At 66.4% G+C, this 54961-nt stretch carries 59 protein-coding genes (2 of these 59 only partly in view); 27 read left to right on the plus strand and 32 right to left on the minus strand.

All coding sequences use genetic code 11. The features are described 5' to 3' along the window. Nucleotides 1–630, minus strand: partial view of an epoxide hydrolase gene (locus RTY13_RS09815; RefSeq protein WP_312783042.1) — the 5' portion only. 522 nt of this gene lie to the left of the window's left edge; only the first 630 of its 1152 coding nucleotides appear in the window; it begins with the start codon at nucleotides 628–630; its stop codon lies beyond the left edge, outside the window. Nucleotides 631–1013: 383 nt separating this feature from the next. On the opposite strand from RTY13_RS09815, the gene RTY13_RS09820 reads away from it, so the two are divergent. From RTY13_RS09820 to RTY13_RS09835, 4 genes are all read left to right on the plus strand, one after another. Next, a complete protein-coding gene (locus RTY13_RS09820) occupies nucleotides 1014–2027 on the plus strand; it encodes a zinc-binding alcohol dehydrogenase family protein (RefSeq protein WP_409450303.1) in 1014 nt (337 codons plus the stop codon). A gap of 75 nt (nucleotides 2028–2102) precedes the next feature. After that, on the plus strand, nucleotides 2103–2537 hold the full coding sequence (locus RTY13_RS09825; RefSeq protein WP_312783046.1) for a GlcG/HbpS family heme-binding protein: 435 nt from the start codon (nucleotides 2103–2105) through the stop codon (nucleotides 2535–2537). 49 nt (nucleotides 2538–2586) lie between these two features. After that, a complete protein-coding gene (locus RTY13_RS09830) occupies nucleotides 2587–2883 on the plus strand; it encodes a DUF1330 domain-containing protein (RefSeq protein ID WP_312783048.1) in 297 nt (98 codons plus the stop codon). An 82-nt stretch (nucleotides 2884–2965) separates the two neighbouring features. Continuing rightward, entirely contained in the window at nucleotides 2966–3358 is a 393-nt protein-coding gene (locus RTY13_RS09835; protein WP_312783050.1) for a RidA family protein, read from the plus strand. 111 nt (nucleotides 3359–3469) lie between these two features. On the opposite strand, the gene RTY13_RS09840 is transcribed toward RTY13_RS09835, so the two are convergent. The 13 genes from RTY13_RS09840 to RTY13_RS09900 all read right to left on the minus strand — a co-directional run bounded on the left by RTY13_RS09840 (nucleotide 3470) and on the right by RTY13_RS09900 (nucleotide 13059). After that, nucleotides 3470–3595 carry a hypothetical protein gene (locus RTY13_RS09840; protein ID WP_312783052.1) on the minus strand — a complete coding sequence of 42 codons (126 nt, stop codon included), beginning with the start codon at nucleotides 3593–3595 and terminating at the stop codon, nucleotides 3470–3472. A 239-nt stretch (nucleotides 3596–3834) separates the two neighbouring features. Then, entirely contained in the window at nucleotides 3835–4593 is a 759-nt protein-coding gene (locus RTY13_RS09845) for a hypothetical protein (RefSeq protein WP_312783054.1), read from the minus strand. Nucleotides 4594–4638: 45 nt separating this feature from the next. Then, a complete protein-coding gene (locus RTY13_RS09850) occupies nucleotides 4639–5583 on the minus strand; it encodes an MBL fold metallo-hydrolase (protein ID WP_312783056.1) in 945 nt (314 codons plus the stop codon). A gap of 44 nt (nucleotides 5584–5627) precedes the next feature. Next, on the minus strand, nucleotides 5628–6230 hold the full coding sequence (locus RTY13_RS09855; protein WP_312783058.1) for a peptide-methionine (S)-S-oxide reductase: 603 nt from the start codon (nucleotides 6228–6230) through the stop codon (nucleotides 5628–5630). Between the two features lie 45 nt (nucleotides 6231–6275). Next, nucleotides 6276–6776 (minus strand): DNA starvation/stationary phase protection protein, encoded by a 501-nt coding sequence (locus RTY13_RS09860; RefSeq protein WP_312783060.1) that lies wholly within the window; start codon nucleotides 6774–6776, stop codon nucleotides 6276–6278. Between the two features lie 173 nt (nucleotides 6777–6949). Then, nucleotides 6950–7225 carry a hypothetical protein gene (locus tag RTY13_RS09865; RefSeq protein WP_312783062.1) on the minus strand — a complete coding sequence of 92 codons (276 nt, stop codon included), beginning with the start codon at nucleotides 7223–7225 and terminating at the stop codon, nucleotides 6950–6952. A 118-nt stretch (nucleotides 7226–7343) separates the two neighbouring features. Continuing rightward, nucleotides 7344–7625 (minus strand): DUF427 domain-containing protein, encoded by a 282-nt coding sequence (locus tag RTY13_RS09870; RefSeq protein ID WP_312783064.1) that lies wholly within the window; start codon nucleotides 7623–7625, stop codon nucleotides 7344–7346. Nucleotides 7626–7685: 60 nt separating this feature from the next. Further along, complete coding sequence (gene grxC / locus RTY13_RS09875) at nucleotides 7686–7958, minus strand: glutaredoxin 3 (protein WP_312783065.1); 273 nt, start codon at nucleotides 7956–7958, stop codon at nucleotides 7686–7688. 247 nt (nucleotides 7959–8205) lie between these two features. After that, nucleotides 8206–8565 (minus strand): response regulator, encoded by a 360-nt coding sequence (locus RTY13_RS09880; protein ID WP_312783066.1) that lies wholly within the window; start codon nucleotides 8563–8565, stop codon nucleotides 8206–8208. A 16-nt stretch (nucleotides 8566–8581) separates the two neighbouring features. Further along, nucleotides 8582–10186: a GAF domain-containing protein gene (locus tag RTY13_RS09885; RefSeq protein WP_312783067.1), complete on the minus strand. Its 1605-nt coding sequence runs from the start codon at nucleotides 10184–10186 to the stop codon at nucleotides 8582–8584. A 127-nt stretch (nucleotides 10187–10313) separates the two neighbouring features. Then, nucleotides 10314–11678, minus strand: a complete 1365-nt coding sequence (locus RTY13_RS09890; RefSeq protein WP_312783069.1) for an acetyl-CoA C-acyltransferase — start codon at nucleotides 11676–11678, stop codon at nucleotides 10314–10316. Between the two features lie 36 nt (nucleotides 11679–11714). Further along, nucleotides 11715–12461 (minus strand): ferredoxin reductase, encoded by a 747-nt coding sequence (locus tag RTY13_RS09895; RefSeq protein WP_312783071.1) that lies wholly within the window; start codon nucleotides 12459–12461, stop codon nucleotides 11715–11717. Continuing rightward, nucleotides 12454–13059: a sulfite oxidase-like oxidoreductase gene (locus tag RTY13_RS09900; protein WP_312783073.1), complete on the minus strand. Its 606-nt coding sequence runs from the start codon at nucleotides 13057–13059 to the stop codon at nucleotides 12454–12456. Before RTY13_RS09900 ends, RTY13_RS09895 begins: the two co-directional genes overlap by 8 nt. Nucleotides 13060–13604: 545 nt before the next feature. Between RTY13_RS09900 and RTY13_RS09905 the strand changes: the two genes are divergently transcribed. Next, nucleotides 13605–14078 carry a TlpA family protein disulfide reductase gene (locus tag RTY13_RS09905; protein ID WP_312783075.1) on the plus strand — a complete coding sequence of 158 codons (474 nt, stop codon included), beginning with the start codon at nucleotides 13605–13607 and terminating at the stop codon, nucleotides 14076–14078. Nucleotides 14079–14163: 85 nt separating this feature from the next. Further along, a complete protein-coding gene (locus tag RTY13_RS09910) occupies nucleotides 14164–15450 on the plus strand; it encodes an MFS transporter (RefSeq protein WP_312783077.1) in 1287 nt (428 codons plus the stop codon). Here the strand turns inward: RTY13_RS09910 and RTY13_RS09915 are convergent. The 7 genes from RTY13_RS09915 to RTY13_RS09945 form a co-directional block, all read right to left on the minus strand. Next, nucleotides 15447–15863 (minus strand): hypothetical protein, encoded by a 417-nt coding sequence (locus tag RTY13_RS09915; RefSeq protein WP_312783079.1) that lies wholly within the window; start codon nucleotides 15861–15863, stop codon nucleotides 15447–15449. The two genes, RTY13_RS09910 and RTY13_RS09915, sit on opposite strands and share 4 nt — an antisense overlap. 104 nt (nucleotides 15864–15967) lie before the next feature. Then, on the minus strand, nucleotides 15968–16558 hold the full coding sequence (locus RTY13_RS09920) for a hypothetical protein (RefSeq protein WP_312783080.1): 591 nt from the start codon (nucleotides 16556–16558) through the stop codon (nucleotides 15968–15970). Between the two features lie 94 nt (nucleotides 16559–16652). Continuing rightward, on the minus strand, nucleotides 16653–17621 hold the full coding sequence (locus tag RTY13_RS09925; protein ID WP_312783081.1) for a magnesium and cobalt transport protein CorA: 969 nt from the start codon (nucleotides 17619–17621) through the stop codon (nucleotides 16653–16655). Then, nucleotides 17618–18322 carry a glutathione S-transferase N-terminal domain-containing protein gene (locus RTY13_RS09930; protein WP_296173388.1) on the minus strand — a complete coding sequence of 235 codons (705 nt, stop codon included), beginning with the start codon at nucleotides 18320–18322 and terminating at the stop codon, nucleotides 17618–17620. The genes RTY13_RS09925 and RTY13_RS09930 overlap by 4 nt, the downstream gene beginning before the upstream one ends. 132 nt (nucleotides 18323–18454) lie before the next feature. Continuing rightward, entirely contained in the window at nucleotides 18455–18994 is a 540-nt protein-coding gene (gene msrA / locus RTY13_RS09935) for a peptide-methionine (S)-S-oxide reductase MsrA (RefSeq protein ID WP_296173390.1), read from the minus strand. A gap of 1 nt (nucleotide 18995) precedes the next feature. Further along, nucleotides 18996–19439, minus strand: coding sequence for a peptide-methionine (R)-S-oxide reductase MsrB (gene msrB, locus RTY13_RS09940; protein ID WP_296173392.1), 444 nt, complete (start codon nucleotides 19437–19439; stop codon nucleotides 18996–18998). Nucleotides 19440–19584: 145 nt separating this feature from the next. Then, nucleotides 19585–20460 carry a LysR family transcriptional regulator gene (locus tag RTY13_RS09945; RefSeq protein ID WP_296173395.1) on the minus strand — a complete coding sequence of 292 codons (876 nt, stop codon included), beginning with the start codon at nucleotides 20458–20460 and terminating at the stop codon, nucleotides 19585–19587. 222 nt (nucleotides 20461–20682) lie between these two features. Here RTY13_RS09945 and RTY13_RS09950 point away from each other — a divergent pair, with 222 nt between their 5' ends. After that, nucleotides 20683–21906 carry a bifunctional alpha/beta hydrolase/OsmC family protein gene (locus RTY13_RS09950; RefSeq protein WP_296173399.1) on the plus strand — a complete coding sequence of 408 codons (1224 nt, stop codon included), beginning with the start codon at nucleotides 20683–20685 and terminating at the stop codon, nucleotides 21904–21906. Nucleotides 21907–21936: 30 nt separating this feature from the next. Then, nucleotides 21937–22470 (plus strand): peptide-methionine (S)-S-oxide reductase MsrA, encoded by a 534-nt coding sequence (gene msrA / locus RTY13_RS09955; RefSeq protein ID WP_296173401.1) that lies wholly within the window; start codon nucleotides 21937–21939, stop codon nucleotides 22468–22470. A 49-nt stretch (nucleotides 22471–22519) separates the two neighbouring features. Here msrA (RTY13_RS09955) and RTY13_RS09960 read toward each other — a convergent pair whose 3' ends face one another. After that, a complete protein-coding gene (locus RTY13_RS09960) occupies nucleotides 22520–23497 on the minus strand; it encodes a LysR family transcriptional regulator (RefSeq protein ID WP_312783083.1) in 978 nt (325 codons plus the stop codon). Nucleotides 23498–23518: 21 nt separating this feature from the next. Here RTY13_RS09960 and RTY13_RS09965 point away from each other — a divergent pair, with 21 nt between their 5' ends. Further along, on the plus strand, nucleotides 23519–24541 hold the full coding sequence (locus RTY13_RS09965; protein ID WP_312783084.1) for a zinc-binding alcohol dehydrogenase family protein: 1023 nt from the start codon (nucleotides 23519–23521) through the stop codon (nucleotides 24539–24541). Nucleotides 24542–24546: 5 nt separating this feature from the next. Here the strand turns inward: RTY13_RS09965 and RTY13_RS09970 are convergent, their stop codons facing one another. Further along, complete coding sequence (locus RTY13_RS09970; protein ID WP_312783085.1) at nucleotides 24547–25053, minus strand: MarR family winged helix-turn-helix transcriptional regulator; 507 nt, start codon at nucleotides 25051–25053, stop codon at nucleotides 24547–24549. Between the two features lie 354 nt (nucleotides 25054–25407). Here RTY13_RS09970 and RTY13_RS09975 point away from each other — a divergent pair, with 354 nt between their 5' ends. Together RTY13_RS09975 and RTY13_RS09980 are read left to right on the plus strand one after the other, a co-directional pair. After that, nucleotides 25408–25920, plus strand: coding sequence for a MarR family winged helix-turn-helix transcriptional regulator (locus RTY13_RS09975; RefSeq protein WP_312783086.1), 513 nt, complete (start codon nucleotides 25408–25410; stop codon nucleotides 25918–25920). Between the two features lie 97 nt (nucleotides 25921–26017). Further along, entirely contained in the window at nucleotides 26018–26782 is a 765-nt protein-coding gene (locus RTY13_RS09980; protein WP_312783088.1) for a hypothetical protein, read from the plus strand. A 154-nt stretch (nucleotides 26783–26936) separates the two neighbouring features. Here RTY13_RS09980 and RTY13_RS09985 read toward each other — a convergent pair whose 3' ends face one another. From RTY13_RS09985 to RTY13_RS09995, 3 genes are read right to left on the minus strand one after another with little or no spacing between them, the layout of a single operon-like run. After that, nucleotides 26937–27572, minus strand: a complete 636-nt coding sequence (locus RTY13_RS09985) for a GIY-YIG nuclease family protein (RefSeq protein WP_312783090.1) — start codon at nucleotides 27570–27572, stop codon at nucleotides 26937–26939. Beyond that, nucleotides 27569–28432 carry a hypothetical protein gene (locus tag RTY13_RS09990; protein WP_312783092.1) on the minus strand — a complete coding sequence of 288 codons (864 nt, stop codon included), beginning with the start codon at nucleotides 28430–28432 and terminating at the stop codon, nucleotides 27569–27571. The genes RTY13_RS09985 and RTY13_RS09990 overlap by 4 nt, the downstream gene beginning before the upstream one ends. Further along, complete coding sequence (locus RTY13_RS09995) at nucleotides 28426–29535, minus strand: type IV toxin-antitoxin system AbiEi family antitoxin (protein ID WP_312783094.1); 1110 nt, start codon at nucleotides 29533–29535, stop codon at nucleotides 28426–28428. The genes RTY13_RS09990 and RTY13_RS09995 overlap by 7 nt, the downstream gene beginning before the upstream one ends. 238 nt (nucleotides 29536–29773) lie before the next feature. On the opposite strand from RTY13_RS09995, the gene RTY13_RS10000 reads away from it, so the two are divergent. Then, complete coding sequence (locus tag RTY13_RS10000; protein WP_312783096.1) at nucleotides 29774–33355, plus strand: AAA domain-containing protein; 3582 nt, start codon at nucleotides 29774–29776, stop codon at nucleotides 33353–33355. Further along, nucleotides 33352–35154, plus strand: coding sequence for a phospholipase D-like domain-containing protein (locus tag RTY13_RS10005; RefSeq protein ID WP_312783099.1), 1803 nt, complete (start codon nucleotides 33352–33354; stop codon nucleotides 35152–35154). Before RTY13_RS10000 ends, RTY13_RS10005 begins: the two co-directional genes overlap by 4 nt. A gap of 14 nt (nucleotides 35155–35168) precedes the next feature. Here RTY13_RS10005 and RTY13_RS10010 read toward each other — a convergent pair whose 3' ends face one another. Further along, on the minus strand, nucleotides 35169–36494 hold the full coding sequence (locus RTY13_RS10010; protein ID WP_312783101.1) for a hypothetical protein: 1326 nt from the start codon (nucleotides 36492–36494) through the stop codon (nucleotides 35169–35171). 619 nt (nucleotides 36495–37113) lie between these two features. On the opposite strand from RTY13_RS10010, the gene RTY13_RS10015 reads away from it, so the two are divergent. Beyond that, nucleotides 37114–37536, plus strand: coding sequence for a TadE/TadG family type IV pilus assembly protein (locus tag RTY13_RS10015; protein ID WP_312783102.1), 423 nt, complete (start codon nucleotides 37114–37116; stop codon nucleotides 37534–37536). Nucleotide 37537: 1 nt separating this feature from the next. Continuing rightward, complete coding sequence (locus tag RTY13_RS10020; protein WP_312783103.1) at nucleotides 37538–39163, plus strand: TadG family pilus assembly protein; 1626 nt, start codon at nucleotides 37538–37540, stop codon at nucleotides 39161–39163. A 29-nt stretch (nucleotides 39164–39192) separates the two neighbouring features. On the opposite strand, the gene RTY13_RS10025 is transcribed toward RTY13_RS10020, so the two are convergent. Then, nucleotides 39193–40548, minus strand: a complete 1356-nt coding sequence (locus RTY13_RS10025) for a peptidoglycan DD-metalloendopeptidase family protein (protein WP_312783105.1) — start codon at nucleotides 40546–40548, stop codon at nucleotides 39193–39195. 332 nt (nucleotides 40549–40880) lie between these two features. Between RTY13_RS10025 and RTY13_RS10030 the strand changes: the two genes are divergently transcribed. From RTY13_RS10030 to RTY13_RS10070, 9 genes are all read left to right on the plus strand, one after another. Next, nucleotides 40881–44051, plus strand: a complete 3171-nt coding sequence (locus RTY13_RS10030) for a YdbH domain-containing protein (RefSeq protein ID WP_312783107.1) — start codon at nucleotides 40881–40883, stop codon at nucleotides 44049–44051. A gap of 88 nt (nucleotides 44052–44139) precedes the next feature. Next, complete coding sequence (locus RTY13_RS10035) at nucleotides 44140–44325, plus strand: YnbE family lipoprotein (RefSeq protein WP_207824933.1); 186 nt, start codon at nucleotides 44140–44142, stop codon at nucleotides 44323–44325. A 20-nt stretch (nucleotides 44326–44345) separates the two neighbouring features. Beyond that, entirely contained in the window at nucleotides 44346–44705 is a 360-nt protein-coding gene (locus RTY13_RS10040) for a YdbL family protein (RefSeq protein WP_312783109.1), read from the plus strand. Nucleotides 44706–44714: 9 nt separating this feature from the next. Then, on the plus strand, nucleotides 44715–45014 hold the full coding sequence (locus RTY13_RS10045) for a hypothetical protein (RefSeq protein ID WP_312783110.1): 300 nt from the start codon (nucleotides 44715–44717) through the stop codon (nucleotides 45012–45014). Between the two features lie 17 nt (nucleotides 45015–45031). Beyond that, nucleotides 45032–45481, plus strand: coding sequence for a hypothetical protein (locus RTY13_RS10050; protein WP_312783111.1), 450 nt, complete (start codon nucleotides 45032–45034; stop codon nucleotides 45479–45481). A 79-nt stretch (nucleotides 45482–45560) separates the two neighbouring features. Further along, nucleotides 45561–46694 carry an acyltransferase gene (locus RTY13_RS10055; protein ID WP_312783112.1) on the plus strand — a complete coding sequence of 378 codons (1134 nt, stop codon included), beginning with the start codon at nucleotides 45561–45563 and terminating at the stop codon, nucleotides 46692–46694. Nucleotides 46695–46728: 34 nt separating this feature from the next. Beyond that, nucleotides 46729–47259 (plus strand): CHAP domain-containing protein, encoded by a 531-nt coding sequence (locus RTY13_RS10060; protein WP_312783114.1) that lies wholly within the window; start codon nucleotides 46729–46731, stop codon nucleotides 47257–47259. Between the two features lie 55 nt (nucleotides 47260–47314). Then, complete coding sequence (locus RTY13_RS10065) at nucleotides 47315–48160, plus strand: tryptophan 2,3-dioxygenase (protein ID WP_312783115.1); 846 nt, start codon at nucleotides 47315–47317, stop codon at nucleotides 48158–48160. Nucleotides 48161–48217: 57 nt separating this feature from the next. Further along, nucleotides 48218–48703 (plus strand): PA2169 family four-helix-bundle protein, encoded by a 486-nt coding sequence (locus RTY13_RS10070; RefSeq protein WP_312783116.1) that lies wholly within the window; start codon nucleotides 48218–48220, stop codon nucleotides 48701–48703. Nucleotides 48704–48969: 266 nt separating this feature from the next. Here the strand turns inward: RTY13_RS10070 and rplS are convergent, their stop codons facing one another. After that, nucleotides 48970–49392: a 50S ribosomal protein L19 gene (gene rplS, locus RTY13_RS10075; RefSeq protein WP_312783117.1), complete on the minus strand. Its 423-nt coding sequence runs from the start codon at nucleotides 49390–49392 to the stop codon at nucleotides 48970–48972. Between the two features lie 2 nt (nucleotides 49393–49394). Next, nucleotides 49395–50147, minus strand: coding sequence for a tRNA (guanosine(37)-N1)-methyltransferase TrmD (gene trmD / locus RTY13_RS10080; RefSeq protein WP_312783119.1), 753 nt, complete (start codon nucleotides 50145–50147; stop codon nucleotides 49395–49397). 207 nt (nucleotides 50148–50354) lie between these two features. Here trmD and RTY13_RS10085 point away from each other — a divergent pair, with 207 nt between their 5' ends. Then, nucleotides 50355–50936: a hypothetical protein gene (locus RTY13_RS10085; protein WP_312783121.1), complete on the plus strand. Its 582-nt coding sequence runs from the start codon at nucleotides 50355–50357 to the stop codon at nucleotides 50934–50936. Between the two features lie 58 nt (nucleotides 50937–50994). Here RTY13_RS10085 and RTY13_RS10090 read toward each other — a convergent pair whose 3' ends face one another. Together RTY13_RS10090 and RTY13_RS10095 are read right to left on the minus strand one after the other, a co-directional pair. Further along, the gene (locus RTY13_RS10090) at nucleotides 50995–52830 is read right to left on the minus strand and encodes a DUF885 domain-containing protein (RefSeq protein ID WP_312783123.1); all 1836 of its coding nucleotides are present in this window, start codon (nucleotides 52828–52830) and stop codon (nucleotides 50995–50997) included. An 80-nt stretch (nucleotides 52831–52910) separates the two neighbouring features. Further along, the gene (locus RTY13_RS10095) at nucleotides 52911–54575 is read right to left on the minus strand and encodes a thiamine pyrophosphate-binding protein (protein WP_312783125.1); all 1665 of its coding nucleotides are present in this window, start codon (nucleotides 54573–54575) and stop codon (nucleotides 52911–52913) included. Between the two features lie 101 nt (nucleotides 54576–54676). Here RTY13_RS10095 and RTY13_RS10100 point away from each other — a divergent pair, with 101 nt between their 5' ends. Continuing rightward, nucleotides 54677–54814 (plus strand): entericidin A/B family lipoprotein, encoded by a 138-nt coding sequence (locus RTY13_RS10100; protein ID WP_312783127.1) that lies wholly within the window; start codon nucleotides 54677–54679, stop codon nucleotides 54812–54814. Between the two features lie 98 nt (nucleotides 54815–54912). Further along, nucleotides 54913–54961: the beginning of a YidB family protein gene (locus RTY13_RS10105; protein ID WP_409450301.1), read on the plus strand. 356 nt of this gene lie beyond the right edge of the window; the window shows 49 of its 405 coding nt (coding positions 1–49); its start codon is at nucleotides 54913–54915; the stop codon falls past the right edge of the window.

A 54961-nucleotide genomic window follows, 5' to 3' on the forward strand; every position in this document is an offset into this window, starting at 1 on the left:
CAGGGGCGGCTGGTAGCTGCCGGGAATGTAGTTGAGGTGGATCGCCGCGACCGCCTCCGGGAACAGCCTTGCCGCCCAGACCGACACCCCAGCCCCGATGTCGCCGCCCTGAACGCCGAAACGCCCGTATCCAAGGCCTCGCATAAGCTCGACCCACAGACCCGCAATGCGGCGCGGCGATGTTCCCGAACGCGTCGCTGCGGGTGAGAATCCAAACCCCGGCAGAGACGGGATCACGATGTCGAAGGCGTCTGCCGCGTCGCCCCCGAAGCGGCTGGGATGGGTGAGCAGGGGCAGGATCTGTTCGAACTCCAGAAAGGAGCCCGGCCATCCATGCGTGAGGATGAGCGGCATGGGGCTCGGACCCTCCCCGCGGGCATGGACGAAATGGATGTCCTGCCCGTCCAGGGCGGCCATGAACTGGGGCAGGGCGTTCAGACGGCGTTCCTGCGCGCGCCAGTCGAACCCGTCGCCCCAATGGGCCGCCAGGCGCTTCATGAAGACGAGGTCCGAGCCGTCCTCCCAGGCCGGCGACAGCGCGGGTCCGGGCCACCGGGTGGCCGCCAGCCGATCGTGAAGATCGCGAAGGTCGGCGTCCGGTATGTCGATCTGGAAGGCCTCGATCATCATATCGGTACTCCTTGGAGGCGGGACCATGCCGTCATGCCCGATCATAGTCGACGCGGTTTGGACCGGACGCGTCTGGTCCGAAAGACGCGTTGCCCCGCTTCATGAACGCGTTGGGCCGCTCCAAGACGATAGTGTCTTCGGCAGTATGGAAACTATACGCACAGTGCATTGGATAAATCCGGGACGCGCTGCGATAGTCTCCGCGATGGCTGGGCAAGACAAGCGGTAGTGAGCCTGGCGCCGAGTGCTGGAGTGTCGGACGTCATCTTGTCCGAGCGCGAGTTTTCCGCTGGCGTCGCTGCAGTTTTGAGTAAAAGTTTCGACCGATACGCTCGACGAAGACATCGAAGGCGTCCCTCTAGAAACAGGTGTTGGAGATCCTTGTGAAAGCCATCGGATACAGGACGCCGGGTCCGATCACGGAGGACGCATCGCTCGTCGATATCGACCTTCCGGATCCCGTGGCGACGGGGCGCGACCTCCTCGTCCAGGTGCGGGCCGTGTCGGTCAACCCGGTCGACTACAAGGTTCGCGGCAGCTCGGCGCCTGAGGGCGACGCCTGGAAGGTTCTGGGGTGGGACGCCTCCGGCGTCGTCGTCGCCGCAGGGCCGGATGCCACGCTGTTCAAGGCGGGCGACGAAGTCTTCTATGCGGGCTCGATCATCCGTCCAGGCACGAACGCCGAGCTGCATCTGGTCGATGAGCGCATCGTCGGCCGCAAGCCCGCCTCGCTCGACTGGGCGGAAGCGGCGGCGCTCCCGTTGACGGCCCTGACGGCCTGGGAGGCCCTGTTCGACCGACTGAACGTGACGAAGGCGGTTCCCGGCGCGGCCTCCGCCGTTCTCATCATCGGCGGCGCGGGCGGGGTCGGCTCCATCGCCGTCCAGATCGCACGCCAGCGGACGGACCTCACCGTGATCGCGACCGCGTCGCGGCCAGAAACCCTCGACTGGGTCCGCGGGCTCGGCGCTCATCATGTGATCGACCATTCGAAGCCGCTCGCGCCGCAGATCGCCGATCTCGGCGTCGGCGCGCCCGCCTTCGTCTTCTCGACCACTCACACCGAACAGCATGCCGGCGATGTCGCTGAGCTGATCGCGCCCCAGGGCCGCTTCGCCTTCATCGACGATCCCAAGACCTTCGAGATCATGGCCTTCAAACGCAAGGCGGTGTCGATCCATCACGAGCTGATGTTCACCCGTTCCATCTACCAGACGCCGGACATGGACGAGCAGGGCCGGATTCTGAACGCCGTCGCCGACCTGGTTGATGAGGGAAAGATCCGCACCACGCTGACCGAGCGGCTGTCGCCTATCAACGCGGCTAACCTGAAGCGGGCGCACGCGTCGCTCGAAAGCGGAGCCACTCGAGGCAAGGTCGTCCTCGAAGGCTTTTGACCGCCCACCAGTCTCCGCGTCCCCGAGTTCAACCGCCATCATGCCCGTGCATCCCGCACGGGCGAAGGAGCCCCCATGACCCGCAAGTCCATCGCCACGGCCTCCATCAACCGCGAGTCCGCCACGGCCCTCATCGCCGCCGCCCTTTCGGCGGCGAAGGACATCGGCATCCCCGCCGCCGTCGCCGTCGTGGACGCCACAGGCTATCTGCGCGCCTTCGAACGCACCGACGACGCCCCCTTCCTCACGGTCGATGTCGCCGTCGACAAGGCCTGGAGCTCGGCGTCCTTCGGCTATCCGACCCACGTCTGGAACGACTATGTGTCCAACGATCCGAAGGTCGCCCCGCTCGCCTATCGTCCGCGCATGGTCGCTGTCGGTGGCGGCTATCCGATCCTGGAAGACGGCAAGCTGATCGGCGGCATCGGCATCTCGGGCGGCACCTACCAGCAGGACCAGGACGCCTGCGTTGCCGCCCTGACGGCCCTCGGCTTCGAGCTGCCGGCATGACACCGCGCTCGGAAGCCTTGTCGCGGCGACGGATGGGAGCCACCGGCAAATGACAGCCTATATCGTGTTCACGCGCGACGAGACGACGGATGCCGCCGAGCTCGCCCTTTACTCCCAAGCCGTCGGAAAGACCTTCGACGGCCATCAGGTCGAGTTTCTGGCGACCTACGGCGCAATCGAGACGCTCGAAGGCGACGCTGTCGAGGCCGCCGTCATCCTCCGCTTTCCCGACATGCAGGCCGCCCGGGCGTGGTACCACAGCGAGGCCTACCAGACCGTGGCGCAGCATCGCTTCAAGGGCGCGAAATTCCGGGCGTTTATGACCGAGGGGCGGAGCGGCGCATGACCGCGAAGCGGCCTGAACGCCACTCACACGCGGTGGCCATCCGCGGCCTGTCCCTCATCGGCGTCAAACAAGGAGTCCATTGATGTCACAACGTGAAGCTCTCTACCCCGCCCGCCCCCATGCCCTGTTCCGGGAGCATGGCTACGCCGCGGCGATCCGCTCCGGAGATCTCCTCTTTGTATCCGGTATGGTCGGGGCGCGTGAGGACGGCTCTCCAGAGCCCGACTTCACCAAACAGGTGGAACTTGCCTTCGCCAACCTTGAGGCCACCCTGGCCGCAGCCGGCTGCGGTTTCGGAGATATCGTGGACCTGACGACGTTCCACACCGATCCCGAAAATCAGTTCGAAAGGGTCTGGGCGATCAAATCGCGAGTCCTGGACCAGTCCCCGCCGCACAACGTGACCGCCCTGGGCGTCAACTGGCTGGCGGGCTTCGATTTCGAGATCAAGGTGATTGCACGCATACCGGCCTGACCGACGGATCTTCTCCCACCGCATCCGAGGGGCGACAGGCGCGCACGTCTCGTCGATACCGTTCCCGGAAACAGGCCGAACTCAGGCGCGACGGCCACTTCGGCCGTCCGGTCACTTCGACGTCGAGAGCCCGAACGCGACCAGGGTGACCAGGAACAACACGGTCAACGCCGCCAGAAGGACCAGGTTGAGCTGTCGCTTCCGGGCTGCCGCCCGGTCGAGAAGGCGGCGGATCATGCGGAGACAGATCTCGGTCGCGGCATCGAGCGGTGACGGCGTTGGAGGGCCTGGGTTCGACATCCTTGAACTCCTGAGATCGTCAAGCCGGGTCACGGCCTGCTTACGACCCAAGCCGGGGGTTCGCCCGAAGGGCGCCCTTTCCCGGGCTGGGACCACGGTTGATACAGTTGAGCGGCGCCCGGCCGGAGGCGTCGCCTTCCAGGTCCGGAATGACGAAACACCGGGCGCGTCGTCGTTCAATCCATGTCGCCGACGCCGGGCGGCTGCCAACTCCTGGGCGGGAGCTCCAGACTGTCGATCAGGCGTTCCAGGCCTTTGCCGTAGGCCTCCCGAAGCGCGATCCAGTAGGGGTCGTCGGACCTGACCGTGACGAGCCGGGCGCCGGAGAAACTGTCCGCCCGGTAGAGCAGTACGTCGAGGGGGAGGCCCACGGAAAGGTTGCTGCGGATCGTGGCGTCGAACGACAGCATCGCGAGCCTGGCCGCCTCGTCCAGGGTGCATGACCCGGTGAGTGCGCGGTCGAGGATCGGCTTGCCGTATTTGGTCTCTCCGATCTGCAGAAAGGGCGCCCGGCCGGTCGCTTCCACGAAGTTCCCCGCCGAATAAATCTGGAAGAGGCGCGGTGGTTGGCCGGCGATCTGGCCCGAGACCAGCAGGCCGGCCCCGGGCCCGACGAAAGACGTTACGAAGACCCCGTCATGGGCGATCGCCACCCGCAGCTGCTCGCCAACGATCCGTGCCACCTCAAACATCGTGCGACAGGCCTTGATGTCCACCGCGGGGTCGCCGCCGCCGAACGCCTCACACAGCGCCGTGATGACCGCCTGGGTCGTCGCCAGGTTTCCGGCGGACTGGATGGCGACGAACCGGTCCGGCGCAGGCGGCATCAGGTTGAGCTTGCCGACCTCGACGATCTGGTCGAACCCGGCGTTCGACCGGGAGTCAGAAGCGAGCACCAGGCCGTCTTCGAGGAGAATGCCGAGGCAGTAGGTCACCAGGAACCTCCTTGATCCGGTGAGAAGGGAGGCAGAAGGCGAGGCCTACTGCTCAGCAGGCTGGCGGTTGGTGTAGTTGAGCGGCACCCAGGCGTACCCGTCGCCTTCGCGACGGACGTGACCGATCCCGGGGAAGTCCGCGTGCGGCACGGCGATCAAGACCTCGTCCCGCGCGAAGGCGCCGAACGCCTCGGCCCTGACACTCGCGGCCGTCGGCTGGTCCAGGTCATAGGCGATGGTCACTGTGGGATCCGGGAACTGCACCGCCGTGGAGTGGACGAGGTCCCCCACGAAAATGAGCGCCTCGCCGCCGTCCCGCAGGGTGAAGAAGGCGCTGCCCGGCGTGTGGCCCGCATGCAGACTGGAAAATATTCCGGGAAGGACCTCGCCGTCGGCGATGATGGGGCTGACGCGGTCCGCGTCGAGATAGGGCTTCAGCATGGTGGCCGCGCCGTCGAAATACGCCTTGTCGTATCCCGTGCGCTGCTGGGCCGTCGCATCGAAGAAGAAGTCCAGATCAGGCTTGCCGACGTGGACGGTGGCGTTCTCGAAGACCCTCTGGCCGCCCCGGACCAACCCGCCCGCGTGGTCGGAGTGGATGTGGGTGATCAGGATGTCGGTGACCTGTCCCGGCTCGAAGCCGGCGCGCTCGAGACTCGCGATCAGACCGCCTCCGGCGCCGGGGCCGAACAGCTCGCCTGAGCCCGCGTCGATCAGCACCAGTTTGCCCGGCAGCTGGATGAGATAGGCGTTGATCGACGCCTCGACCGGATTGGTCTGGAAATTGAGCTTGAGAAGAGCGTCCGTCTGAGCCGGCGTCCTGTGCTGAAGAAGCGCGTGAAGATCCATGGGCACCGACCCGTCGGAGAGGGCGAAGACCGGTACGGCGCCGATGCGCAGGCGGTAGACGTCGGCGCCCTGCGAAACGACCTGCTGGGCCGAGACGGGCGTCGGACCGGCCAGGGCGGCGGAGAGGGAGAGCGGGCCCAAAAGCGCGAGCGCGAGGGGGAGTAGATTGAAGCGTCCTGAAGCGGTCATCTCGATTTCCTTGGTTGATGATTTAAAGCAAGAGAACTGTCGGGCGCCGTCGCAGCGCCGCCCTGGACCTGCGGCGCCCCACGACTGTTGAGGCTCTGCATGGCGATCGGATCCGCTTCCTGGAGCGCCACCTCTGAAAAGTGTCGTCGGATGAGATCCAGCTTGGGATCGATGTAGCGCCGGCAGAAGGGTCGGCTCGGGTCGGTGCGATAGTAGTTCCGGTAGCGCTCGTCAGAGGGTTTGAACCCTTTGAAGGGAAGGACCAGGGTGTGCACCGGTTTACCGGACGCGTCCCCGAAGCCGATGATCGCCTGTTCGGCTTCGGGTCGCTGGCTGTCCTCGAAGATGTAGATCGCGCTGCGATACTTGCTGCGCGGCGAGCGCGCCCGGGTGGCCGAATGGGTTCTGAGGTGCACCTCGCACAGGGTCGCCAACGGAATGACCGAGGGATCGAAGGTGACGATCACCCCTTCCGACCAGACGTCCGCAGGCGCGTCCGACTGGACAAAGCCCTGTTCGACCTGGGCGACGCCGCGCAACGCCTGGAACACCCCTTCCGTGCACCAGTGGCATCCCCCTCCAAACCCGGCCTTGGCCATCATCGCCTCCCACGTCCGACGTCTGGATGACGCAGGTTTGTCCGGCTAGCCCTGTCGGCTGATCTCGAACAGAAACCAGGCACGGCGCTCCGCTTCGTCCGTCCAGGTGTCGATGAGGCCGGACGTCGCATTGTCTCTCGCCTTGTCCGCGACGTCCTTGGCGCGCCGGAACGACTCGACCATGCGGAGATTGTCGGCGCGGAGCTCCGCCAGCATATCCTGCGGCGACACGAACTCCGCATCGTTGTCCTTGATGGTCTGGTGGCGCGCGATGTCGCCGATCGATCGAATGGTGGTGTTGCCCGTCTTGCGCGCCCGCTCGGCGATCGCGTCGGTGGCGGCCAAAATCTCCGCGGCCTGCTCGTCGAGGAGCAGGTGATAGTCCCTGAAATAGGGGCCGGAGACATGCCAGTGGAAATTCTTGGTCTTCAGGTAGATCGCATAGCTGTCCGCCAGGATGATCTTCAGGGCGTCAGCGACCGTCATCGCCGCGCCTTCCTCAAGATCCGACAACGTCTGGAGAGGCGCGGCGCTGATGGTTGTCATGGCCTGGACTTTCGATCATGGCTCACAGGAGCCGCCGCCGCTTCCCCCAAGGAGCGCGACCGATAGACGATGAGTTTATCCCCCGGCGAAGTCCAATGGCCGGAGAGTATTGTTTTGATACCCCCGAGGCACATGAGGAAGTCCAAGGCGACCGCGAGGCGCTCCACCCGCCGTCAGGGGTTCGGTCTGAACTCCAGCACAAACGCCACGACCTTTTCAGAGGACATCTCGCAGGGCTTCAGCAGCGCTCGATCCGAGGCCGTCCGGTAGAGGTTGAAGCTGACGATGTCGGTTCCGGCCAGCTCGCGGGCGAACAGACTGTTGCGCCGCCCGTCGCCGGATCGCCGGACTGTCACACCGTAACGTCGGCCTTCGTAGACGCCTTCGCCGTATCCCTCTGCAATCTTCGCGAAGGCGGCGTCGAACTCGACATGCTCCGTCTCATCCATCCGTATCGATCCCGTTGACGCGTGAGCGCCACACCGCCGGCGCCGAAGGTCCGGGTCTACAGCCGGCCCGGACCCGGAGAGTTGGAGGCGTCAGTGAATCCGCCTCCCGGCGGGCCTGTCAGCCAACCTCGACGCCCTTCCAGAACGCGACGTGATCCCGGATATGCTCGGAGCCCGGATTGGGCTCAGGATAGGTCCAGGCCGCATTCTGGTTGAGCAGCTTGCCCACGCGAACATGGTAGTAGCTCGCGGCCCCCTTGATGGGACAGACGGTCGTATGCGGGCTCATCTCGAGCAGGCGAAAATCGACCGACGCAGGCGGGAAGTAGTGGTTTCCCTCGACCACGACTGTGTAGCCGCTCGTTGCGATGGTGGTGTCTTCCCAGATTGCTGAAACCAATGGGTTCTCCTCTCGTGTTCAAAAAGCGGCACGGGCCGGGCGACCCGCGCCAGGGGGGCGTCAGGTCGTGGACGGGGTACGCCCAAGAAGCTGGTCAAGCTCGCCTCTGACGTCGAGGGCGAACAGCTCCTCGGAGCCGCCGACAAGCGTGCCGTTGATGAAGATCTGGGGGACGGACGTCCGTCCCGACGCTTCCATCATCGCCTGCCGGTGAACCGGATCCGCCTCGATATCGAGCTCGGTCCATTGCACCCCCTTCTCTTTCAGGAGCGCCTTCGCCCGGCTGCAGAACGGGCACCAGCTCGTGGTGTACATCAGGACATCAGCTGTCATATCGCGTCTCCTGCTTTGGGGCGGCGAGGCCGACCCTGGCGCATCTCTGCGGGGGTTGAAGGTGAAGGCCCGGCCGCCGGCGATGAGAGCCTGAACGCCAAGGGTGTGCTCGCGTACGAAGCGGAAAACCCGTGGCGGCGCCGTCTCACCACGCCGCCCGGCAGCGCTGGACCTGCGCAGACCTGGCCTGGGGCGACCTCTGTGCGCCGACAAAGGTGTAGAGGCCCGACGGCGTCAGGACGGGACGCTAGGCCGCCATTCGTCTCACGGTGTCGAGCACCTGCTCCTGGCGATAGGGCTTCGGAAAGAACGCGACATTCGCCGGGACAGGGTCGTCTGCGGGCCAGGGCCTGCCCGATGTGACGATGATCTGGATGGGTGGCCAACGCGACCGGATGTACGCCGCCAGTTGGATGCCGCTGACGCCACCGGGCATGTCGACGTCCGTGAAGACGACGCGGACGTCCAGCCGATCCTCCAGGGCTGCAATCGCCTCCGTCGCGTTCGGGGCCTGCAGCACCTCGAAGCCCGCGTCCTCGAGCATGTCCGCCGCAAACAGGCGAACAAGCGGTTCGTCTTCGACGACCAGGACGACGGGTTTGGTCATTGCACATCATCCTGTCTCAAGCCTGGGCGAGATAGCGCAGCGACGCTCGCAGATCGGCCGAGAAGCCCGACCGGTCGTAACGAAGGTTCACGCCGCCCGTGCCGGCCAGGCCGACACTGACCAGCTTTGACCCGAAGCCGCGCCGGAAGGGCGGGATCACGACGGGTCCGCCGCTTTCCTGCCAGCGGATCACCAGCAAATCCTCGGCTTCCGCGCTTTCGATGTCCCAGGTGAGCGAAACCTCCCCGTCCTCGTTCGACAGGGCCCCGTATTTGAAGGCGTTGGTCAGAAGTTCGTGCACGATCAGGGAGAAGGAAACGGCGGCCCGGGGTCCGAGCGCGACGGGCGGCCCGTCCAAGGTGCACCGATCCGCAAATGCGACGGTCTCGAGCACTGTGTTCGCGATCGTCCGGAGATCGGCCTGCGTCCAGTTTGTCTCCAGCAGGGCGTCATGCGCGGCGCTCAGCGCAATCAGTCGTCGCTCGAAACCGTAGATCGCTTCACGGTCGGCGACCGTCCTCAAGGTCTGACTTGCGATCGCCTGGACCATCGTCAGGGTGTTCTTCAGACGGTGGGCGATTTCACCGTTGATGATGCGCTGCTGCTGCTCGGCGCGATGTTGCGCCACGCCCGCCTCCAGGCGGTCGGCGGCGCTGCGCAGGAAAGCGATCTCTTCGGGCGGCCAGGCTCGCGGATGAGCCGAATGGACGAAGAGTATGGCGATCGTCTTGCCGTGCTCGCGCACGGGCATGTCGACAAGGGAGCGGACGCCGATGCGCGTCGCGCCTTGCAGATCATGCAGGTTGCGTTCGCCGCCAAGGGCGTCCCAGACGACAAGCGGCTCTCCGGGATCGGGCGGGTCTTGCAGGTGTCTGAAGGTATCGAGGCGGTGCCGGCCGGCGATGCTCGCGACGCCCGGCGCCGTCCAGTCGGTCTCGACGTCGATCGTCTCCACAGTGGCGTCGACCGATCCAAACCCCGCGCGATCCGCCGACAGCACGCGGCCGACGACGCCGGCAGTCGCGAAGGCCATCTGTCCGGCGTCCCGGCTGTTGCGAATGGTGTCGCCGATCTCCACCAGTGCGGTCTGCAGCGTCACCATACGATCGCTCATCTTGGCGGTGCGGCGCAGCTCGAGGTTTTCGCTGGCGAGCCTGGCCAGGGCTCGAAGCATTCCCTTTTCCTTCTCGCCCAGCCCCTCCGGGCGAGGGACTGTGTCAATGACGCAGAGGCGCCCGACCACGACGCCGGAGCGCAGGACCAGGGGCGCGCCGGCATAGGCCCTGAAGTGTCTATCGCCGGTGACCAGAGGGTTGGCCCTTGTGCGGCGATCCGCCGTCAGATCCTCGATCTCGAGGAAGTCGCCCTGGTCGATGTCGATCCTGCAGACCGAGTGTTCGATCTCGGTCTCACGGACGTCGAGCCCGAACCGCGCCTTGAACCACTGGCGATCGGCATCCAGAAGCGTGATCAGTGCGATTGGCGCGGCGCAGGCCTTGGCCGCGACGAAGACCAAGTCGTCGAACGCCTCCTCTTCAGCGGTGTCGAGCACCATCAGATCGGCAAGCGCCCTGGCGCGCAGGTCCGGGCTGGCGCCCTTCATGTCGGAGGCCTGGATCATCGTCCGAACCCGGACAGGGTTTGCGCTGTCCGCCGCCCGGGAGCCATTGGCGAGTGTCGGGCCTGTTCTGACGGGCGCGTGGGGGGGGCCGGCGGGAAGCGGTCGATGGTCATATCGGCGATCCCATTCAGCCGCGTTCCAGCAGGGCGACCGTGCCCTGACCGCCGTCGGCGCAGATGCTGACGATCGCCCGCGAGCCGGGGGGCAAGGCCCAGAGTTCCTTCACCGCCTGGCTCAGGTCGCGCGCCCCCGTGGCGGCGAACGGATGGCCCAGGGCGACCGAGCCTCCGTTGGGATTGACGCGGTCCCAGTCGAAATCTCCCATGGCCGCCCCGACGCCGGCCGTCTCGCGCACCCACTCCGGGTCGGTGATGGCCGCGACGTTCGCCAGGACCTGGGCCGCGAAGGCCTCATGGATTTCCCACAGGGCTATGTCAGAGAAGTCGAGGTTGTTGCGCGCGAGCAGGCGTGGAATGCCATAGGACGGCGCCATGAGAATTCCCTCCATGTGGAAATCCACGGCCGAGATTTCGTAGTCGACGAGCCGGGCGTAGGGGGTTCCCTCCGGAAGTCTCGCCAGACCGTCCTCGGAGGCGACCCAGCAACCGGCGGCCCCATCGGTGATCGGCGAGCTGTTGCCGGCGGTGAGGGTTCCCATCCCGCTCGTGCGGTCGAAGGCCGGCTTCAATGCGGCCAGTCGCTCGGATGAGGTGTCGGCGCGCGGGTTCGCATCACGCGCCAGTTCGGGCAGGGAGACCACCAGATCGTCGAAGAAACCCCGCTCCCAGCCCGCGACGACGCGCTGGTGGCTCTTGAGCGCCCAGTCGTCCTGCGCCTCGCGGGAGATCCGCCAGGCCTTGGCGGTATCCTCCATATGATCCCCCATGCTCTTGCCGGTGATCCGGTTGGCCCAGCCCTTGGTGGGAAGCACATAGTCGGTGGGAGTGAGCGCCTGCAGGGCTGCAAGCGCGGCCATTGCGTCCTTCGCAAAGAGGTCAGTGAGCCGCTTCGACGCCTCGGCGGTCAGGGCGATCGAAGGCCGGCTCATGACTTCGGCCCCCCCGACCATCGTGAGATCCGTCCCCTTGCCCAGCATCCCTGCTGCGGCGACGGCCGCCGTCATGCTGGTGGAGCAGGCCAGGACGACGGAGAAGGCCGGAACCGTTGGATCCAGTTTGGCGTCAAGCCAGGCCTCGCGCGCGATGTTGCTCCAGCCCAAGTTCGGGATCACGGTTCCCCAGATGAGGAGGTCGGGCGTCGCCTGCGCCGCCATCGCCTGCATGACGGGCACGGAAAGGGAGATCGCGTCATAGGCCGCAAGCGCGCCGCCTCCGCGGCCGAAGGGGGTCCGCAGGCCGGGGGCGATGAAGACGGGTTGGGCAAAGCGGTTCATGACGACCTCGATCAGGGTTGGCGCAGCGCGGGAGAGCCGCCACGGCCGGGAGAGCGTTGATCCGGGATCGTGCAGCGCGATCGCATCCGGCGCGCCCATGAGCCTTCAGCCCAAGACCACCGGGTCACCGGGACGCTATCCGCCATAGCGTTCGGTCTTGATGATCGACGGATCAAGGCCGGCCAGGAGCGCGCCGTCGACGGCGATGTTGACGAAGCCGTTGGACCCGCAAACGAAGACGTGTTCGGGCTTCTGCGGGAGGCGGGCGACGACGTCGGCGATCATCGCGCTGTCGATCCGCCGCCCGAAGTCCGAGGCGCGGGCGGGCGTGTCGCGCGTGATCGCCAGGGCCAGGACGAACGTCGGATCGGTCGTCTCGGCGGCGTGGAGCTCTTCCGAGAACAGAACGTCCCCGGCCGTCCGCGCGGAGAGAAGCAGGGCGGTCGGCACGTCCTGGGCCCAGGCGCGACGCTGCCGGATCATCGCCATCAGCGGCACGAGTCCGGACCCCGCGCCGATCAGAAGCACGGGGTCCATGGCGGGCTGGGGCCACAGGAAGTGGCCGCCGAGCGGACCCCGGATTTCGATCTCGTCGCCGACTGCGGCGATATCGTGGAAGAAGCTCGAGACTTCGCCGTCCGGCAGACGCTCGATCGCGAGTTCGAGCGTCGGGGACGAGATCGCCGACGAGGCGATCGAGTAGCTCCGCATCGCGGTGTAGCCGTCGGGCGCGGTCAACCGGACATCGACGTGCTGCCCCGGGATATGGACGAAGGGTCGCTCGGGCCAGAAGAAGAAGCTCTTGATGGCCGGCGTCTGCTGGACGATGTCCGCGATCACGCAGGGTTGCCACGTCGCCAGCTGGGCGCCGGTTTCAGTCATTGGTGTATCTCTGCTCGCGCCAGGGATCGCCGTAGATGTGATAGCCGTGCCCCTCCCAGAACCCGGGCTCGTCGCGGGTCGTGAACTGAAGCGCATTCACCCATTTGGCGGATTTCCACAGGTAGAGGTGTGGGACCAGGAGCCGCGCCGGACCTCCGTGATCGCGCTCGAGCGGCTTGCCGTCGTAGGTGAGGGCAACCATCGCCTTGCCCGAGAGCAGGTCGGCCAGGGGGACGTTGGTCGAATAGTTGTCGTAGCAGTGCGCCAGGACGAAGTCGGTGGGACGATCGAGCCCCGCATCGGCCAGGATGTCCTCGATGAGGACGCCCTCCCATCTGGTGTCCAGCTTGGACCAGGCGGTGACGCAGTGGATGTCGGCCGTCATCCTGGTCTTGGGCAGGGCGTTGAACTCGGCCCAGTTCCAGCTCTTGTGAGGTTTGGGGCCGACCTTGATCGTGAACTTCCAGTCCGCGAGTTCGACGCTCGGCGTCGGACCGGCCGTCAGGACGGGGAAGTTTTCCACGAGATGCTGACCGGGCGGAATCCGCTTGTCCGTGTCGCCGCCTGAACCGCGGCCGGTGAACCCTCTGGTGACCATGCGCCTGTGTCCTCTCGCTGACGACGACAGATTGCATCCGGGTTCACTTCCGATTTCTGTACAGGACCCCAGCGCGAACAGTCGTCGAGTCTGCGGGCCGTGCGAAAATCAGAAAACCGGGTCTGCCGTCAGTATAGAACTGTCTTGAACCAATCTGCGCCGCGACTGTCGTAACTTGACTATAGCGCCCGGCCAGCCTGTTTTCCCAATACCCCTTCGCTATAGTTTTGATAGCGACGTCCCGGGATGCCGGATGCGCAGGGTTCGGCCGGGTCGAAGCGTCGCCGAGGCGTTCGCGCGTCTTCGGCCGCGTCTGACAGGGGAGGGCGGCGAGGCATGGAAACTATGTCGGGCCGCTATTGGCTATGGTCCGGGGCAGGCTTCATAGTCGCGATCACGAGAACTCGTGTTCCGACTACAGGTTCGCAGACGTTCCGATCTGGCGACGAAGACTTCAGGGCGCAGGACGCAGACAAGGCCGGACGTTCGCCCGTCGTCGCCAGTGTCGACCGTCAGCGGGCTTTCACACCCGGCTGGAGAAACCGATGAGCATGGCCGAAGCACAGGCGCCCGAACTACGGGTGCAGCGGTGGATCGGCGAGGATGGCGCCACCCTCGCCGCGCCGCTCACTTTGTCTGATCTCGGGACGGGGCCGAAAATCCTGTTCGCCTTCCAGCACTGGTGTCAGGGCTGCCATGTGCACGGCTTCCCGACGCTGCAGAGGCTGCATCGCGCCCTGGGTCCCAGGGGCGTGGGGTTCGCGGTGATCCAGACCGTCTTCGAAGGCGCGGAGGAGAACACCTTCGAGAAGCTTCGCGTGAACCAGCTCAGGTACGAGCTTCCCCTCGCGTTCGGCCACGATGAACCGGCGGCGGGCACGAGGCTTCCCAGCTTCATGGAGGACTACGGAACAGGTGGAACGCCGTGGTTCGCCGTCATCGACGCCGGCGGCCACATCGTCTTCTCGGACTTCCATCTCGACGCGGACCAGATCGTCAAGGAACTGGAGCAGGGGTAGCCATGCGATGGTCCCCCGTCCTGATCCGCGCCGCAGCACATCAGGCCTTGCGCCCGTTCTCGACATGAAACGGTCGGTCGAGACCATGATGGCGGCCTCCAGGCGCGGCCTCGTGCTCGCGCCGGTGGCGGGCCTGTTGCTGAGCGTCGCCGCCCTGCTCCTGGGAAACGGCCTTCTGGGCACGCTCCTGATCGTGAGGGCCGGCCAGGAGGATTTCCCGGGCGGCGCGATCAGCGCGATGATGTCCTTCTACTTCGCCGGCTTCACGATCGGCGCGCTCGTCCTGCCCCGGATCATCGTGTCGGTCGGCCATGTCAGGACCTTCGCCGGTTTCGCCGCGATCGCGTCGATGACCGCGCTGGTCCACGGCGCGGTCGTGGACCCAGTCGCCTGGATGCCGCTTCGCCTCGTCACAGGCTTCGCCTACGCGGGCATGATCCTGGCGACGGAGAGCTGGCTCAACGCCCATGCCATGCCGTCGACGCGCGGCCAGCTGCTGTCGATCTTCGGAGTCGTGTCGATGGGGTCATGGGCCGTCGGGCAGGGGCTTCTCAACGTCGCACCGCCCGCGGGCCTGACACTGTTCCTGATCGTCTCGCTTCTGATCTCGGCGGCGGTGGTTCCGATCACCCTCCTGCCCACACGTCCGCCGGCCGAGGTGAAACAGCAGCCGGTCGCGTTCAGGGACCTTATCGTCATGTCGCCCCTCGCTGCGGCCGGCGCCTTCCTGGCCGGACTGGCCATCGGCGGGTTCTGGGGCATGGGCCCGAACTTCGGCCAGAGGATCGGCCTGGACGTGGGCGGCATCTCCGCCTTCATGGCCGCGGTTCTGGGTGGAACCCTTGTCTTGCAGTGGCCGCTCGGCTGGCTCTCGGACCGGGTGTCCCGGAACGTCGTAATCGCCGGCGCCGCCCTGGCGTCGGCCGTGGCCGCCGTCGGCGTGGCCTTGGCGGTCCAGGCGCCCCTGCCGCTGCTCCTGGTCGCGGGCGCCCTGTTCGGCGGCTTCGGCATCCCGATCTATTCCCTGTGTCTCGCCGTCGCCAACGACGACCTCCCCCCCGATCGGCTGCTGGGCACCGCGCGAGGGCTTCTGCTGCTCAACGGGATCGGGACAGCCGCCGGGCCGATCATAGGCGGCGCCGTGATGAACCTCGTCGGCCCCGGCGGCCTGTTCCTCTATGCGGCGGCTGTCCTCGCGATTTTGGCGGTGCTGGCCCTTGCCCGCAGGACGGCGCCCCACCCCATCCGGGCGAGAGCCATCCTTTGTCCCGGCACGCCCATGATCACCGGATCCCTGGAGGCGATGATCCGGATGAAGGAGGCGTCGCAGAGCGAGCCGCGCCGCCCGTCGGTCGTCGAGGACGGGGCCTAGGCGACGTCCTCGACGGTGAGGGTGCGGCCATTGAACTCGATGACCTCTCCGGCCTTGGCGCCTTCGATCGCTTCGTAGATGGGCGCCATGGTGGAAATGCCCATGAACTCGCGCCCCTGACACTTGAACCGGTTCGTCGACACCGCGATCACGAACCAGCGGCCAGACAGCTTGACGACCGCGCCTTCGCCCACGGTCGACCTGGGACCGAAATCGATGGTCCGCAGCGTTTCCAGCTTGTCGGCCTGGTCATGGATTGTGTCGTCAAGCGATTCAGCGAAGTCGCTCGCGATCTCAGCCTGCGAATGCACGTGGTTGTCGTTCGGTTCGGATCGATCGATCCGGGCGTCGCAGACATAGTCCTGATAATGTTCGCGAGCGCTGTTCAGCGCGGCCGTCTCCAGCGAAAGCATGGTCTCGCGGATGTGGTCTTTGTTCCAGTCCATCGTTTCCTCGTCGTGTTTCTATGTTTCAGGATAGCGGGCCGGATTGGCCGTGATCGCCTGGGTCGGGACTCTCACAGCCGTGGATCGCTCTGGTCCTCGTCGATGACATCTTCGCCCTGGTAGGGAACCCTGATCAGCCGGGAATCACGAATGATGCTCGTGACCAGCCAGACATAGGACTGCTCGGCGGTGTCGAAGCCGAGAATGCTGTACTCCTGGCCGAACGGACAGGGCGGGAAATCCGGAAAGCCCTCGCGCAGGATGTAACGCGCGGTGTCCTGCTCGAACTCGGCCTTGTAGATTTTGCGCAGCCCGTACTTCATCGGTACGTCCTGGCCGCCGGTCTGCGTTGTTTCCCGGTTCGCCACGAGCCGCTCGGAGAAGTCGGCGTGACAGAGCTCGTCGAAAACGTCGAAGGCGTCGATCAGCAGGCCCTTGTGACCGGTCGCGGGATCCGTGATCGCGTAGATGTTGGAGGCGTCTTCGGCGTCGTCCCCGCTTTCGAGGCGCAGGGCCGCATCGACGTTCAGGTTGCAGGCCTCGAGCGTCGATCCGAGTTCGAGATCGATGAGCTGGCCGTCCTTGACGCGGTATTCGCGGTCGTAGCCCTTGGCGACGAACGACTGCACTGCGTCGATGACGTCGGTAATCTGGGATGTCATGGCTTCACCTTTGTCTGCCGTTGATCTGAGCCCGCCTCGGCAAACGGCGGGCTGTCGTCCGTCGGATGACGGCGAGTGGCGAGAGCGGTGGCGTTCATAGCCATTTGGCCTTCTTGAAGCGCACGAACAGGAACAGGCAGGTCGCCGCCATCAGCCCGAGGACAACGAGCCATCCGTACGCCGAGTTGAGGCCCGGCAGGTGCGTGAAGTTCATACCGTAGATCCCCGCCATCGCCGACGGGACCGCCAAGATCGCCGCCCAGGCCGCGAGCCGGCGGGTGCTCATGCCCGTCCTCTGCGCCTCCAGAAGGCTGCTGAACTCGAAGACCGACGACAGATTCACAAGAAGGCCGTCGACCATGGACTGCACGCGATCGACATGATCGGCGACGTCGTTGAAATACGGCCTCACCTCCTCGCTGATGCAGGGGAAGTGCCCGCGGACGAGCTTTCTGACGACCTCGACCATGCCGCCGAGCGTACGCTGGAAGCGCGTGAGTTCGCCTCTCAGTGCGAAGATCCGCGCGACGTCGGCCCGGTCGAGAACGTCGTCCAGCGACCGCTTCTCCATCTCCAGCACGTCGTCCTCGATCATCTCGAAAATGGGCAGATACTGGTCGACGATCCGGTGCAGGACGGCGTGCAGCACATAGTCGACCCCCTTTCCGAAGAGGGTGGGCGAACCCTCGAGTTGCTCTCGCAAGTTGCCGAGCGCCCCGCCGGCGCCGTGCCGTGCGGTGATCAGGTGGTTGTGTCCGGTGAAGATCGCTGTCTTGCCATAGCGGATCTCGTCGCCGACCAGTTCCGCCGTCTGTGCGACGATGTAGAGCTCGTCATTGTAGACTTCGAGCTTGGGCGGGCACAGCGGGTGCATGGCGTTGTCGATCGCCAGCGGGTGGAGGTCATAGGCCCCCTGAAGCGCGCGGAGTTCGTCGGTGGCCGGGTCGTGGAGCGCGATCCAGCAGAAGCCGGAGCGGCTCTCGTCCAGCGGGACGCGTTCGTCGAGCGCCAATTTCCGGACCCGTTTGCCGGCGTTGTAGTAGTAGGCGGCCAGGACGGTCATGCTGGCCTGGCCGGAATGTTGAGGCCGCGCTGGACCGCGGGCCGGGCGAGGCCACGCTCAAGCCAGATCTGGACGTTCGAGTAGGCATCGACCCCGACGAGTTCGCTGGCGTCGTACATGCCGGTCAGCGCATTCACCCAGCCGAGTGTGGCGATGTCGGCGATGGAATAGTCGTCGACGATCCATTCACGACCCTCCAGCCGGCGATCCAGCACGCCCAGGAGACGCGCGGTTTCGTCTGCGAACCGCTGCCGGGGCCGCTTGTCCTCGAAGTCCTTGCCAGGTCCCCGCAGGTAGACGCCGAGCTGGCCGAACATCGGGCCGATCCCCGACATCTGGAAGAAGATCCAGGCCAGGGTCTCGTAGCGTTGGGCGGGCGCACTCGAAAGGAATTGGCCCGTTTTATCCGCAAGGTAGACCAGGATCGCGCCGGATTCCCACAAAGCGAGGGGTTCGCCTTCGGGACCGTCCGGATCGAGGATCGCCGGGATGCGGCCGTTCGGGTTCAACGCCACGAAGGATGGGTCCTTGGATTCGTTTTTCGCGATGTCGACCAGGTGGGGTTCGTAAGCCAGGCCGGTCTCTTCCAGCATTATCGAGACCTTGACGCCGTTGGGCGTGGGGAAGGCGTACAACTGCAGACGATCGGGATGAGACGCCGGCCAGCGCTGCATGATGGAAAATGACGAGAGGTCCGACATGGTCTGCGATCCTGGTGCTGAGGCGGACGGAAACGACGCCCCTCGTCAAGGCCGGGTCGATGACCGCATCGTCCAATTATGCGGTCATCGCCATTGGGAACCGGGCCGGTGCGGATGCAACGGCCGGGAAGCCTATTCCGCTGCAGATCCGGCGGCAGACTGTGTGGCGTCTGCTGTCTGGCGCTTCGGGATCACCCAGTCGGGCCGGGGGAAGTGGCAGGTATAGCCGTTCGGCCGCTTCTCCAGATAGTCCTGGTGATCCGCCTCGGCTTCCCAGAAATCGCCGACCGGCTCGACCTCGGTGACCACCTTGCCGCCCCACAGGCCCGAGGCGTCCACGTCGGCGATCGTGTCCTCGGCGATCCGCTTCTGTTCCTCGTCAGCGTACCAGATGCCCGACCTGTAGGAGAGGCCGACATCGTTGCCCTGGCGGTTCTTGGTCGTCGGATCGTGGATCTTGAAGAAATACTCCAGGACGTTTCGATAACTCGTCACGGCCGGGTCGAAGATGATTTCTATGCCCTCGGCGTGCGTGCCGTGATTGCGATAAGTGGCGTTCGGGACATCGCCGCCGGTGTAACCGACACGGGTCGAGACGATGCCGGGCTGCTTGCGGATCAGATCCTGCATGCCCCAGAAACAACCGCCCGCGAGAACTGCGCGCTGATGCATATCAAGCCTCCTTCACCTGATCGAGATAGTCGCCGTATCCGCCGGCCTCCATTTCGTCGCGCGGGACGAAGCGAAGGGAGGCGGAGTTGATGCAGTAGCGCAGGCCGCCCTTGTCCTTGGGACCGTCGGGGAAGACATGGCCGAGATGGCCGTCGGCGTGCACGGACCTGACCTCGGTCCGGACCATGCCGTGGGCGGTGTCGCGGACTTCGTTCACGTTCGCCGCAACAATCGGCCTGGTGAAACTCGGCCATCCCGACCTCGAGTCGAACTTGTCCGTGGAAGCGAACAGAGGCTCTCCCGACACGATGTCGACGTAGATGCCCGGCGCCTTGTTGTCGTTGTATTCGCCCGTGAAAGGCCTTTCGGTACCCGACTCCTGGGTAATCCGACGCTGCTCGGGGGTCAGACGGTCAATCGCCGCCTGTGACTTCTCGAACTTCATGTTGGTCTCCAATACTTGTTTAGAGGTCCGTATACACTGCGCTCAGCTTATATTGTCAGTCGTAGCGTCGAGTATCGCAGCGCCTCAAGGATTTGGCCAATGCGTGGCGTCTATAGTTTCCATAGCCGTGAAGCTCCCGCCTCGTTCAACTCCACGCGTAGCCGGCCGCCAGTTGCGCGATCTTCCTGATTTCGACCGCCGCCGTGGAGCCGGACACCGTCGCCATCACGACCTCCCGCTCCAGTACGAAACCGTCGATCGGCCGGGTCACGAGGCCGTGCGCCGTGGCCGATCGTTCCGGAAGAATGCAGACGGCGTCGCTGGCGGCCACGACCCGCTGCACCCAGTCCTCGCGATCCGATCGGAACCGGGGACGCATGAGCATGTCCCCACGCAGGAAATGATCGAGGATCCGATCGCGAAACTCGCAGCTCAGCCGATCGACGAAGGGAAACGCAAGGAGGTCTTCCCCGCGCACGATCTCACTGGTCGCCAGGGGATGACGCTCAGCACAGCCGAGTACGAAGCGCTCCCGAAACAGGGGGTGCATATCCACCTTGCGGTCCGGCCTCGTTTCGCGCGGCAGGATGCAGGCGTGGTATTTTCCCGACAGGATCTCCGATGTGTCCTCACCCGACTGAAGCGAATGCAGCCTGATTTCGATCGCTGGCGCTTCCAACAGGATGCTCTCGAAGAAGGCCGCAAACCTCTCCGGTCCGATGCTGTGCGCGACGGCGACATCCAGCACGCGGTGCTTCCCCATCGCCCAATTCTCCGAATGATCGCGGACGCTCTTGATCGCCGCCATCATGCGCCTGAACTCCGCCTCGACGTCCTGACCGAGGCCGGTCAAGCGGCTGTTCTTCCCGTCGCGATGGATCAGCGGTCCGCCGAGCTCCTCCTCCAGGCGGCGGATGGCGCGGGTCAGACTGGGCTGTGACACGCCGCTCATCCGAGCCGCCGCCGTGAAGTTCAGCGTCTCGGCGAGGTGGATGAAATAGCTGACCTGAGTGAGTTCCATAGCCGTTCGGCCCATCCCTGACAGATGCCTCTACCGCCACGCCGCCAAGGACGGCGAACGGAGAAGTATGCGCGACGCATATAATATAGACCAAAGGGCTTGTCTATATGCGCGCCGCATATAATAAGAAGGCCTCGAGATGACGTTCACTGGTCAGCGACTGCGCTCTCGTCCTGAGGATCGGGAGCACCGCCGCCCGGCCGCGCGCTGAGGGTTCGACTTATGGCCGGAACAACATTCACCTTTGTCGGCGGGGACGGCGCCTCGCTGTCCGGGCGTCTTGAAGCCCCGGAGGGGACGCCGCGGGGCTGGGCGATCTTCGCCCACTGCTTCACCTGCGGGAAGGACAGTCACGCCGCCGTTCGTATCTCGCGCGCGCTGTCGCGGGCCGGGATCGGGGTGCTGCGGTTCGATTTCGCCGGAACCGGGACCCAGGGGATGGGGGGCGCTCTCAGCTTCCTGTCGGACGTCGAGGACCTTCGTGCGGCCGCTCAGGCCATGGCGGCGGCGGGGATGTCACCCTCCCTACTCGTCGGACACAGCCTGGGGGGCGCCGCTTCCATCATGGCCGCGGCGGAACTGCCTGACGTTGCGGCGGTGGCGACCATCGGCGCGCCGGCCGAACTCGAGCATATCCTGCAGAACCTGCGACCGGACGAGGTGGACGCCATCAGGCGCGAAGGCGAAGCCTCGGTGGACATCGCGGGCAGGTCCTTCCTCATTCGCCGCAGTTTCCTGGAAGCGGTCGAGAAGCTCGACGTCGAGACCTGCATGGCCGCCCTGCGACGTCCGGTGCTGATCCTCCATTCTCCGGTGGACCAGGTGGTCGGCCTCGATCACGCCTCGCGTCTGTTCGGTGCGTCCAAGCATCCGAAGAGCTTCATCTCGCTCGGTACGGCGGATCACCTTCTCACCGACATCGAGGATGCGAACTACGCCGCAGCCATGGTGGCGGCATGGGCAAGCCGTTTTCTCCCCCTCCTCATGGCCGATCTTCCGCAGGTCGAGGTTGCCGAGGGCGTCGTCGCCACCGAAACGCTCGCGGGCAAGTTCCAGCTCAATATCCGCAGCGGCGAGCATGTCTTGCTCGCCGACGAACCGGTGTCGGTCGGCGGTCTCGGGACCGGCCTGTCCCCCTTCGAACTGGTCTCCGCCGGCCTCGCAGCCTGTACGGTGATGACGATGCGTCTCTACGCGGACCGTAAGGGCTTCCCCCTCAAACGGGCGAGCACGACCGTGCAGCATGAGAAGATCAAGGACATGATGCCCCCCGACCGGTTCACCCGCACCGTCGTTCTCGAGGGGCCGCTGAGTGATGAGCAGCGCGCGCGCATCCTCGAGATCGCGGATCGATGCCCCGTTGATCTGACTCTCGTTCGCGGGTCTGACGTACAGACCGAACTGTCGGGCGCCAGCCTGGCCGGGAATTCCGCGACGCTGGCCTGACCTTGCCCGGACGGAAAAGGCGAACGAATCTTGAGCCAGGCAGGAACCACTAGAGAGGTCTCAGCGCCAGAGCGAGCCATCCTCGCAGGCGGCTGCTTCTGGGGCATGGAGGATATCCTGCGCCGGGCCCGGGGAGTCGTTTCGACGCGCGTCGGTTACACCGGCGGCGAAACCGCTGATCCGGCCTATGCGAACCATTCAAACCATGCGGAAGCGGTGGAGGTGACGTTTGACCCTTCAATCCTCAGCTATCGCGCGCTCTTGGAACTCTTCTTCCAAATCCACGACCCCTCGACCTACGAACAACAGGGCAGCGATTTCGGTCCAGGCTATCGGTCGGCCATTTTCTACACCACCGAGGCGCAGCGGGACGTCGCCCTGGCGACCATCGCCGAAATCGAGGCGTCAGGCCGGTGGCCCGGCCCGGTCGTTTCCGAGATCAATCCGGAAGAACCCTTCTGGGAGGCAGGGCCAGAGGACCAGAAATACCTCATGCGCAATCCCGGGGGCTACAGCAGCCACTTCGTGCGTCCGACCTGGCGTCTGGAACGCCCCGGTCGATGAGCCGGTCGGGCCGCTTTCGGGAAAGCGCAATCCTCGGATCACCGTTCCGCTACCCAGGGTGTGCGTTCTCGGCCTGAAAGAACGAAATCAGGGCGCGCAGCGCCGGCGGGGTCTGATGCCGGTTGGGATGATAGAGATAGAAGCCGGGGAAGGGCTTGCACCATTCGTCCAGGACACGGACGAGCGCCCCGCTGGCGATATGGGTCTCGACAGCCGCCTCGGGCAGGAAGATGAGTCCCATGCCGGCGACCGCCGCGTCCCGGAGGAATGCGGTGTCGTTGGCGACCAGCGGTCCCTCGACCCCCACCGTCACAATGCCTTCGGGCCCGGTGAAGCGCCAGCGCTCGAGCTTGCCCGTCGTCGCCCAGCGATACTTGAGGCAGGGATGTCCCGACAGGTCGTGCGGCGTGGCCGGAGGTGCGTGCTTGGCGAAATAGGCCGGAGAACCCGCCACCGCGAACCGGTAGGGCGGCGTCAGCCGTATGGCGACCATGTCCTGCGCCAGCCGCTCGCCGGCCCTTATCCCCGCATCGAAGCCTTCCGCCACGACATCGGTCAGACCATCGTCGACGACCATCTCCAGCCGCACGCCGGGGTGCAGGGCGTTGAAGAGCGGCAGGCGTGGCATTACGATCAGTTCCGCCGCCATTCGCGGAAGATTCAGGCGGATCGTTCCGACGGGATCGTCGCGAAGCGCGAGCGCATCTCCGAGCGCTTGGTCCAGACCGGCAATGGCCGGTGCGAGCTTGGCGTAAAGGACGGCTCCCGCCTCCGTCGGGTGGACGCTGCGTGTCGTCCGGTTGAACAGGCGCAACGCCAGGCGATCCTCGAGGCGACGCAGGGTCCGACTCAGGGCCGAGGGCGTGACGCCGAGGCGCAACGCGGCGTCCCGGAAGCTGCGTGCTTCGTGGATCGCCATGAAGGCCCGCAGCTCGGCGTAGTGGCCACCGTCCATCATTGTTTCCTTCAGGTCACCAGACCATCCCGCTTTATGGTCTTTTTCGCGCAGAAACGCGCGCCTAGTCATGGCTGATCGAGGGATTGGGCGATGGGCGGGACCGTGATCAATCAGGCCGCCTGGCAGTGCGCACCGGGCCATCCGCTGCGGATCGGCGTCTCCGATCTGCCCCAGCCGGCGGCTAACGAGATCCTGATCCGCAGCGCGGCTATCGCCATCAACCCGATCGACTGGATCCTGCAGGAGATCGCCCTGCTGCCCTGGCTCGAATATCCGGCGATCCTCGGCAGCGATGTCGCCGGGGAGGTCGCGGCGGTCGGCAGCGCCGTCGATCGGTTCAAGGTCGGCGATCGGGTCCTCGGACAGGCGGTCGGTACGACCGTCAACGAGCCCGCGCAGGGCGCCTTCCAGCACCACACCATCGTGCTGGAGCTCTTGGCCGCGCCGATCCCCGACGACATGGCCTTCACGGATGCCGCCGTCCTTCCCCTTGGCCTCGGCACCGCCGCGGGCGGCCTCTATGGACGGACGCAGCTGGCGCTGGCGCCACCCTCGCACGCGCCGGTCGCGCGCCCGGAGGTGGTTTTGGTCTGGGGCGGATCGTCGAGCGTCGGCTGCAACGCCATCCAGCTGGCTGTGGCGTCGGGCTACAGTTGCGTCGCCGTCGCCTCGGCGCGCAACGCCGGCCTGTTGAATACCCTCGGCGCCGGCGAGGTTCTCGACCACGCGAGCCCGACCCTGGTGGACGACGTCGTCGCGGCGCTGCGTGGGCGCCGTCTGGCCGGGACGTTGCACGCCACCGGCAGTATGGACGACTGTTTCGCCGTCGTCGCGAGATGCGACGGCTCGCGCCGGGTGGCGGCGACCCTGACGCCGCCCGAGTCACGGCCTGCGGGCATCGAGGCGACGCATATCTCCGGGACGAGCCTCAAGGACGACGACGTCGGTCCGATGATCTATCGCGACTTCCTGCCGCAAGCGCTCGCCTCGCGCACATTCGTCCCCGCGCCCCCGGCGAAGGTCGTGGGCCATGGCCTTGCAATGCTCCAACCCGCTCTGGAGGCGTTGAAGGCCGGCGTTTCCGCTTCGAAGGTCGTCGTCACCCTTCCCTGAGGAACCTACGCCTCGTCAGTCGCTTCGCGGTCCACCCCTCGCTCGAGCAGTTCGGCGTCAACGGGGCAGTTCGTACAGCCCGCGTAGCAGCACAGGCGGCAGATGCGGTACGAGTGCCCGAGGTTTTCCAGGCGATCGCGCAGAACGCGTTCGGCGATGTCGCTCAGGATCCTCAACTCGCCCGGCTCCAGGATCGACAGCCCCTCGGCGATGACCTGATCGCGCGAGGCGAGCACCTCGCCGCTGGCGACTTCTCCGGTCGCCGTCAGATAGAGGGACCGCGCGCGCCCATCCGTCAGATGCTCCCGGCGCTCGATCAGACCCTCTGCCGACAATCGATCCACCAGGCGAACGGTCCCGGCGTGTGACAGACCCACCCCGACCGCCAGCATGCCTATCGAGAGCCCGGGCTTGTGCGAGAGCAAGGCCAGCGCCGAGGCGGCGGGTCCGGCTTCGGGCGCCCGCGATGAACTGGCACGAACGATGTCGTCGCTGATCATCAGTGCGAACACGCCGAATATATTTCGAGCTCGAGGTCCATCCATCGTGCTGTCTATATGTGCGCCAAGCATAGACGGCAAGCGGACAGTGGCGGCTACAGACTGCGCGAACAACCGTCAAGACCTTGTATTTAAATACAACTTTGGATTTATTATCGAGCTTGAGACGCGGAAAAAGGGGTCCAGCGCACAAGCCGGCAGAAATTACCGATACCTGGCAGCTATCGACGCAGCTCTTGAGATCATCCGCATGCGGTCAAGTCCGCCGGGTAGTTCGCGGTTCCTACCTGGGGGCCTCTTGACGGCAGGCCCTCGACATCTCCCGCGCCTGATTATATGCACGACGCATATACCGGAGCCCGCGCAATGGACGACCCCTCTGATCGCCTGATCAACACCTTCGGCGCCCTCTCGCAGGCGGTGTCCGACCGGGTTCGACGGGCGATCGCAGAGGCCTTCAACGCAGGCGGTCAAACAGCGGCCGCACTCATCGCCATCGGCCATGAGCCGGGGATGTCGATCGGTCAGATCCGCCAGATCCTCCGGCTGTCTCATGCCGGAGCCGTCCGGGTCGTCGAGAGGCTCGGAGATCAGGGCCTGGTCGAGAAATCGCAGTCGTCCTCAGATCGTCGCGTGGTTCACGTCACCCTCACCGCACAGGGTCAGGTCCAGCGCGCCGAGCTCCTCGGACTTCGCAGGGCCGCCCTGGCGGACCTCCTCGGCAAGGTCTCCGTCGAGGACCGCGTCGCCCTGGAGCGGGCCGCCGACGCCATCCTGTCGTCGGTGTTCGGCGACGCCCAGGGGGGTTGGGCGACCTGCCGCCTCTGCGACCGCGCACGCTGCGACGACTGCCCGGTCGACAGACATCGTCCGTGTTAAAGGGCGAGAACCGTTCTGAGACGTCTGGAGCGCCTCGCGCGTTCGCACCCGGGAGGCCGCGACAACCGGCTCTTTCGCCTGTAGCCGGGAAGATATGATGCCTGTGTTCGTCCAAGCCGGCCTGTGGGGACTGTTCTCGGCCAGCGGCCTGACGATCGGCGCCCTGCTCGCCGTCACCCTCTACAACCGGCTGTCCCACCGCGTCATCGCCGGCGTGATGGGGTTCGGAGGCGGGGTTCTGATCGCCGTGGTCGCCGTCGAGCTGATGACGGAGGCCTACACGCGTGGGGACCCTCTCTCCGCCGTCGCCGGCCTTCTTGTCGGGGGCGGGGTGTTCAGTTTCATCAACTGGCGTCTCGCCAAGCGGGGCGCGAAGAACCGCAACCGGTGCGGAGACTGCGTCGCCCAGCCCAGCGAAACGGACCAGAAGGGGAGCGGCCTCGCCATCGCGGTGGGCGCCGTGCTGGACGGGATTCCCGAGGCCCTGGTCATCGGCCTGTCGCTGCTCGGCGGGGGCAAGCTCGCCGCAGGCGTGGTCGCGGGCTTCTTTCTCGCCAACATCCCTCAGGGCCTTTCCAGCGCGTCCGGCATGCGGCTGGCGGGTCGTTCGCAGCGCTACATCTTCACGGTCTGGCTGGGGATACCGGTCATCACCGCCGCGGCGGCGGCGCTGGGCGCGCTGGTCCTCGGTTCGGCCTCAGACCAGGTCCCGGCGGTGATCCTCGCCTTCGCCGCCGGCGCCGTTCTGGCGATGCTCGCCGAGGCGATGATCCCCGAGGCGTTCGAGAACGCCCAGCCCTTCATCGGCCTGATCACAGTGGTCGGTTTCCTCGCCGCCTTCCTGCTCCTGCAGCTCCACTGAACGTCGGGACGATGCTGGGTGCGAGCCGCTTCCCTGTTCCGGTCGCCGGTCGCTCATACGCCGCCTTGATTGACGGAACACCCAATCCAGAAGACGAACCCGCAAATAACGACGGCGATGACGACCTCGATCATGCGCAAGGCCGCGGCGGCGTCTACGACGCTGCCCTTCGCCTTCCGCCTCCGTCGGCGACGATGGGGAAACCGAGCGCCGCCGCCACCGCCTTCTGCCGGACCTGGCTGATCGCCCGGGTATGTCGCGGCGAGGGATTGTCGCGGATGTTCAGGGGCAGGACGAGACCGGATTGCAGAAGCCGATGCTCCAGCAGCCAGGGTTCGGTCGCCGTCGTCCAGGCGACGAAGGCGTTGTCCGACATCCAGCGATCGAGCGCCTGTTCGCCGGGGTTGGTGAAGGTCAGGCGACGGCCGGACCCGACACGACGCAAGGGGTAGCCGGTCTCCTCCGCGAGGAGGCAACCGAGGGTCTTGCGCAGGGTCGAGCCCTCAGCGTTGCCGGCGTAGTGTGTCCGCAGTCTCTGCCTCAGAGTCGATCTCGAGGGTCCGCGACCGTTGGCCGGCGGTTGCTTCGGCGAGATGCCGACATAGAGCAGCGTCAGACCCTCGACATTGTGACAGCCGTCGGCATCGATCCCGGGCGGAACGTCGCGGAAGTACCAGCCGTAGAGCCCCGCAACCGCGGGGACGGGCGACGGCCGCGCCAGCGCGTCGGCGCGCGACAGAAGCTGATCCGCCCGGATGATATGAGGAAAGGGCGCGTCCGCCACGGTCATCGGATCGCGATCGCCTTCAGGAAGGCGTCGATCTGGCCGAAAGCGTCGGTCTGCCATTCCTCCTCGTCCCGACCGTCGAGGATGCCCTGTTCGGCAGCGAAACGCCGAACGGAGACGGGCCCCGTGTAGTCGCGGTCCCGGAACTTGCCGGCGATGCCGGCGAAACCCTCGATCGCCGTGTCGATCTTCAGCAGGGGTTGGCAGTCCCGGACCAGGGCTTCCAGCCCGTCGGGGTAATTCCGGATGCTGTACCAGACATCGTAGGCGTCCTTGTCCTTCAGCCGCCCGACGAGGGCGAACCCCTTCATGACGAGGAAGGCCGGGATGGTGGCCACGGACAGCTCGACTTCGTTGCGTCCGCCTTCAGGCATCTCGGCCTCGACGGCGATCAGGTCGTTGAACCGCAGCGCCATGTCCGCGCCGCTGGCCGGGATGACCGCGAAGTCAGGGATCAGCGGCGGACGGTTCCTTTTGATCTTCGCGTGTTTGGGCATCAGGAAATCGACGACGATCTTGATCGCCGGCTCGCCGTTTTCACCGGGAACCTCGCGGGTCAGCTGGAAGACTTCGCCGTCTGCGGGCTGGCGATAGTCGGCCGCCAGAAGGGTGTCCACGAGACCCTTGTACTGGCCGTCGGCCAGGGCCTCGGCGTCCAGCGCCAGGTCGATGTCGATGGATCCGATATGGACCGTGTCGGCGTTGGGAATCTGCAGCCACGGCACATTGCCGCCTATGATGGCGAACTTGCCCCTGTAGTCGCCCAGCACCTGGCCGAGCTCGACCAGTACCCGTTTGACGGCCTCGGTGGTCCGGGGCCCATAGGGATGCGGCCCGGGCCGCGGAACAGCCGGCTTCACCATGGCAGTCGCTCGGCACGAAGATGGTCCGCCGCTTCCCGGTCCCGTTCGCCGCCCCGGTAGAGGTCGAGGTAGGTCTGGACCAGACTGGTCGCCCTGAGCCCGCTGCCCACATCAACCGCATCCATCAACGGTCCGTCGTCCTCCAGGACCGTGATCCAGACATTGGGGCCCTTTGGCGCGGGTTCGAGCGCCAGAGCCTTCGCCAGGGTCTCGGCGCCGGTCCGGTCGGCATAGAGTTCGACCGAACCGGCCGCGAGCCACGGCGCATGCCAGTTCGCCGCCGAGCGGCCCGCCAGGGCGGCGTGCGGGCCCGCAGTCCTGACGGCCGCTTCAACCGCCTTCTCGAGCGGGCCGCCGTGGAGCGTCGTGTAGTAGCCTCGCCGGGTTCCCGCCGGGGCAATGTCCGAACGCCAGGCGTCGAGGAGCTGGTCCGGATTGCGGACGACGACGCCGTCCGGAGTCTCCTCGATCCAGTCCCGCTCCAGCAGGGCGGTCTTGAGCTTGTGGACCTGGCCGATGCTGACCTGTGTCGCCTCGGCGATTTCGCCCAGGCGTCGGGGCTCCTGGCCGGGCCTGAGCAGGTAGCGCAGGACCCGGGCGGACTTCGGCTTGAACAGGGATTTGAGATCGCGCTTCTCGGCCGCCGGCGTCTCGGCCACCTCGCGGTTGATGTAGAGGCCGGGCAGCACGAGCCGGGCGTTGCCGAACAGGTCGCAGTAGTTGACCTCGAAGTCCCGACACATCTCCCGCACCTGTGGCGACAGATAGGGAGCGACGAAGATCAGGGCCGGGTTCCAGTTTCCGTGTTTCGCGGCCTGGCGCGACTGGTAGCTGATCAGCTGGTCGATGGCGTGACGCGCGGTTCGCGGCGACCCCGAGGTTTTCACCTCGGCGAGAAGAATATGGCTTGAGCCCCCAACGTCGAAGTCGATCCTGAAGTCCACCCCGCGATCAGGCATGTTGGCTTCGCGAACCACGTCGCCCACGGTCAGGGCCGGCACGTCATTCAACAGGCTGACGACCGCTGCAACCGCCTCGACTTCCAGCTCTACCGGATCATACAGTTTCACCATCCGGTGAAAGTGGCCATTATGGTGAACCATGTCAAATGGTTTTCACTGAATTTGCCCGTTTCACCGAGCGGTGAAAAGTGTTTCGCGCAAGATCACGTTTGATCTTACTGACTTGCAGCCCCTTCAGCAGGCTTCGAATCGGTGCAGTTTGAACGTGTGAAGAGCGTCCTGCCCATACCGTTGCGCGAACCAAGCGATCCTCAGGCTCCAGACGCGGCCAGGGGCTGTTTCGCCTCGCCCCAACAGTCTTGATTGGGGACGGATTCCAATGCCGGTGACGCAACGCAAACCTGTCCTTTGCCCTCTCGAAGACCGGTTTGCGTTTCCTGAGGCGGCGCTCGCCCCGGGTGATCACACGGCATTCCGCGCCACCCTGTTCGAGGTCGAGGAGATCGCGACAGGACGTGAGTTGACCCTGAAGCTCTGGCGCAAGACCGGCGGACCCGCAGACGCGGATCTGCGAGAACTCTGGCGCCACGAGATGCGTCAGATCACCCGCCTCATGGCCAACCCCGGCGCTGGCAACCTGATCGTCGATCTTCTGGAGCTGGTGGAGGATGCCGACCATTTCGGTCTCGTTCTGGAGAGGGTCGGTCAGCCTCTGAGCGAGAAACGCAAACGCGTGCCGCAGAGCCACTGGCTCCGTCTGCTTGAAGCGCCTCGTCCCCGCAGCCTTCTCTGGCGAAACGTCGCCCGTTTGGTCGAGGCGCTCGGTCTCGTCCACGACCAGGGGCTGATGCACGGTTCGGTCTGTGCCGAGAACGTCATGACAGAGGGCGACCCCGCCCAGCCGGACTTCCAGCTCGGCGGTCTGGAGTGGTCCCTCGATCTGATCAACGAAGGCCCGGGCGGAGCCCACGCCGATGTCAGCGAGCGTGCGGCCGTTCTTCGCCCGCCCACCTATTCCTTCGCCGAGGATTGGCGCTGTTTGGGGCTGATGATTCTCGAACTGCTCGGCCTGACGGTTCGGAATGGCGACGGGTTCGTCTCGGCGGAGGGCAGACCCGCGATCGACGCGAGCCTGTCCGCAGCCGAACGACAGCTTCTCCGGCGACTGGTGACACCGGCGCGGTTCGATCAACTCGACGCCCGCTCCATTGGCGAAGCGATCGAGGACTTGTTGCTCACGCTGACGCGCGCCTCGGTCACCCAGGCCGGGAGCTTGGTACTGGCCTTCGCCGGAAAAGCAGGGCTCGGCCGAGCGGTTTTCGACGCCACGGACGGCGCCATCGCTGTGGACGAGACCCGTAACCAGCTCGACTGGGTGCGCGCCGATTTCGACGGCGGAGCGACGCTTCTGATCCCGTCCCGTTTTGATCCTACGAAACACGGTCTCCGACTGGTCACCGGCCAGCTCGTGATGACGCTCAGGGCATCGGTGTCCAATGGCGTCCCCAGCTGGGATGCCGCCATCTGCGAACGGGTCTTCCCACGCGATCGTCGTTTTGAACCGCGTGGCGATCGGCAACATGACATCACCCAGTCCATTCAGATCGCCCGCAATGCGACGGAGGCGGAAACCCTCAAACTCCGGCTGGGACCGGATGCGCTGGACTGGAGCGCGTTCGCCGCCGACGACCGACCGGAACGCGACGATCCCGTCGCCGACGTCGGGGATGCGCTGTTCGTCGCCCAACTGGTCGAGGGGGTGGTCAAGGCCGCTGAAGCCCTGCCGGTCGAAATCCTCGAGCGCCGACGCGAGAACGGCCGGCCCGTGGTGGCGGTGCGCGCCCTCCCGAGGAGCGATCGGGATCAACTCGCTCGCAAGCTTGGCATGGCCCAGGGCGAGGTGGCGATGCGGCGCCTGTTCGACGATGACGGGCGGGACGCGGAAATGCGGTGGCGGCTCGGCCGCTCCGCCGCGATGAAGGCGTCTCGCACTTTCGATACAGCGGCGCATTTCGTCGGGGCTTGCACGATCGACGGCAGGCAGGCGTACCGCTTCGAGATCGATGAGCCTCTCGATGGCTACGATGGACCGCTGTTCCTCAAACCGCAGAGCGACACCGGTTCCGAGCAGGTCATCGCACGCCGCCTGCGGGTGCTGAAGGCGTTGGCGGGCCGGCCCGACCTGACCGATATGCTGACCAATCCCTGGCGCGTCCGGCGGTCGACCGGAGAAGGCCTGAGCGAGAAGGAACGCGGTCTGAAGAGCTTCAAGGTTCTCGACGCGCCGAAGCAGGCGGCTCTGGCCGCCGCCTTCGAGGTCGCGCCGACCCTGCTGGTCGTAGGGCCGCCCGGTGTTGGCAAGACCCGGCTTGCGACCGAGATCGTCACCCGGCGCTTCGATCGCGAGCCCAACAGCCGAATGCTGATCTGCGCCCAGGGGCACGACGCGCTGAACCATCTCCAGGAGAAGGTGCAAGAGGCGTTGGCCATGTCCGGCGCAGACAAGGTCCTCGTCATCCGCTCCTCGACGCCCGAACGCCAGGCGCGCCTTCCCCAGGAGGTGGAGGCCCGTGCACTGGATCTGCTCCGGACCCTAGAAACGAGCGCGGGGGTCGCCGCAGCTCCGCCCAGCCTCGGGGAGGCGGTCAAGGCGCTGCGGGTTTCGGTCGAGGACAGCCTCGAACGCAAGGCCGACCTCATGGTCGGCGACCGGGTGGCTCTCGGGGCGTTGGCCAGCCTGCTGCTCGACGCGGCGGATATCGTGATCTCGACCCTGAACTCGCGCGACGTTGAGCGACTCGTCGAGTCCCGCGCCCAGTTTGACTGGGTGATCGTGGAGGAAGCGGCGCGGGCAACCGGGCCGGAACTGGCGGGTGCGCTCATGCTGTCAGGCAGACGCCTGCTGATCGGGGACCATAACCAGCTCCCGGCTTTCGACGCTCCGCGCATGCGGACGATCCTGTCGAGCCACGCCCTGACCCAGACGGCGCTGGCGGAGGCGAAGGTCCTGCTGGCGCCCATGCTCGATGAGGAGTGGACGACGCGTCTGGGTCGGCTCCTCGCCGCAGACCCGGGTGACCAGCGCGCGACGGGAGAGCGTGCGCACCGACTGTTCGCACCGTTCGAGACCCTGGTCGCCGAGGATGAGCGACAGGCCAAACAACGCGTCGGCCATCGCCCGATCGCGGAAACTCTGACCGAACAGCGACGGATGGATCCGGCCATCGCCGAGGTCGTTTCCAAGGCCTTTTACGACGGCGGCCTGACGACGTCGGCGTCGCGGATCGCCGAGGTCGAGGCGGACGCTTCCCCACTACGCTATCTGGAGCCGATGACGGCTTCGCCGATCGTCGTCGTCGACTTCCCGCACGTGAGCCGGCCCAAACCCGGTGAACCGAGCGCGGAGGAGGAGGTCGGGCGGCTGAGAAACAGCGTCGAGGCCGACGCCGTCATGGCCGTGTTGCGCCACGTTCGTGCGGCCGACGGGACGCGGCCGACCTTGGCTATCCTTTCGCCCTACAAGGCCCAGGTCGAACATTTGCAACGCCGTCTGACGTACGGGCTTTCGAGAGACCTCAAGCACCTGGACGCCTTCGCGCCGGTCCGAAGCGACGGCGCGTTTGTCGGCACGATAGATTCCTTCCAGGGTAACGAGGCCGACCTCGTCCTCCTTTCCCTGGTCAGAAACAATCCACGCACGGGGCTGGGGGCGGTCGGATTCCTGCGGGAGAAGGCCCGCATGAACGTGGCCCTCAGCCGCGCCAAGGACCAGCTGGTGATCGTCGGCAGTCTGGATTTCCTGAAAGAGGCGGTCCGCGGGGTCAATCCGGATGAAGAGGCGCACAGCCTTGATTTCCTGACCGACATGATCGCGGCGATCGAGGATGCTGAGGGACGGAAGCGCAAGGGCGTTCCCCTGGCGACCAGCCTGCCACCATCCGCCTTGGGACTCATTCGATGAGCGTCCTCATCGCAGTGCCGATGGCCCGAATTTCGATGCGCGTGACGATCGAAACGTCTCGCGCCTGGTCGGTGGTTGATGAGGCGATCCTGCTGGCCATCGGACGCCAGTCCGTGGGGCTCGATGGTCTGGTCGGCCAACTGGCCGTGCCCAGACAGGTCGTCGTCGCATCCGTGACCCGGCTGATGCGCTTCAGGCTCGTCGAGATCGCGCTCGTCGGCGCGACGTCGGCGTTTCAACTCAGCGAGTTCGGTCGCCGATCGACGAGTGCCGGAGCGCCATTGCCGACCTTCCCGAAATTCGCCCCACGAAAGGTGGCGTTCGTCGTAGATTTCGCGACCGGAGAGTTCTTCAATGCCTCCCAGGTACGCCGGTCGACCCACGCCAAGCTCGAGGCGGAAAGCGCGGCCGGCCGGGAAGTGCGGTACATCGAGGTACGCGACGGCGGCCCGTCCCTGTCACCCGAGGCCAACATGGCCCGTCTGAGCGAGATCGCCGTCCGCAACTGGGACGAGCAGGTGGCCGGGGTCAACACGGGGGCTGCCGCGGTGCGGGAGGACGAGTTCATGGTCTTCCCGGTCGCGGACGGTGTGGTCCAGGGCCTACCGGACAAGGTCGGACCACGACTGCGCGGCCTGGTGGAGGATGCCGCCGCCCGACCCGCAGGCACCCGCAGTATCGTCGTCTCCTACAATGGCCCCGGGGAGACGCCGATCGAGGCCTTGCCGACCCACGCCTGCCGCATCGGGCCTGACGACGTGATCATCGGCGGCGCGGCTCACAGGAACGCTCTGGGCGATCTTCTGGCGCGCGCGCACCGCAGGCTGATCCTCCACTCGACTTTCCTGGACCTTGAGCGCTTCAGGGCCCTCCTCGGGCCGATCCGCGACGCCTGCCGTCGCGGAGTCCGCATCGACATCCTCTGGGGCGACAATGACGATCTCGACGTGGATGACGACAAGCCACGCAAGACCGCTCTCGTCGTTCCTAAGATCGCCGACCTCGTCCGTGACGACCCTGAACTGCGGGGCAACGTCCGCTTCCAGATGAACACCACCGGCTCGCACGCCAAGATCGTCCTGCTCGATACGGAGTATGACGGCTGGATGGCCGTCGTCGGCTCCTGCAACTGGCTTTCGACCCCGTTCAACGCCGTCGAGCTGTCGGTCATTCTGCGCGACGCTCACGCCGTCGCCGATGTTTGCCGGATCGTTCAGGTCATGACCGGTCGCCGGGGCGTGGCGGACGATCTCGCCCACGAACTCGCGATCACGGCCAACGACCTTCGTCGCGAACCGGAGCGCGGAGGTCCTGATCGCGTCACTCTGGTCGTCGGCGGCGCCCACGATGGTCTGATGCGTCGCGCGGCCGAGTCGGCGAAGCGACGCCTGACCGTCGTTTGCCATCGCCTGGGCTCGACGGCCCGTCCCGGGGCGATCCTGCAAGGCGAGGCGGCCGCCGAGCGCGAGGTCGATGTGACGGTGCTCTACACAATGCCCGCCGGCCCACTCAAGAAACGCCATGCCCGCGTTCTGGTTGAAGAGGCGGCGGGAAACGGTGTTCGGCTTGCGTGCGTCGGCAAGACCCATCTGCACGGCAAGTTCATTCTCTGGGACGCGGACGATGTTGTGGTCACGAGCCTGAACTGGACCTCAAGCGCGGTCGATCACGATGCGCCATGGAACGACGTCGGCGTCCACATCTCCTCGCTCGGGATCGCCGACAGCGTCCATCGGCGTCTCGCGGCCATCTATCCTGACCTCTTGCCGGCGACGCTCCCGAAGTCTGCTGAGGGATGAAGAGGCCGTAGCCTTTAGGTAGCGTCAGAAATCCCCGCGCTCGGCTGTTCCAGCGTATCGGTTGTGGCGCGCCGCGCGGCCTCTCGGGTCAGAGCGCGAAGCAGGTCTGCGAGGTTGAGCAGGATCGCGTCATCCTCTTCCGTAGAATAGTTCGAAACGAATTCCCCGTGCATCACCTGATTGCGCAATCGCCTCCAGGTTTCGACCTGAGCCCTTGTGCCGACGCCTCGATCGGCGAGATCGATCAGGCCGCGCACTACAGACACCTGATCCGCCCGGCCTACGGCGCTTCTAGCTGTGTCTCTCAGACGTTGCGGCCCTACCCAGGCGTCGATGTGTTCGATCAGACCCGCGATCGCTGCGGGGTCGGCGTCCGCGCGACGGGTTTCCTCGGGTACGAGAATGCGGGCGATGCCTTCGATGCTTGAGGCCATCGTCATGGCCCAGACCCATCGTGAGCCACGCATCGCCTGAATGACCTCTTCAAAATAGGCGGTGACCGTATGGCTTCCCCACAGACCCGTGCGGACCACCATGGTCAGCAGGTCCCGGTAGAGGTCGAAGAACAGGTCTTCCGTCGTCGGATCCGAGGCGTTCCACATCGCGAGCCAGACGGAGTCTCTTGTCCAGGCCGGTGATTGACGAACCCAGAGCATCAACCGCCCGTCGGAGAAGCGACGTTCCACCAGTCGAGGGAAGACCAGTTGCCCGAACAGAACCCGGAGCGGCTCCCCCAGCCAGTTCTCCGCGGAATGAGCGGGCATGGCTTCGGTAGACGGGGCCGAAATCGCGAGCACGTTCGTGGTCCGGTCGAAGCGGAAGCTCACCGGCGACCCGAGAACCTCGATGGTCCTTACCGCTTCCCACTCTCCCGGCCGGACCTCCGTCCGGACCAGGCGACGCAAGGCGGCGGATGCGCTGTGATTCCTGGGGATGATGAAGCGAGCTTCCGCCCCTGCTCGATCCGCCTCCGCCGCCCCGCCGCCCATGAGGGCGTCACACGTGCCCGAGAAGACCCAGCCGTCGGCGCCTACATTGAACTCCGGCATCGTCCAGCCGCCGTTCCATTCGTCCCCGTTCTCATCAACCAGGAGCAGGCGGAACTGGCTCAGCGCGTCGTAGCGATCTTCGCGCGCCCGATTCATCGCACGCATCGCATGCCCCAGGTCGGCTGGCGTACCGGTCAGGCGATATTCAAACTCGCGTTCGTTCACGATCGTGAATGTGCCTGCGCCTTCGACAAGCGCAGGCTCAAAGTCCCCGCAGAGGAGCGTCATTCGCGGACAGGCGATGGTGACCGGTCCGGTCAGGAACCGCGTCAGGTCATCAAGGTTGGGCATAAGGCTTTCCTAGCTTGACGACCGACCGCCAGCCCGGGGTTTCGCGCGAAACCCGTGTGAGCGGAAGGTGTCTCAAGTCCGGCCAAGGTCCTGCATCGGCTGGCGTCCCCCGACGATCTGGGCGAAGCCGCGCGCATCCATAGAGAGCGCAATGTCCTTGCCGAGCTTCGGCGGCGCGGATCGTCGCAACATACCGATCGGTGAGTTTGACCTTGCTCATTCCAGCGCCCTTTCCGCACGTGTCGGGTTAGGGATCGCGTGCCCCGCGACCCGTCAGGCGATCAGTCTTGAAATCGCTTTGGGGCACATATGGGGCACAGAAAAACGGGAAACAGGTGAAACCGCCTAGAACGCAAAAAGACGGTTAGCCCGAAAAAACGTCAGTTAGAGCAATGGCTTGTGAGGCAAGTTGGAACAATCTGGAACAGCGGGAAATTGGCTTTGAAATTTCCTACGAATCTGGGGGTCAGGAGTTCGAATCTCTTCGGGTGCGCCATCTTTCCTTCAGAAGCAGACCCTTCAAGGCGGAGCCGATTGGCCCGCCTTTATTCTTGCGTGTTCAGCACCGCTTAACGGTGTTCAACTTATAGTTGTCACCTTAAAGAGGTGAGGCCGAACCATGAGGCGCTGCTCTTCCCTTCTGTCATTCAACCGCGACCGGCGCGGCGTCGCCGCCATCGAGTTCGCCATGGTCGCGCCGCTGCTGATCCTGATGATGCTGGGCATCGTCGTATACGGCGGATGGTTCTGGATGGCCCATTCGGTCCAGTCGCTGGCGTCGGAGGGGGCGCGAGCGGCGATCGCCGGGCTGGACCCGGCGGAACGGGAAACCCTGGCGCGCGACTTCATCGGCGCTCAGGTCGAGGATCTGGGCCTGCAGGCCGATCGGGCCTCGGTCGAGGTCGAAAGCACGGCGAGCATCATCCGCGTCAATGTCGTCTATGACGCCAGAGATCACCCCCTGATGGCCCTGGCGGCCATTGTCCCCTCGCCGCCGCCCACCATCCGCAGGACCGCCATTGTCCGTCTGGGGGGATACTGAAATGCCGCGCCTCCGCTGGCTTGAAGACCAAAAAGGCGGGGTGGCCGTCATGTCGGCCGCCTTCGCCGGCCTCATGTGCGTCCTGGCCGCTCTGGCTGTCGATCTGGGGGCCATCTCGCTCAAGGCCCGCAAGATCCAGGGCGCGGCGGACCTGTCGGCCATGGCCGCCGCCCACGACCTGACCCATGCCGAGTCCGCCGCCCGCGCCACAGCCGCGGCCAATCTGACCGACCTGCAGACCGTCAGCGTGACCAAGGGCGGCTATACCGCCGACCCTCGCCTCAAACCTGAGGACCGGTTCAGGGCCAATGCTTCCGAACTCAACGCCGCGCGGGTCGAGGTGACGGCGCCCGCCTCCCTGTTCTTTGGTCGCTGGATTCTGAAGCGCGACAGCATCACCGTGCGCAAGACCGCCACAGCCGCCATTCCGGGCGGCCGGCCCCAGGCCATGTTTTCGATCGGCTCGCGACTGGCCAGCCTGGACGGGGGACTGGCCAACGCCCTGCTGTCGAGCCTGCTGGGCGGCAATGTCTCGCTGACGGTGATGGATTATCGCGCCCTGGCCGGGGCTCAGGTCAATTTGCTGCAGTTCTCCGACGCCCTGGCCGCCGACCTGGGCGTGACGGCGGGCGACTATGACGCCTTGTTGAATCAGGAGGTCACGGCGGGACGCGCCTTGAAGGTGCTGGAATCCATCGCGGGGTCCGATACCAAATCGGTTCTAGGCAAACTGACCCGCACGCCGGCGGACGCCAAGCTCAGGCTGAAAGACCTGATCGGGGTCGAGGTCGACGCCAGACAGGGGCTGCGCGAGGCCCTGAACGCGGACGTCTCGGCCCTGGACCTGATCATGGCCTCGCTGGAGACCGCCAACGGCGACCGTCAGGTGGCGCTGGATCTGGGCGCGCGCGCCGGCCTGGCCGATCTGGACGTCATGCTGGCCATCGGCGAGCGGCCCAACAAGTCGCCGTGGTTGACCATCACCGGCAAGGACGAACCCATCATCCGCACCGCCCAGGCCCGCATCTATCTGAAGGCGACGACGGCCCAGGCTCTGGCTGGCCTGGCCCAGGTCAAGCTGCCCATCCTGGTCGAGGCGGCCGCGTCGGAGGCCCGCCTGAAACGCATCAACTGCGAGGGGGCGCGAACCGTGACCCTGGCCGTGAGACCCGGTGTGGCGCGGGCGCGCGTCGGCGCCATCGACGAATCCAGGTTGAAGAACTTCAAGGCGCCGCTGACGAGTTCGCCGGCGACCCTGGTTTCAGCCCTGAACCTGGTCACCGTCAAAGCCCACGCGGACTTGGAAATCGCCGACCTGAACTGGCAGGAGGCGGTGTTCAGCACCGCGGACATCTCCAACCATACGGTCAAGTCCGTGCGCTCACGCGGCTTCCTCAACGGTCTGATCGTCAGCCTGCTGCAACGGATGGAGGTCAGCCTGCTCGGCCTGGATCTCGGCGGCCTGGTTCAGGCGGTCGGGACCCTGCTAACGCCGCTCGGCCCAGTGCTTGACGGGATCGTCCAGCCCCTGCTCGACCTTCTGGGCCAGAAGTTGGGCGAGGCCGACGTGCGGGTGCACGGCGTCCAGTGCCCGACCCAGGGGCGAACGCCGATGCTGGTGGGTTAGAATGGGGAGCCGCGCACGGCCCCAAGCCGTCAGCCTTCGACGGAACGCAGGCCCGAAGCCGAGGCCTGCTGGACCACCGGGCGGCGCTGACCGCCGGCGGCGATGATGCGGTCGATGCGGGCCTTCTCGGCGCGGAAGGCGGCCAGGTCGGAACCAGCCAGAACCGTGCCTTCCTGGGTCTTGATGCCGGACGGATTGATCCGTTGGCCGTTGCGCCAGATCTCATAGTGCAGGTGCGGACCGGTCGAGGCGCCGGTCGAGCCGACGTAGGCGACGACCTGACCCTGAGACACGCGCTGGCCGGCGCGGATGCCCGAGCCATAACGCGACAGGTGGCCGTAGCCGCTTTCCAGACCGTTGGCGTGGCGGATGCGCAGCCAGTTGCCGTAGCCGCCCCAGCGACGGGCCTCGACCACCACGCCGTCGGCGGGGGCCACGACGGGCGTGCCCGTGGTGGCGGCGAAGTCCATGCCCTGGTGCATCTTGCGATAACCGGAAATGGGGTGGGTGCGGACGCCGAAGTTGGAGCTGACGCGGCGGAAGCTGGTCAGCGGCGTACGCATCATGGCGGTGCGCGTGTTCTTGCCGGTGGCGTCGAAATATTCCGCCGTCTTCGCGCCGGGGCGCTGATAGCGGTAGAAGGCGTGGCCCTTCAGCTCGGCATAGAGCAGTTCGCCGGTTTCCACCGTGCGGCCGGCTTCGGTCACCGAGCGGTCGAAGACCAGGGTGAACTCGTCCGAGGCGCGCACGTCGCGCTGCATGTCGAACTTGTGTGCGAACAACTGGCTGGCGCGGCGGACGACCGCCGAGGTGGCGCCCAGTTCCCGGGCGCTGGCCGACAGCGAACGCTGAACCTTGTCATTGGCGACGACGGTTTCGTGCGTCACCTTTTCGTCAAGGGCGCGAAGGCGCAGGGCGCCGTCGAAGCTGCGCGACACGGTCAACTGGCTGGCCGGGCCGGTGCGCATGGTCAGGCCGATCAGGCGGGCGTCGCCCCGGCCGCCGCGCGGCTTGGAGACGGCGGTTTCAAACTTCAGGCCTGCGCGCATGTCCTTGAGATCGAAGGCGCTGGCGATGGTGGCGGCGACGGCGCTGGCTTCATCGGCGCCGACGCCGGTGCGGCGCACGGCCTGCTCGAAGGTTTCGCCGCGGCGGATTTGCACAGGGATGGCCTCAGGGGCCGTCAGACCGGTCGGCGCGCCGGCGGCGGCGTAGGCCTGGGTCTCAAGATAGGCCATCTGTTCCGACGTCAGCGCGGGAACTTCCTCGGCGCGAACCGGTTCATAGGCTTGACCCGCCACAAGGGCGATGGCCACTGCGGCGGCGGTCGTCAGGAGATGCGGCGCAAGCCGCATCGGCTGGCGGCGCGGATCGAACTGAGCCATCGGTCCCCGGCAATCGACGACGCCCTACTGGCGCCAAACCATTCGAATCATGGATCGCGCCCCGGCAGCCCCGAAAACGCGAAGCGAGCGATATAGCCCGTCCGTCCCATCTTGGGAAGCGCGTAGGTTACAATTGGTTAACTTGGCCGGGTGAAGGTCAAGTATTCCACTGTTTTTCATGAATCATCAGCGGACAATGGCCCTTTTCTCGCCTTGCTTGACTGAACAGTGACTGCCGCGCCACGCAGCAGTGTTCAAACAGCCACGCCTGTCCTTGCAACACGATCTGTGGCGTTGTTACGCCTCCTTTCGCCGACGGATCGCCGAGCGCCTTGACCGACGAAACCCCCGCCTCAAAGCCCCCCCTCCGTCCACGCTCTGTCGCGCGGACGCTGCTGATCGCCTTCCTGATCGGGCTCGCCCTTCTGATCGTGCTGGCCGCCGCCCTCTACCTGAACCGTCGCGCCGCCGCGCGCGAGCTTCTGACCGGCTGGCTGGACCGCAAGGGCATCGACGCCGACGTCGAGGTGGAACAGCTGGAGGTCGACGGCTTCGTCGGCAAGATCAGCATCGGCGACCCACGCAACCCCGACTTCAGGGTGGAGCGGGTCGAGGTCGACTACGCCCTTGGCATGCCCTGGTCCAAGGCCGGGCTGGGCGTGACCCCCAGCCGCATCCGCCTGATCCGCCCCCTGGCGCGCGCCAGTTGGAAGGGCGGCAGGTTCTCGCTCGGTTCGCTGGACCCTCTGATCGAGGAGTTCACATCCAGGCCGCCGCGCCCTGACAGCCGCGCCCCCCTGGTCATCGTCGAGGGCGGCCGCGCCCGCATCGACACCGAGTACGGCCCTGTGCAAATTCTGGCCGACGCCCGTATCGACGACAGCAGGCTGATGCGGCTGAACGCCCGCCTGCCCGCCGCCTCGCTCAAGAGCGGCGACGCCGAGGCGCGCGGCCTCAGCGCTGTCATCGACCTGACCACCACCGACGACCGCGTGGCTCTGAAAGTCGAGGCCGCCGCCGACGCCTTCACCCTGACGGACGCCGCCGGATCGGCGACGAAGCTGAGCCTGACCGGCGACCTGCCCTATCCCGACCTCAAGAAGCGCCGCGGCGACGGCCGTGCCGTTATCGCCGCCCACCTGACGGCGGACGCCCTGTCGGCTGGCGGGATCGAGAGCCGCGCGACGGAGGCCTCGCTGGACTTCGACGGCCAGGCCCAGGGGTGGATCGAAGCCTTCCGCCTCTCGGGCCAGGGACAGACACGGGTCCGCGCCCAGCGGCTGAGCGGTCAGGGGTTGAACGCGCGCGGCGCCGATCTCGCCCTGAGCCAGGCCGAGGTTTCGGTCTCGCGCGGCAAGCGCGGCCTGGAGTGGCGCCTGGCCTCGCCCGCCGCACTTCGCCTGGACAGCGGCGTCATAGGCGCCTCACGCCTGACCCAGACCAGCCTGACATCATCAAATCTGGCGGCCGGCGGACGCGATAACGCCTTCGAGGTTCAAGGCCCCCTGGCCTTGGCGGCGAGCCGACTGGTTTCCGGCGACTTGACGCTGAACGACGCCCGCGGCCGCCTGGCCCTGGACGTGGTGCGTGACGGCGTGACCCGCATTGCCGCCACGGGCGCTCTGTCGTCCGCCCGCGCCGCCTGGCCCGGCTTCGGCGCCCCGACGCCTGACGACCAGCCGGAACTGGCCGAGCTGAAACGCGCCTTGAGCGCCTTCGCCATCGACGCGCCCGGCGTGCGCTTCGCCACCAGCAATACGGGCACGGAACTGACCCTGATCCGACCGGCGACGGCCCGGCCGGCCAACGGCGGCCTTCTGACGATCTCACCGGCGAAAACGCCCCTGTTCGCGGCCGAGCCGGACCAGCCGGGCGGCGGGGCCCTGAGCCTGACGTCGCAGCGTGGCGGCGGCCTGCCCGAGGCCCGATTCACCGTGCCGTCCTGGAACCTGACGCCCGGCGGATTCCGCGCCGCGCTGGACGGTCAGGCGGCGCTGGACTTCGGTCCTGCACGCAACATCGCCCTGTCGACCAAGGGCGAGTTGGCCTCGAACGGCGGACGGCTGACCTATACGACCCAGGACTGCATCCCCCTCAGCGTCGAGCGGCTGGAACTGGGCGAGAACGACGTGACCGACGTGGCGGGCCGCTTCTGTCCCGTCGAGACGCCGCTGATCACAGTGGCGGACGGCGCCTGGCGCGCCCAGGGAAGCCTGGCCGACGTCGGCGCCACCGCCCCCTTCCTGGCCATGCGCTTCTCGGACGCCCAGGGCCGACTGGTCGTGGACGGCAAGCCCGCCGGCCTGTCGATGACCGCAACGGTCAGCCGCGCCCAGGTCGCCGACACGACCGATCCCCTGCGCTTCCTGCCGCTGACCGCGGCGGGCGAGGCGAAGCTGACGAACGATGTCTGGAGCGGCGGCTTCGACCTGACACGTCTGGAGCACGAAGTCGGCCGCATCGACCTGCGCCACGACGGCAAGGCCGAGGCGGGCGGCGTCGTCATCAGCGCGCCGAACCTCTTCTTCACCGCCCAGGGCCTGCAGCCCGATGATCTCAGCCCCCTGGCTGGCGACTATCTGAAATCGCCGGTCGAGGGTTCGGCCGGGTTCGAGGGCCGCTTCGACTGGACCCCGACCACCACGTCCAGCTCCGGCGTCGCCACCATCACCGAGCTCGACTTCACCAGCCCGGCGGGCAAGGTGCAGGGGCTAAAGGGTCGCGTCGAGTTCACCAGCCTGACGCCGCTGGTCACCGCCCCGGATCAGGTGCTGACGGTGGACCGGCTGGAGACCGTCACCCCTCTTACCGATCTGGAGCTGCGCTTCGCCCTGGACGAAAAGGCCCTGGCCCTGGCAGGCGGTCAGATCCAGGCGGCGGGCGGCCGCATCAGCATCGAGCCGTTCAGCATCCCCCTGACGCCCGGCGAGGCCTGGGGCGGGGTGATCCTGGTCGAACAGGTGCAGCTGAACGAGCTGATGAAGAGCGCCAACCTGCAGGACAAGGCCGAGCTGGATTCCGTGGTGTCCGGCCGCCTGCCCTTCACCTTCGCGCCCGATACCGGCTGGCGCATCGTCGGCGGCATGCTGACCGCCGTGCGGCCGGGCCGTCTGTCGATCAAGCCCGAGGTCTTCGACGACCTGGCGGCGGGCGGTGGGAACGCCGATGGAGCGCCGCTGCCGCCCAACACCATGCAGGATCTGGCCTATCAGGCCATGCAGGATCTGGCGATCAGCGACCTGTCCGCCGAGGTCAACAGCCTGGACGGCGGCCGCCTGGGCGTTCGGTTCCATATCAATGGCCGCCACGATCCGCCCGAGCGCGAACAGTTGCGCCTCAGCTGGATGGAGCTGATCCGCCGCGACTTCCTCAACAAGAAGCTGAACCTGCCGTCCGACACCCCGATCGATTTGACGCTGGACACCACCTGGAACGCCAACCAGATCGTCTCGGACCTGATGGAGTACGCCCGTCGCGGCGAAGCGCCGGAGATCAGGCCTTGAGATACGGCGCCGCTTTGTTCAGAACCCGTTCACGCACCGGGGCGTTAGATCGCCACGACTTCAACCGCCGCCTTCGGAGACCGGCCTCATGATCAGCAAGCGTCAGATCGCCCTGCTCGGCCTCGCCGCCGTCAGCGTCGCCGCGTGCGCGCCCACGGTGAACATCAAATTCAGCGAACCGCTGCAGATCTACGCCAAGCTGGACGCCGACATCCGCATCAAGCTCGACCAGGAACTGCAGAACCTCCTGCGCGAAAACCCCAACCTGTTCTGACCGAAAGAAAGGGGCTGAACATGAACCATCGCAAGCTCTTCGTCGCCGTCGCCGCTGTCGCCGCTCTCGGCGTGGCCGCCGGCGCCGCCGTGGCCCAGACGGCCTCGCAAAAGGCCCTGGTCGATCAGGCCAAGGCCGCCGGCACGGTCGGCGAGCAGGCTGACGGCTATCTCGGCGTGCGCACTTCGGTCGCGCCCGACACCCAGGCCGCCGTCAGCGCCACCAACGCCGGCCGCCGTCAGGCCTACGCCCGCAGCGCCGCCGACGCCGGCACCTCGGCTGAAGTGGCCGGCGCCCGGATGTTCGAAACCCAGCTGCTGCCGCGCATCAGCTCGGGCCAGTGGTACAAGAACGCCGCCGGCCAGTGGGTCCAGCGCTGATCTGACGACATGAAGACGCCCCGGGTCGAAGGTCGGGCGGGACGCTTCCTGCTGGCCCTCGGCCTGGCGGTGGCGATCGCGGCCGTCGCCACCCTGAGCCTGGCCGGATACTGGCGGCTGATCGGCGGCGGCCCGATGTCCGTTCACGGCTGGATCGCTATGGGCCTGGGCGTTCTGGGCACAGTCGGCCTGTCCTGGCTGCTGATGAGCCTGGCCTTCCGCTCGGATCGCGAAGGCTGGGACGACCAGGTCGACAACCGACTGGACCCCGGCCGGGAAGAAGCCGACAAGGACGATCTCGACTATTGATCCTCCCGGAGGCCGCCATGCGTTTCGTCCTGCTCTGCGCCCTTGCGACCGCCGCCCTGGCGGGCTGCTCGCAGCCTGCAGCCGAAAAGACTCCTGCCGCGCCCGCCGAGGCCCGTACCCTGGCCGGGGTCGATCTGGATCAACCCTTGCGCGTGATGGGCACCGAGCCGTTCTGGGCCGTCGAAATCGTCCCGGAGAGCCTGACCTACTCCGGGGTTGATCGCCCCGCGCAGAAGGCCGCCAATCCCGGTCCGGCGCTGCAGGGCACGGTGGCGACCTGGACCACCGAGACCACGGCCAAGACGCCGCTGGTGGTCACCCTGATGGCCACCGACTGCTCTGACGGCATGAGCGACCGGACCTATCCCCTGACCGCCAAGGTCGAGATCGGGACCGAGACCCTTTCCGGCTGCGCCGCCGCCGTCGCGGCGATCGAGAAGGTCGGCGAGTCCGGCCGCGTCGAATAGGGGGTCTGGCGCCCGTCTTGCTGCTGAGGCCCATGGCCGCTTAACGCTTCCCAAAGCGGCGCTATGCCATGGTGGCCGCATGACCTCCGCTCAGACGCCCGTCGATCTTCGCCCCTTGACCGCCCTGCGGTTCATGGCGGCCCTGTGGGTCGTGCTCTACACCTTCTGGCCCAACCTCGATGTCGGCTTCCTGCCAAATCTGGCGGCCAAGGGCTACCTCGGCGTCGAACTCTTCTTCGTCCTGTCGGGCTTCATCCTCAGCCACGTCTATCTGCACGCCTTCGCCGAGAAGCGCTTTTCCTATCGCGGCTTCCTGTGGGCGCGGATCGCGCGGGTCTATCCGCTGCACGTCTTCACCCTGCTGGGAGTCATGGCCCTGGGCCTGGCGGCGGTCGCCGTCGGCCTGAGCATCGACGCCAGCATCCTCAGCTGGAAGAGCCTGCCCGCCCACCTGCTGATGCTGCACGCCTGGGGCTTTGCTGGAGAAGCGGGATGGAACCATCCGTCCTGGTCGATCTCGGCCGAGTGGTTCGCCTATCTGGCCTTCCCCCTGTTCGCCATGGCCGCCTGGCCGTTGCGGAAACGGCCCTGGGTGGCGACTGCGGGGGCGGCGGTCTTCCTGATGGGGCTCTATGCGGCGTTCGAGCGTCTGGCGGGTTTCCCCCTGACCGAGGCCACCTTCCGTTGGGGGGCGCTGCGCATCGTGCCCTGCTTCGCCTATGGCTGCGCCCTCTATCTGGTCTATCGCCGCGCGCCCCTGCCCCGCGCCGGGCTGCTGGCCCTGCTGGCCGCCGTCGTCATGGTCGCCTCGGCCTCGGTCCTGGCCTGGGACGCCATCACGGTTCTGGCCGCCGGCCTGCTGATCCTTGCCCTGGCCTCCATCCCCCAAGGCAAGGCGGGCTGGCTCGGCTCCAAGCCCGCCGTCTATCTCGGCGAGATCAGCTATTCGGTCTATATGGTCTGCGCGCCCTGGCAGATTCTGGCGGTCAATCTGGCCGCCCGGGCGACCGGGGCAGACGACAAGCGGCTTCACCTTCTCGTGTGGTTGGGGATCATTCTGGGCCTGATCGCCGCCGCCGCCGCCACCTATCACCTGATCGAACGCCCGGCCCGCAAGGCCCTGCGCGGCATGGCCGACCGGCGAGGCGCGCCTGTGGATCACAAGACGAAACAGTCCGAAACGGTTCTTCAACCTTCGGACACTATCGTCTAAGGCTTGGTCCGCGTTTTAGTCGGGAGCACGCCAGATGATGAAACGGCTCACAGCCGCCGCGGTTGCGGCGACCCTGGGGTTCTTTGCGATCGGTCCTGCGCCGGCCAAGGCTGACGACCCCTACTGGCAGTGCGTGACCTTCGCCCGCATGTTCTCGGGCATCAACATCTTCGGCGACGCCTGGACCTGGTGGCGTCAGGCGGTCGACAAGTTCCGCACCGGCCGCGCCCCGGAAACCGGCTCCGTTCTGGTCTTCCAGCCCTCGGGCCGCATGGACAAGGGCCACGTCGCCGTCGTTTCCGACATCCTGACCGACCGCGTCATCCGCGTGACCCACGCCAACTGGGGCGGCAGCCGCGGCAAGGTCGAGGAGAACGTCACCGTGGTGGACGTGTCCCCGGCCGGCGACTGGAGCCGGGTCAAGGTCTGGTACAACCCGATCAACGCCCTGGGCACCACCGTCTATCCGACCTACGGCTTCGTCTACAAAGGCGCTCGCGACGCCTTCGACAACGGTCGCCAGATGGCTGCAGCCGCCGCCAGCGAGCCCCGCGCCGCCAACTGATTTTTCCGTCGCCTCCGGGCTGGCCCTTGCGGCCCGATCCGGCGATAGGTGGCGGATGACCGACGCACCCAACGATACTCGCACCCACGCGATCGAGACGGCGAAGCACGAGCCGGGCGGCATCACCTATGCCGGCTATCTGTCGCTCGACGACCTGCTGAGCGCCCAGCACCCGCGCTCGGACCAGCATGACGAGATGCTGTTCGTCATCATCCACCAGACCAAGGAACTGTGGCTCAAGCAGATCCTGCACGAGATGGCCCTGGCCCAGAGCCTGATCCGGGCCGGGGACCTGGTGCCCGCCTACAAGAGCCTGGCCCGCGTCAGCCGCATCCAGTCGGTCATGACCCAGAGCTGGGACATCCTGGCCACCATGACGCCGTCCGACTACCTGAAATTCCGCGGCGACCTGGGCGCCAGCTCGGGCTTCCAGAGCGACCAGTTCCGCCGCCTGGAGACCATGCTGGGTCTCAAGGACCCGCGCTTCCTGCGCTTCCACGTCGAGCGGCCCGAGGCCCATGCGGCGCTGGTGGCGGCCATGGAGGCCCCCAGCCTCTATGACGACGCCCTGCGTCAGTTGTCGCTGGCCGGCCTGCCCGTCCCCGCCGAGGTGCTGAACCGCGACGTCAGCCAGACCTATGAGCCGTCCGAGGGCGTCGAGGCCGCCTGGCTGGAGGTCTATCGCGACACCGAGCGCTGGTGGCCGCTCTATCAACTGGCCGAGAAGCTGGTCGATCTGGACGACGCCCTGCTGACCTGGCGGCACAAGCACGTGGTCACGGTCGAGCGCATCATCGGCCGCCGTCAGGGCACGGGCGGCACCGACGGGGTCGGCTATCTGGTCGAGACGCTGAAGCGCCGCTGCTTCCCCGAACTCTGGTCGCTGCGCACCAAGCTGTAATCGGGCAACCTTCGCCGCTGGCGCGGGTTTCACCTGCGTCAGCCATGGAGGTTTCTGGTGAGCAGCCCCAACAGTCATGACATCAAGGTTCTGAACGGCCTGGCCGAGGGCCTGATCGACAGCGCCGACGGCTATGCCGAGGCGGCGGCCGAGACGGCGGATGTACGCTATCGCGACCTGTTCCTGCGACGCAGCGAGGAACGGCGTCGGGTCGCGTCCGACCTGCAAACGGCGGTGCGCGGCATGGGCGGCCACCCCGATGATGAAGGCTCGATCCTGGCCAAGGCGCAGCGCGCCTTCATGGACATCAAGCACGCCCTGATGCGGGACGAGGCCTCGGTCGTTGGCTCGATCGAAAGCGGCGAGGCCCATCTGCAGGCCCGCTTCGACCGCGCCCTCAGCGACGAGGCCCTATCGGCCACGACCCGCGAAACCATCCGCCGCGCCCACGCCGCCGTCCGGTCCGGCCACGACGAGATGCATGTCCTGCGCCGCAGCCTCGAAGGCCAGCACGACGCGGACAATCCGCTGTATCCGCAGTAGCGAGACGCCTCTCCCTCCCCTTTAGGGGGAGGGTGGTCGCGTAGCGACCGGGTGGGGAGGGCATGGCGATACAGGCGCGGCGTGTGATTTACCGAAGCGCCCCCACCCGTCTGACGCTTCGCGTCAGCCACCCTCCCCATGAAGGGGAGGGAGAAAACTGCACTCAAGCAGCGCTCGACCGCGTCGCGCGCGATAGCGCCCCAAAATGAAAAAGGCCCCGGCGTTTCCGCCGGGGCCTCGATTTTCAGCGCAGGGCCGAAGCTGGATTAAGCTTCGTCGCCCTTGTCGGCCGAACCGGTGACCGGAACGGTCGCGCCCTTGGCCGGACGAACCGTCTGGCGCTCGGCGATACGGGCCGACTTACCGCGACGGTCGCGCAGGTAGTAGAGCTTGGCGCGACGGACGACGCCGCGGCGCTTCACTTCGATGGACTCGACGTTCGGCGACAGGATCGGGAAGCGACGCTCCACGCCTTCACCGAAGGAAATCTTGCGGACCGTGAAGGTCTCGTTGATGCCGCCGCCGTCACGGGCGATGCAGACGCCTTCGAACGCCTGGATGCGTTCGCGCTCGCCTTCCTTGATGCGCACGTTGACGCGCAGGGTGTCGCCGGGCTGGAAGTCGGGAATGGTCTTGCCTTCGAGCAGGCGGGCTTTTTCTTCTGCAGCGAGCTGCTGAACGATGTTCATGTCTATTCTCCTCGGGCTTTAGCGCCCTTTGCCTTTGATTTGGCGGAGCCAGGCTCCGCGGCCGTCTTCGCCAGATGCGCCGCCCAGAGGTCCGGGCGCCGTTCCCGCGTCGTCTCTTCCCGCTGCGCCTCACGCCATTGCGCGATCTTCTTGTGATCGCCCGACAGCAGCACCTCGGGAATGTCGTGCCCCTCGAACGTCCGCGGTCGCGTGTACTGCGGGTGTTCCAGAAGACCGTCCTCGAAGCTTTCGGACGACAGGCTTTCAGCCGCGCCGAGAACACCGGGAACCAGTCGTACGCACGCCTCGATCGCCACCATGGCCGCCGCCTCGCCACCGGCGAGGACCGCGTTTCCGACGGAGATCTCCTCGAACCCCCGGGCGTCGAGCACCCGTTGGTCCACCCCCTCGAAACGGCCGCAAAGCACGACGATGCCGTCAGCCTTGGCCCATTCCTTCACTCGCGCCTGCGTCAGGGGTCGACCGCGTGCGCTCATGTACAAAAGCGGCCGAGGCGGGCCCTCCAGACTATCCAAAGCCCGGGCCACCACGTCCGCTTTAAGCACCTGACCGGGACCGCCACCCGCGGGGGTGTCGTCCAGGAAGCCGCGCTTATCTTCGGAAAACGCGCGAATGTCCAGCGTCTGCAGGTCCCACAGCCCCCTCTCGCGCCAGGCGGTGCCGATCAGCGACACGCCAAGCGGACCCGGAAAGGCCTCGGGGAACATGGTCAGGACGGTGGCGGTAAAGGGCATGGCGGCGGCTCATACAGGAAACCCGGCGATCCGGCGAGCCAGTGCAGCGTGTCGGAACAACGCCAAAGGCTGGTTGACTTGCTTGTTAGGCGCCACCCAAATTCAGAATTCATGAATCTGCGAGGTCCTATGCGTGTCCTTGTTCCCTTACTGGCTCTGCTGAGCGTTTCCGCCTGCGCCACGACACCTGAGGTCTACGAGGCCAGAATGCCGTTGGAGATCGTCCGAACCGAAGGTCAGGCGCCGCGCATGGGCGATGTCACCCTGCGCGCTGGAGGGAACAACAAGGGCGATCCATTCGCGTTTACCCTTTGGTTCGACAGCGATGGCGAACACTTAGGCCCGTTGCGTTCGGTAGGATGGACCGTGAAATTCGGCGACTACTGCCGCGACCGGCCCAGTTGGGTTCAATCGGTTCTGATCGGACCAAATGGTCAGGCTTGGCCGGGGTGGCGCGTCTTCGTACCAGCCGGCTTGGACAGAGGTCAGGATTGGTCCACCGGCTACGCCAGCGCCAACGAAGCCAACACTGTGGCCGCGCCCGGACTTCTGGAAGCCCTGGCGAAAGGCGGCCGGTTCAAAGTCGCACTAGAAGACGACGAAGGCCGGTACTGGCATGAAGCCGTCATCAATCTTCACTCGCCCGCCCGCTGGGAACAACTGTTCGCCGCCAATCGCGACGCGGTCGGCGCGGCAGATCCCGATATGCCCCCGAGAGGGGCGACACCACTTATCGCTGTGTATCAACCGCCCTTTACGCCGCCGACCCCGCCACGCCCGTGTCCGTGACGACGGATAGCCGCAAGCGCCCGATCCGTCTCCCGACTCGACCTTCGAGTATAGAATCCTAGGTCGGCTTGCCGCCGCCCGCTGCGATCCAGGCCTCGACCTGATCGGCCAGGACGTCCAGCGGCACAGAGCCAGAGCCCAGGACCACCGCGTGGAAGTCCTTGATGTCGAACCTGTCGCCCAGGGTCGTCTCGGCCTTGGCGCGCAGTTCCTCGATCCTCAGCTCGCCGATCTTGTAGCTGGTCGCCTGGCCGGGGTTGGTGATGTAGCGCTCGACCTCCTTGCCGATGTCGCGTTCCGACAGCAGGGAGTTCTGGCGGAAGTAGTCCATCGCCTGTTCGCGGCTCCAACGCTTGGCATGAAGCCCGGTGTCCGTCACCAAACGCACCGCGCGCCACAGCTCGGTCGAGAGACGGCCGAAGTCGGAATAGGGGTCCTGATAGAAGCCCATCTCCTTGCCCAGTTGCTCGGCATAGAGGCCCCAGCCCTCGGCGTAGGCCCCGTAACCGCCGAAGCGACGGAAGCGCGGCAGGCCCTCGATCTCCTGAGCATAGGCGATCTGGAAGTGATGCCCCGGCGCGCCCTCGTGATAGCTGATGCCTTCGATCTGGGGCTTCAGCACCTGGGTCATGTCCGACAGGTTGACGTAGTAGATGCCGGGACGCGAGCCGTCCGGCGCCGGCGCATTGTAAAAGGCGATGGAGGCCGTGGCCTCGCGGAAGGGCTCGACGGCGCGGACCTCCAGCGCCGCCTTGGGCAGGGTCGAGAACCACTGGGGCGCCACCGCCATGACCTGGGCGATGAAGCCGCGGGCGTCGGTCAGATACTGCTCCTTGCCCTCAGCCGTGTTCGGATACTGGAAGCGCGGATCGGTCTTCAGGAAGACGAAGAAGTCCTGCAGCGAGCCGGTGAAGCCGACCTTGGCCTTGACGACCTCCATCTCGGCCTGGATGCGGGCGACCTCGTCCAGACCGATCTGGTGGATCTGGTCAGCGGTCAGGTCGGTCGTGGTCGAGAGCTGCAGGCGGGCGTTGTAATAGGCCTCGCCGTTCGGCAGGCGCCAGACACCCGCGTCGCTGTCCGCCATCGGCCGGACCTCGGTCAGGGCAGTCAGGACGGTGTCGAAGCCACGCTTGTAGGGGCCGGTCAGGGCGGCGCGGGCCGAGGCCAGCAACCGGTCCTTGGCGGCCTGATCGGCGTCCAGCGCGGCGACCTTCTTCTGGAAGTCGGCCCAGACCGGGTTGTCGGCGCCGCCGTCGAAGGGGGCGCCGGTGATGACGTTGCGGGTGTTCTCGATCGAGGGCTCAAACACGAAGCGCGGCGAGACCACGCCCTCGGCGGCGCGGGCCTTCAGCGTCGTCGCGACCTGCCCCATGTAGCGCTCGGCCTCGCCGATCCGCGAGACATAGGCTTCGGCGTCCGAGACGCTGCTGATGCGATGGTTGTTGATGAGGAAGACCGGCAGGCCCGTGGTCGGGTTGCCGTTGGCGGCGAACTGGAAGCCCCAGTTGCGCCACTGGTTCGACAGGCGCGCCTGCTGCACGCCGTATTCAAACAGCCGCCACGACATCCTGCTCTGGGCGCTGAGCTTGGCCGGATCGAACTCGGCCTTCATGCGCGCCAGCTGCGCCTCCTGCAGCGCCAGAGAGCGCTCGGCGGCGGCGTCGGAGACGTCGTCCAGCTTGTCGTAGTCGGTCTTCAGCCCCAGGCCGGTCATCTGCTGCGGGCTGAGCGCGATCCGCTCCTGGAAGGCCTGATCGAAGAAGGCGTTGAGACGCGCGTCCTCGCTTTGCACCCGAGCGGGCGCGGCAGGCGCCGCGACTTGGGCCATGGCGACGGGCGCGGCGGCGCAAAGCGCCAGAACGGCGGCGGACGAGACCAGAAAACGACGCATGAAACCCCCTCGGAACAGCGAGGCGGCACTGTTCCCCGGCACGGCGTCAGGCGCAAGCCGCCAGACGGCGCAGAGGCGTGTCAGGCCCCGCGCAGGTCCGTGATCGTCCGGCCGGGCGCGATCTGCTCGGCGTCGGTGATCAGATGGACCAGAGCCGGACGACCGCCCGCCGCGGCCGCGCGCGCGGCCGCCAGGGCCGCCGGGAAGTCCGCAGTCGCCTCGCAACGCACGGCGAAGGCGTCGAAGGCCTCGGCGTATTTGACGAAGTCCGGGTTCTTCAGGTCGGTGGCGATGACGCGGGCGGGATACTCCCGCTCCTGGTGCATGCGGATGGTGCCGAAGGTGCCGTTGTCCACGACCACCACAATGACGCCGAGGCCGTACTGGGCGGCGGTGGCCATCTCATTGGCGCTCATCATGAAGTCGCCGTCACCGGCGATGCAGACCACCTCGCGCGACGGCTGGGTCGCCTTGGCCCCCAGGGCCGCCGGATAGCCGTAGCCCATGGCGCCCGAGGTCGGGGCCAGCTGGGTGCGACGGGCCTGATGGCGGTGGAAACGGTGCAGCCAGGCGGCGAAGTTTCCCGCGCCATTGGTCAGGATGGCGTCTTCCGGCAGAACCTCGGCCAGATGGGCGATGACCTCGCTCATGTTGACCGCGCTCTTGACCTCGATGGGCGTGGAGAAGGTCATGAAATCGGCGTGGGCGGCGGCGCCCTGCGCGCTCCAGGTCCGGCCCGGATCGATGCTCGACAGGGCCAGGGCGGCCAGGGAATTGTCGGAAGCGGCCGACAGGGCGGGCGCCCAGACGCGGCCCAGTTCCTCGGCGCCCGGATGGATGTGGATCAGGGTCTCGGCCGTCTTCGTCCGGTCCAGCAGGGTGTAGCCCTGGGTCGGATTCTCGCCCATGCGGGCGCCGACCACCAGCAACAGGTCCGCGTCCTTGACGCGTGCGACCAGCTTGGGGTTCGGGCCGAGGCCTAGGTCGCCCGCATAACCCGGATGGTCGTTGCGGATCAGGTCCTTGCGGCGGAAGGACAGGGCGACGGGCAGGCCCAAACGCTCGGCCCAGCCCGAAATCGCGTCGGTGGCGACGTCGGTCCAGCCCGACCCGCCGAGGATCAGCATGGGGCGCTCGGCCTTGGCCAGCCGCGCCTTCACCTGCTCGACGAAGGCCGGGTCCAGCGCGGCCTTGGCGGCGACCACCGGGCGCACCGGCGCAGGACCGCCATTCTCGTGCAGGATGTTCTCGGGCAGGGCCACGACCACCGGGCCCATGCGGCCTTGCAGCGCCGTGGCGAAGGCGCGCTCGACCACCTCGACGGTGCGCTCGGGGCTTTCGATCTCGGTCGCCCACTTGGCCAGTCCGCCGAAGACCTCGCGGTAGTCGACTTCCTGAAAGGCGCCGCGCCCGCGGTCGGTCAGGGCGATCTGACCGACGAAGAGGATCATCGGCGTGGAATCCTGATGCGCCGTATGCACGCCAATGCTGGCGTGGGTCGCGCCCGGTCCGCGCGTGACCATGCAGACGCCCGGCTTGCCCGTCAGCTTGCCATAGGCCTCGGCCATGTTGGCGGCGCCGGCCTCGTGGCGGCAGACGATGACCTCGATCTGATCGCGCACGTCGGCCAGGGCGTCCAGCACGGCCAGATAGCTCTCGCCCGGCACGCAGAAGACCTTGTCGACCCCGTTCATCACCAGGGTGTCGACCAGACGGCGGGCGGCGGTATCGAGAGCTTGCGTCATGGTTTCGCCGTTAGCAGATTGAAGGATGAATTGGCCATGCAACCTTGTGGCCAAGCTTCACGTTGAAGCGCTCAATCGTCTCATTCTCGGGGAAATCATACATGCGCAAGTTCATCGTCCTCGGCGTCATCGCCGCCGCTCTGGCCACCGCCGCCTGCAACACCGTCGCCGGCGTCGGCCGCGATCTGGAAGCCGCCGGCCAGGCCGTGACCTCCAGCTCGAACTCGGCCCGCAACTAAGGGCCGCGCCGGCGGCGGGTTTGCGATCGTTTGCGATCCCGCCACAAAAGCGTAGCCTCGTTCCCTCAGACTGCGGGCTTCAACTCGGAGAACGACCCATGGGACTTCTGGATAATGTGCTCGGCGGCCTCGGCGATGACGCCGCGG

The sequence above is a fragment of the Brevundimonas sp. genome (genome assembly GCF_032055285.1).
Lineage (GTDB): Bacteria > Pseudomonadota > Alphaproteobacteria > Caulobacterales > Caulobacteraceae > Brevundimonas.

Coding starts and splice junctions, on each gene's coding strand:
- RTY13_RS09825 (WP_312783046.1), top strand. CDS start 2,103: ATGACCCGCAAGTCCATCGCCACGGCCTCCATCAACCGCGAGTCCGCC.
- RTY13_RS09830 (WP_312783048.1), top strand. CDS start 2,587: ATGACAGCCTATATCGTGTTCACGCGCGACGAGACGACGGATGCCGCC.
- RTY13_RS09835 (WP_312783050.1), top strand. CDS start 2,966: ATGTCACAACGTGAAGCTCTCTACCCCGCCCGCCCCCATGCCCTGTTC.
- RTY13_RS09840 (WP_312783052.1), bottom strand. CDS start 3,595: ATGATCCGCCGCCTTCTCGACCGGGCGGCAGCCCGGAAGCGACAGCTC.
- RTY13_RS09855 (WP_312783058.1), bottom strand. CDS start 6,230: ATGGCCAAGGCCGGGTTTGGAGGGGGATGCCACTGGTGCACGGAAGGG.
- RTY13_RS09860 (WP_312783060.1), bottom strand. CDS start 6,776: ATGACAACCATCAGCGCCGCGCCTCTCCAGACGTTGTCGGATCTTGAG.
- RTY13_RS09865 (WP_312783062.1), bottom strand. CDS start 7,225: ATGGATGAGACGGAGCATGTCGAGTTCGACGCCGCCTTCGCGAAGATT.
- grxC (WP_312783065.1), bottom strand. CDS start 7,958: ATGACAGCTGATGTCCTGATGTACACCACGAGCTGGTGCCCGTTCTGC.
- RTY13_RS09880 (WP_312783066.1), bottom strand. CDS start 8,565: ATGACCAAACCCGTCGTCCTGGTCGTCGAAGACGAACCGCTTGTTCGC.
- RTY13_RS09885 (WP_312783067.1), bottom strand. CDS start 10,186: ATGATCCAGGCCTCCGACATGAAGGGCGCCAGCCCGGACCTGCGCGCC.
- RTY13_RS09890 (WP_312783069.1), bottom strand. CDS start 11,678: ATGGGCGCGCCGGATGCGATCGCGCTGCACGATCCCGGATCAACGCTC.
- RTY13_RS09895 (WP_312783071.1), bottom strand. CDS start 12,461: ATGACTGAAACCGGCGCCCAGCTGGCGACGTGGCAACCCTGCGTGATC.
- RTY13_RS09900 (WP_312783073.1), bottom strand. CDS start 13,059: ATGGTCACCAGAGGGTTCACCGGCCGCGGTTCAGGCGGCGACACGGAC.
- RTY13_RS09905 (WP_312783075.1), top strand. CDS start 13,605: ATGAGCATGGCCGAAGCACAGGCGCCCGAACTACGGGTGCAGCGGTGG.
- RTY13_RS09910 (WP_312783077.1), top strand. CDS start 14,164: ATGATGGCGGCCTCCAGGCGCGGCCTCGTGCTCGCGCCGGTGGCGGGC.
- RTY13_RS09915 (WP_312783079.1), bottom strand. CDS start 15,863: ATGCTTTCGCTGGAGACGGCCGCGCTGAACAGCGCTCGCGAACATTAT.
- RTY13_RS09920 (WP_312783080.1), bottom strand. CDS start 16,558: ATGACATCCCAGATTACCGACGTCATCGACGCAGTGCAGTCGTTCGTC.
- RTY13_RS09925 (WP_312783081.1), bottom strand. CDS start 17,621: ATGACCGTCCTGGCCGCCTACTACTACAACGCCGGCAAACGGGTCCGG.
- RTY13_RS09930 (WP_296173388.1), bottom strand. CDS start 18,322: ATGTCGGACCTCTCGTCATTTTCCATCATGCAGCGCTGGCCGGCGTCT.
- msrA (WP_296173390.1), bottom strand. CDS start 18,994: ATGCATCAGCGCGCAGTTCTCGCGGGCGGTTGTTTCTGGGGCATGCAG.
- msrB (WP_296173392.1), bottom strand. CDS start 19,439: ATGAAGTTCGAGAAGTCACAGGCGGCGATTGACCGTCTGACCCCCGAG.
- RTY13_RS09945 (WP_296173395.1), bottom strand. CDS start 20,460: ATGGAACTCACTCAGGTCAGCTATTTCATCCACCTCGCCGAGACGCTG.
- RTY13_RS09950 (WP_296173399.1), top strand. CDS start 20,683: ATGGCCGGAACAACATTCACCTTTGTCGGCGGGGACGGCGCCTCGCTG.
- RTY13_RS09960 (WP_312783083.1), bottom strand. CDS start 23,497: ATGACTAGGCGCGCGTTTCTGCGCGAAAAAGACCATAAAGCGGGATGG.
- RTY13_RS09965 (WP_312783084.1), top strand. CDS start 23,519: ATGGGCGGGACCGTGATCAATCAGGCCGCCTGGCAGTGCGCACCGGGC.
- RTY13_RS09975 (WP_312783086.1), top strand. CDS start 25,408: ATGGACGACCCCTCTGATCGCCTGATCAACACCTTCGGCGCCCTCTCG.
- RTY13_RS09980 (WP_312783088.1), top strand. CDS start 26,018: ATGCCTGTGTTCGTCCAAGCCGGCCTGTGGGGACTGTTCTCGGCCAGC.
- RTY13_RS09985 (WP_312783090.1), bottom strand. CDS start 27,572: ATGACCGTGGCGGACGCGCCCTTTCCTCATATCATCCGGGCGGATCAG.
- RTY13_RS09990 (WP_312783092.1), bottom strand. CDS start 28,432: ATGGTGAAGCCGGCTGTTCCGCGGCCCGGGCCGCATCCCTATGGGCCC.
- RTY13_RS09995 (WP_312783094.1), bottom strand. CDS start 29,535: ATGGTTCACCATAATGGCCACTTTCACCGGATGGTGAAACTGTATGAT.
- RTY13_RS10000 (WP_312783096.1), top strand. CDS start 29,774: ATGCCGGTGACGCAACGCAAACCTGTCCTTTGCCCTCTCGAAGACCGG.
- RTY13_RS10005 (WP_312783099.1), top strand. CDS start 33,352: ATGAGCGTCCTCATCGCAGTGCCGATGGCCCGAATTTCGATGCGCGTG.
- RTY13_RS10010 (WP_312783101.1), bottom strand. CDS start 36,494: ATGCCCAACCTTGATGACCTGACGCGGTTCCTGACCGGACCGGTCACC.
- RTY13_RS10015 (WP_312783102.1), top strand. CDS start 37,114: ATGAGGCGCTGCTCTTCCCTTCTGTCATTCAACCGCGACCGGCGCGGC.
- RTY13_RS10020 (WP_312783103.1), top strand. CDS start 37,538: ATGCCGCGCCTCCGCTGGCTTGAAGACCAAAAAGGCGGGGTGGCCGTC.
- RTY13_RS10025 (WP_312783105.1), bottom strand. CDS start 40,548: ATGGCTCAGTTCGATCCGCGCCGCCAGCCGATGCGGCTTGCGCCGCAT.
- RTY13_RS10035 (WP_207824933.1), top strand. CDS start 44,140: ATGATCAGCAAGCGTCAGATCGCCCTGCTCGGCCTCGCCGCCGTCAGC.
- RTY13_RS10040 (WP_312783109.1), top strand. CDS start 44,346: ATGAACCATCGCAAGCTCTTCGTCGCCGTCGCCGCTGTCGCCGCTCTC.
- RTY13_RS10045 (WP_312783110.1), top strand. CDS start 44,715: ATGAAGACGCCCCGGGTCGAAGGTCGGGCGGGACGCTTCCTGCTGGCC.
- RTY13_RS10050 (WP_312783111.1), top strand. CDS start 45,032: ATGCGTTTCGTCCTGCTCTGCGCCCTTGCGACCGCCGCCCTGGCGGGC.
- RTY13_RS10055 (WP_312783112.1), top strand. CDS start 45,561: ATGACCTCCGCTCAGACGCCCGTCGATCTTCGCCCCTTGACCGCCCTG.
- RTY13_RS10060 (WP_312783114.1), top strand. CDS start 46,729: ATGATGAAACGGCTCACAGCCGCCGCGGTTGCGGCGACCCTGGGGTTC.
- RTY13_RS10065 (WP_312783115.1), top strand. CDS start 47,315: ATGACCGACGCACCCAACGATACTCGCACCCACGCGATCGAGACGGCG.
- rplS (WP_312783117.1), bottom strand. CDS start 49,392: ATGAACATCGTTCAGCAGCTCGCTGCAGAAGAAAAAGCCCGCCTGCTC.
- trmD (WP_312783119.1), bottom strand. CDS start 50,147: ATGCCCTTTACCGCCACCGTCCTGACCATGTTCCCCGAGGCCTTTCCG.
- RTY13_RS10085 (WP_312783121.1), top strand. CDS start 50,355: ATGCCGTTGGAGATCGTCCGAACCGAAGGTCAGGCGCCGCGCATGGGC.
- RTY13_RS10090 (WP_312783123.1), bottom strand. CDS start 52,830: ATGCGTCGTTTTCTGGTCTCGTCCGCCGCCGTTCTGGCGCTTTGCGCC.
- RTY13_RS10095 (WP_312783125.1), bottom strand. CDS start 54,575: ATGACGCAAGCTCTCGATACCGCCGCCCGCCGTCTGGTCGACACCCTG.
- RTY13_RS10100 (WP_312783127.1), top strand. CDS start 54,677: ATGCGCAAGTTCATCGTCCTCGGCGTCATCGCCGCCGCTCTGGCCACC.